Origin of the sequence: Microbacterium sp. LKL04 (assembly GCF_900102005.1) — a bacterium.
GTDB lineage: Bacteria > Actinomycetota > Actinomycetes > Actinomycetales > Microbacteriaceae > Microbacterium.
In genome coordinates this window covers 2,098,777-2,154,052 of the sequence record NZ_LT627736.1, presented here as the reverse complement: position 1 = coordinate 2,154,052, position 55,276 = coordinate 2,098,777, and the positions used below count along the sequence as shown (strand labels likewise).

Genomic DNA, 55,276 nt, shown 5'->3' with positions numbered 1-55,276 from the left:
CGTCATCCGGCCGACGACCGCGCTCGGCGTGCTCGCCTGGCTCATCGGCGGCGGCATGGTCCTGACGGGCGTGCTCGATCTCACCGGCCGCGACGGCGACAAGCAGCGCCCCCGCTGGCGCACGGTCACCGGGGGAGCGTGGGTGGTCGGCGGGCTCATCGTGCTCCTCACCCCGGGGCTGACGGTCCGCGTCGTCGCGACGCTCGTCGGCATCCTTCTGCTTGCGGCGGGTGCAGCGGGCCTCGTCGCCGTGTTCGCCAAGGGGCGCACGCTCGACGCCCGTATCGCGGATGCCGCGTTCTCGATCTCCGGCGTGATCTTCGGCGTCCTGGCACTCTTCTGGCCCGACATCACCCTGCTCGTCGTGGCTGTGGTCTTCGGAGCGCGTCTCATCATGAGCGGGGTCACCGACCTGTGGACCCGCCTGCGCCGCCGTCGTGATACCGAGGCGGAGCGTCGCCACGAGCCGAGGCGGTTCCGCCGGTGGGGGCGCACCGTGACGGCGCTCGTGTCGGTGGCGCTCGCGGTGACGACGGCGCTCGTGACGGTGCCGCTGCGCGAAGGCTCGACCGTCGTCGACGACTTCTACGCCGCGCCCCGTGACATGCCGGGGGAGCCCGGACGGCTCGTCCGCGCCGAAGCGTTCACCGCCGGCATCCCCGTCACGGCGACCGCCTGGCGGATCCTCTACACGACGACCGGTGTCGACGGCGCGGTGCGCGTGGCCAGCGGCGTGGTCGTGGTGCCGAAGGAGGGCGACGGGCAGTGGCCGGTCGTCGACTGGAACCACGGCACGACCGGGTTCTCGGAGAGCTGCGCGCCGTCGCTGCAGCCGCGAGGGCTCTGGTCGGGTGCGCTGTACATCCTGCCGACGATCATCCGGCAGGGGTGGGCGGTCGTCGCGACCGACTACATCGGCCTGGGCACGGAGGGCCCGCACCCCTACCTGATCGGACCGCCCAGCGCGACGGCGTCGCTCGACGCGGTGCGCGCTGCGCGGGAGCTGCAGGATGCCGACCTCGGCACCCGCACGGTCATCTGGGGGCACTCGCAGGGCGGTGCTGCCGCGCTCTGGGCGGGCTCGATGGCGCGCGAGTACGCGCCGGAGCTGTACGTGCAGGGCGTCGCGGCGCTCGCGCCGGCGAGCGATCCGCCCGCACTCGTGCAGAACATCTCGAGCGTGACCGGTGGCAGCATCTTCGCCTCGTACGCGTTCGCGGCGTTCTCGTCGATCTACGACGACGTCTCGTACGACCAGTACGTGCGACCCGGCGCCGACACCGTGCTCAGGCAGATGTCGGAACGGTGCCTGTCCGATCCGTCGATCGTCGTCTCGGTCGCGGCGTCGCTCGGCATGATCGGCGACCCACGGCTGTTCTCCGAGCCTCCGGCATCCGGTCCCCTCGGCGAGCACCTGCGGGACAATGCGGCACCGCTCCGGCAGAACGCGCCCGTCCTGCTCGCGCACGGCGGGGCGGACAGCGTGATCCCCGTCGCGACGCAGACCGCGTTCGCGAAGCGGATGTGCGCGGCGGGTCAGGTCGTCGACTACCGCATCTACGACGGGTACGAGCATGCGGCGGTCGTCGAGCGGCCGTCGCCCCTGCTCGATGAGCTCATCGACTGGACGGCGGCCCGGTTCGCCGGCGAGCCGGGACCGGAGAAGTGCTCGACCACGAGGGAATGAGCCGGGCCGTCCGGACGCGCCCATAGGGTGGGACGCATGACCGAGAACACCCTTCCCTCCGGCATCGACCTCGCCGAGCTCAGTGCCGACGTCCGGCCGCAGGACGACCTGTTCCGCTACGTCAACGGCTCGTGGCTCGAGCGCACCGAGATCCCCGAGGACAAGGCGCGGTGGGGGTCGTTCCACCTCATCGCCGAGCAGGCCGAGCGCGACGTCAAGACGATCATCGAGGAGTCGACGGATGCCGAGCCGGGCACCGAGACCCGCAAGATCGGCGACCTCTACGCGAGCTTCATGGACACCGATGCGATCGAGGAGCGTGGCGCCGACGCCATCGCGCCCCAGCTCGCGCTCGTCGACCGGGTCACCGGCATCCCGAGCTTCCTGAGCACCGCCGGGTCGCTGGAGCGAGAGGGTGTTTCGGGTGTCTTCGGCACCTACATCGAGCCCGACCCGGGCAACCCGCAGCGCTACGTGATGTTCCTCGTGCAGGGCGGGCTGTCGCTCCCCGACGAGAGCTACTACCGCCTCGAGAACTTCGAGAAGACGCGCACCGCGTTCCGTGCGTACGTCGCCAAGGTCTTCACGCTCGCGGGCGTCGACGACGCCGACGCGCAGGCCGATCGCGTCGTCGCGCTCGAGACCGAGATCGCGTCCCACCACTGGGACAACGTGCGCAGCCGTGACGCCGTCGCGACCTACAACCTGATGAGCTGGGATGCCGCGGTGCAGCTCACGGGCGTCGACCTCGCTCCGTGGCGCGACGCCGTCGCGCCCGGCAAGGCGGGCGTCATCGAGGAGGTCGACGTCAACCAGCCGAGCTTCTTCGAGGGCCTCGGCACACTGCTCGCAGAGGATCGCCTCGAGGACTGGAAGGCGTGGCTGCGCCTGCAGATCATCCGGGCATCGGCGCCCTTCCTGTCGACGGCGTTCGTCGACGCGAACTTCGCGTTCTACGGCACCGAGATGACCGGCGTGCCCGTCAACCGCGAGCGCTGGAAGCGCGGTGTCTCGCTCGTCGAGGCCGCCCTCGGCGAGGCGGTCGGCAAGGTCTACGTCGAGCGTCACTTCCCGCCGCGCGCGAAGGAGGAGATGGACGTCCTCGTCGACAACCTCATCGAGGCCTACCGGCAGTCGATCTCGTCGCTCGAGTGGATGACGCCGGCGACGCGCGAGCGTGCGCTCGAGAAGCTCGAGGCGTTCACCCCGAAGGTCGGCTACCCGGTGACCTGGAAGGACTACTCGGACCTCGAGATCGAGGCATCCGACCTCATCGGCAACGTCCGCCGCTCGAACGCGTGGCAGCACGACCAGCAGATCGCGAAGCTCGGGGCGCCCATCGATCGTGACGAATGGTTCATGACCCCGCAGACGGTCAACGCCTACTACAACCCGCTCATGAACGAGATCGTCTTCCCCGCCGCGATCCTGCAGCACCCGTTCTTCGACCTGGAGCGCGACCCGGCTGCGAACTACGGCGGCATCGGCGCGGTGATCGGTCACGAGATCGGGCACGGCTTCGACGACCAGGGGAGCGCGTTCGACGGCACCGGTGCGCTCAACGACTGGTGGACCGACGAGGACCGCGCCGCGTTCACCGAGCGCACCAAGACGCTCATCGAGCAGTACAACGCGCTCGTGCCGCAGGGGCTGTCCACGGACCACACCGTCAACGGCGCCCTCACGATCGGCGAGAACATCGGCGACCTGGGCGGCCTCGGCATCGCGATCAAGGCGTACCGGCTGCACCTGAAGGCGACCGGGTCGACGGATGCCGACGGTCCCGTCATCGACGGACTCACCGGCATCCAGCGTCTGCTGCTCAGCTGGGGGCAGATCTGGCAGCAGAAGGGGCGCGACGCCGAGACGATCCGTCTGCTGACGATCGACCCGCACTCGCCGAACGAGTTCCGCTGCAACCAGATCGTCCGCAACATCGACGAGTTCTACGCCGCCTTCGAGGTGACCGAGGCCGACGCGCTCTGGCTCGATCAGGACAAGCGCGTCACCATCTGGTGACCGTGGTGCGCGGCGCGCCGGTCGTCAGCATCGAGCTCGAGTTCGATGCGGCGACCGAGCGCGCCGTGCGCACGGAATGGCAGGCGCTCGCCGACGCCGGGCTGTCGAGCCTCGCGGCGCACACCTCGCCTTCGAACGCGCCGCACGTGACGCTGCTCGTGCGGTCTTCGGTGGAGCTCGCCTCGGTGCCGCTGCCGGGCGCGTTCCCCGTGACGCTCGGCGCGGTCGTGCTCTTCGGGGCGGGGGAGCGGCGGGTGCTGGCGCGCTCGATCGTGCCGTCCGTGGACCTGCTCGCTCTGCACGCGGCGGTGCACGAGGCCGCCGGCGCGGGTGACGACGCTCCGCACACCGCGCCGGGCGAATGGATGCCGCACGTCACCCTCGCGCGCCGCATCAAGGTCACGGATCTCGAGCGCGCGCTGCCGCTCCTCGGGGAGCCGATCGTCGGTGTCGCCCGCGGGCTCCGGCGGTGGGATGCGGCATCCGCCACCGTCACCGGGTTGGGGGTCTTCGCGGCCGGGGCTTGACCCTCACACGGTGTCAGACTGTGGCCTGGGATCACCATGTTGAGTATCGGAGAGTTCGCCCGCCTCGCCGGCGTCTCGGTGCGGATGCTGCGTCACTACGACCAGCTCGGTCTGCTGCGCCCGCAGCGAGTGGACCCCTTCTCGGGGTACCGCTCCTACGGCGCGTCGCAGTTGGACCGCGCGAATCGACTGGTCGCGCTGAAGGACCTCGGTTTCACGCTGGAGCAGGTCGGCGTCATGCTCGACGACGGGATGTCGTCGGATGCCGTCGCCCGACTCCTGCGTGAGCGTCGAGGCGAGCTCGCGGCCCAGATCGATGCGGACCGGCAGCGCCTGCACGAGGTCGAGACGAGACTCCGATCGATCGAGAAGGAGAATCCCATGTCCGAGTACACCGAGGGTGCGCTGCCCGAACTGACGATCGTGCAGCTCTCGGCGAAGGTCGACGAGATGTCGCAGATCGAAGGGGAGATCGGCGGCATGTTCGAGCGCGTCGGCGCGATGATCGAGGCGTCGGGGGCGACGCGCGTCGGTCCGGGCGTCGCCGTCTACACGACGGTCGACGACGGCATGATCGCCGCGGCGGCGGAGCAGATCGGCGATGCGCCCGTGCCCGATGGACTCGAGCGCGCGGTGGTGCCGCGGCATCCGCGTGCCGTCTCGACCCGCTTCGACGCGGCTGACCTCAGCGGCATCCAGGCCGCGTGGCAGGCGCTCGTCGCCGAGATCGAGCGCCGCGGGCTGCGATTCGACGGCCCCTCGCGTGAGATCTACGAGCAGACGCCCTACGACGGTCCCGGCTCGCGCTGGATCATCGACCTGCAGCAGCCCGTCGCCTGACGAGCCGTTTCCGGGGACGCGATCTGTCGCCTGGCGCGGAGCGCAACGACCGTTCGCGTCCCCGGATCGCGGCCTCATCGCGTTCCGGGGACGCTACGTGTCGCCCGAACCCGACCCGAGCGACGATTCGCGTCCCTCGAACGCCCCGCGGAACCCGCGCCCCCGCGTCAGAAGACGATCGTGTGGTTCCCGTGCCGGATGACGCGATCCTCGGCGTGCCAGCGCACCGCGCGGGACAGCACCTGGCGCTCGACGTCGGCGCCGCGGCGCACGAGTTCGGCGGTGGTGTCGGCGTGGGTGACGCGGATCGTGTCCTGCTCGATGATCGGGCCCTCATCGAGGTCGCCGGTGACGTAGTGGCTCGTCGCGCCGATGAGCTTCACGCCGCGCTCCTTCGCCTTGCGGTACGGCTCGGCGCCGATGAAGGCGGGCAGGAACGAGTGGTGGATGTTGATGACCGGCACACCGAGCTCGGCGAGGAACTCCGGCGACAGGATCTGCATGTACCGGGCGAGCACGACGAAGTCGACGTTGCCCTTGAGCAGCTCGAGGATCTTCGCCTCGGATGCCGACTTGTCAGGACCCGGCGTCGACGGCACGTGGAAGAACGGCACCCCGAACGAGCGGACGTCGTCGGCTGAGGTGGTGTGGTTCGAGACGACCATCGGCACCGTGATGGGCAGCTCGCCGCGCCGGTTGCGCCACAGCAGGTCGAGCAGGCAGTGATCCTGCTTCGACGACAGGATCGCCATGCGCTTGGGCACCGACTGGTCGGTGAGCGACCATTCCAGGTCGAACGGCGCGAGCGTGTCGCCGATCTCGGTCTCGATCGCGGGGCGCTGCCCGGCGAAGCCGGGGCGGTGGAACACGACGCGCTGGAAGTAGGCGCCGCCACGGGGGTCGTCCGAGTACTGGTCGAACTGGACGATGTTTCCGCCGATCCGCGTGATCATCGCCGAGACCGCGGCGATGATGCCGGGGCTGTCCTTGCCGTGCACGATGAGGCAGGCGTGGTCGGGGTGGAGCTGCGACACGGGCGAAGTCATCCCTCGATTCTGCCCTGTGCGGTGACGGATGCCGACCGCGTGACGCGCGGCATCCGTCAGCGCACGCCCTTCATGAGCGACAGCACGGGCTTCACGCACACCAGCAGCAGCACGCCCATCGCGATCGAGATCCCGCCGAGTGTCGCGAAGTAGGGCACCTCGTTGTCCGGGTTGTAGAGGGTCGCGAGCTGGCCGGCGATGGCGGTGCCGAGCGACACCGACAGGAAGAAGAGCGCGACCATCTGCGTCTGGAAACGCTCCGGCGCGAGCTTGGTCGCCGCCGACAGGCCGACGGGCGAGAGCATCAGCTCGGCGACCGTGAAGACGAAGAGGATGCCGACGATCGCCAGCAGCGGCGTCGAGTTCGCCCCGCCACCCGCGAACGGCAGGAAGAGCAGGAACGCGACACCCATGACAGCGACGCCGAGCGCGAACTTCACCGGCGTCGACGGCTGACGCGAACCGAGCTTCGACCAGACGGCGGTGAAGACGCCCGCGAGCAGGATGATGAACACCGGGTTGATCGACTGCACCCACGGGATCGGCATCTCCCACCCGAACAGATTCCGATCCAGACGCTCGGCCGAGTACAGCGTCACCACCGTGAACTGCTGCTGGTACAGCGACCAGAAGACGACCGAGGTGAGGAACAGCGGCAGGAAGCCCCACACCCGACTGCGCTCCTGCGCCGTGATCTGCCGGCTCAGCAGGATCACCGCGAAGTAGGCGATCGCCGCGACGATGACCGCACCGATCACGATCAGCGCGAGGTTGTCGGCGCGGATGACGCCGGTCAGGACCAGGACGACGATGATCACGACGGCGGCGACGCCGATTCCTGCGAACAGCGGGTAGCGCCCGCGCGGCAGCGGGTTCGGCACGATGCGTGCCTCGGCGGGCAGGCTCCGGCGTCCGAACGAGTACTGCGTGAGGCCCAGCGCCATGCCGAGGGCGGCGAGCCCGAAGCCCCAGTGGAACCCGAGGGTCGACTGCAGCAAGCCGGTCAGCAGGGGACCGGCGAACGCGCCGAGGTTGATGCCGAGGTAGAACAGCGAGAAACCGGCATCCCGTCGGGAATCCTCGGCGGCGTAGAGGGTGCCGACAACGCTCGTGGCGGTCGCCTTGAGCCCGCCCGACCCGAAGGCGACGAGGATCAGACCGACGGTCACGCCCGCGAAGCCGGGGAGCAGTGCGAGGGCGATGTGCCCCGCCATGATGACGATCGCGCTGAGGAACAGCACGCGTTCGGCGCCCAGGATGCGGTCGGCGATCCAGGCCCCGAGGACGGTCGAGAGGTAGACCGCACCGCCGTAGGCGCCGACGATGCTCGCCGCGACCGTCTGGTCGACGCCGAGACCTCCGTCGGTGACCGAGAAGTACAGATACAGCAGCAGGATGCCCTGCATGCCGTAGAAGCTGAAGCGCTCCCACATCTCGACGCCGAACACGTGCGCGAGCGCGAACGGCTGACCGAAGAATCGGGTGTCGCGCGCTGCGGTGTCGTCGGAGGACGGGAGGTCGACGGGAGGTACGTTCCGCATTCGTCCCAGGCTAGGCACCGGTCCTGGACAGGGCACCCAGGTTGTGCGGCGTCGGCCGCGGGTGTATCAGTCCTCGACGGCGGCGCGGGTGGCGTGGCGATCCGCGAGCAAGGTGTCGCGGACGCGGCGGCGGAGCACCTTGCCGATGAGGGACTTCGGCAGCTCCTCCCAGACGACGTAGGTCGTCGGCCGCTTGTACTCGGCCAGGCGCTCGCGGGCGAGCTCGCGCGCGGCGGCCTCGTCGAACGTCGCGCCGTCCTCCAGGACGACGACGGCCGTGACGACCTCGGCGCCGCCGCCGCGGGGGATGCCGACGACCGCGGTCTCGGCGACGCCCGGCGTTCCGGACACGACCTGCTCGACCTCGGACGGCGCGACGTTGAAGCCGCCCGTGATGATGAGCTCCTTCTTGCGGTCGACGACCGTGACGAAGCCGTCCGCGTCCTGCTGCACGAGGTCGCCGGTGCGCACCCAGCCGCCCTCGAGGAGGGTCGCGGCGGTCTCCTCCGGTCGGTTCCAATACCCCGCGAAGACCTGCGGTCCGTGGATGAGGAGCTCGCCGGTCTCGCCCTGCGCGACCTCGCGGGTCGGCTCGTCGGGGTCGACGACCTTGATGTCGGTGGAGGGGAACGGGATGCCGATGGCCCCGATGCGGCGCGACTCGTCGAACGGGTTGGCCAGGGCGATGGGGCTCGTCTCGGTGAGGCCGTACCCCTCGTTGAGCATGCTGCCCGCGAGCTTCTCCCAGCGCGAGACGACGGCCGGGGTCAGGGTCATCGCTCCCGAGATGGAGTACACGACGCGGCTGAGGTCGAGGTCGCCGTCGCGGGCGACCCGGGCCAACCGGTCGAACATCGGTGGGACGGCGGGGATGAACGTCGGCGGGAACCGCTTCGCGGCATCCACCACCAGCTCGGGGTCGAACGTGGGGAACAGCACGGCGCGCGACCCGGTCTCGACGGAGTAGATGACCGACAGCAGGAGGCCGAAGGAGTGGAACATCGGCAGCAACCCGTAGATGCTGCCCTCGCCGTGGCGGAACTCCGGCATCCACGCGGCGCCCATGCGGGCGTTCGCCCACAGATTGCCGTGGCTGATCATGGCGCCCTTCGGGTCGCCCGTCGTGCCCGAGGTGTACTGCAGGCAGGCGAGGTCGTCGCGCCCCGGCAGGGGGTGCCCCGAGGCGATCGGTGCGGAGTTCTCGAGTCGCGTGAACGGGATCGTGCCGGGGGCGGCCGCCGTCAGCTTGGCACGCGACTCCCGGGCCTTCGCGACGGGCAGGCGCAGCAGCATCCGGGTCTTCAGCGGCATCGCCGTGGTCACGTCGACCGAGATGACGTCGCGGATGCCGAGCTCGGCCGGCAGCGACTGGACGAGCGGCGCCACCTTGTCCCACGCGATGACGGTGCGCGCTCCGTGGTCGCGGAACTGCACCTCGAGCTCGTCCCGCGTGTAGAGCGGGTTGTGCTCGACGACGACCGCGCCGAGCCGAAGCACGGCGTAGAACGCGATGACGTGCTGCGGGGCGTTCGGCATGATCAACGCGACGCGGTCACCGGCGCCGATCCCGAGCTTCCGCAGCCCCTCGGCGACGCGCGCGACCCGCGAGCCGAGCTCGCCGTAGGTCACCGCCCGTCCGAAGAACGCGATCGCGTCGCGCTCGCCGTACTGGCGCACGCGTTCGTCGAGCAGGTCGACGAGCGACCCCGTCACGGGTTCGATGTCGACCGGCGTGCCGGCGGCGTAGAAGCGGTTCCAGGCGCGTGTCTCGTTCAGCTGCACGGCGACGATCCTAGGTCGCGGGGGTGTCGTACGCGTGCCCTTGCCCGACATGTGCCCGCGCGCAAGCGGGTGGCCGGGGCGAGCGGCGCCTGCGACGCTCGAGGCATGACCGACGATGCGCTCACCGCCCGCCGCGCCCACTACGCCGGCTTCTTCGGCGACCTTCCCCGCACGGACTACGGCGTCGTCGTCGGCAACTGCCAGGCCGAATCGGTGCGCCTCGTGCTCGACTCCGACGACCTGACGCTCCTGCGCGTCCCTCCGGTGTACGAAATGGATGCCGCCGAGGCGGCACGCCTGCACGAGGTGCTCGCCGGCGCCTCGGTGCTCATCGCGCAGCCGGTGAAGGACGATTATCACGACCTTCCGCTGGGGACTCGGCAGCTCGCGGCATCCCTTCCCGCATCGGGTCGCGCGGTCACCTTCCCGGTCGTCCGCTTCTCGGGCCTCTACCCGTTCCAGGCCGTCCTGCACGTGCCGGGGACGGAGGAGGATCCGCCGGTCGTCGCGTACCACGACGTCCGCACGCTCGCCGAGGCGGGCGGCATCCCCGTTCGCGACACGCTGGGCGCCGAGGCCGTCCGAGCCGAGGCAGCCGACTCGATCGCCGAGCTCGCGCGACGCGAGCAGCAGCTCGACGTCGGGGTCTCGGACCTGTTCGCGGCGCCGGGCTTCGACCTCGTTCGCACCGTGAACCATCCGGGAAACCCTGTGATCCTCGCGATCGGCGACCGCGTGCTGCAGGCCCTCGGTCGACCGGGCGCGGCGATCGATCCCGGCCGGCCCCTGCTGGACGCCGTCCACGCGCCGCGCGAGGACTGGGTCATCGACGCGTGGGGTCTCGACGCCGTGCCCGAGCCGGTGTGGCGGGTGAACGGGGATCTCGTCGATCCGGCCGAGATCCGCGAGGCGCACCTCGAGTGGTATCGCCAGAACCCCGGCTTCGTCCGCGGCGCGCTCGAGCGACTCCGACCGACCCTCGAGCGCTGGCGGCGCTGACCGGCGTAGCGTGGCGGGATGGCTGACGCGCTCGACATCCGCGAACTGCACACGATCGACGAGATGGTCGCCGCGAGCGGCGTCTTCGAGGCGGTCTGGGGTTCTCCGGATGGGGGGATGCCGCCGAACCTGCTGCGCGCGTTGGAGCACTCGGGCAACTACGTCGTCGGTGTCTTCGACGGCGAGCGCATGGTCGCGGCATCCGCTGCCTTCTTCGGGCCGCCGTCATCACGCAGCATGCATTCGCACGTGACGGGCGTCCTGCCCGAGGCGCAGGCGCGGGGCATCGGCCGCGCGCTCAAGGCGCACCAGCGCGAGTGGGCGTTCGCGCGCGACGTCGGCACCATCACGTGGACGTTCGATCCGCTCATCGCCCGGAACGCCCACTTCAACCTCGAGGTCCTCGGCGCGCGGGTCACCGACTACCTCGTCGACCACTATGGCGACATGGGCGACGCGATCAACAGCGGCGACGAGAGCGATCGGCTGCACGTGGCGTGGCACCTCGCGTCGCCCGTCCCGACACCCGAGGCATCCGATGTGGTCGCGTCGGTCGCGATCCCGACCGACATCGAGGCACTCCGCCGGGAGGATCCGGATGCCGCGGCTCGCCTCCGCCGCGAGGTCCGCGATGCGTTCCGGGCGCAGCTCGACGCCGGCCTCGCCGTGGGCGGCTTCCGCACCGGCGAGGGCTACCTGTTCGTCCGAAGCTGACTGGTTCAGCCCGCCCGGCGCGCACCTTCACCGAGCGACTCGAGCTTCGCCCATGCGATGTCGGGGTGGATGCGGCCCCCGAGGCCGCAGTCGGTCGAGGCGATGACGCGCTCGGCGCCGACGATGTCGGTGTAGCGGCGGATGCGCTGCGCGACGAGGTCGGGGTGCTCGACGACGTTGGTCGCGTGGCTGACGACGCCCGGGACGAGGACGAGGTCGTCGGGGATCGCTGCATCGGCCCAGACGGCGAACTCGTGCTCGTGGCGGACGTTGCCGGCCTCGAACGAGATCGACCCGACGTTCGCCTCGAGGACGACGTCGAGGATGTCCTTCAGCTCGACGTCGGTCGTGTGCGGTCCGTGCCATGAGCCCCAACACAGGTGCAGGCGCACCTGCTCCTTCGGGAGGCCCTCGATCGCCCGGTTGATCGCCTCGATCCGGATGCGGGTGAACGCCTGGTAGTCGGCGAGCGAGGGCTCTGGGTCGATCTGGTCGAAGTTCTCGGCCAACGACGGGTCGTCGAGCTGGAGGATGAGACCCGCATCGGTGATGGCCCGGTACTCCTCGCGGAGGGCGTCGGCCCACGCGTCGATGTGCTCCTGCTCGGTCGCGTAGTAGTCGTTGTGCACGCGCGCGGCCGACCCGGGGGCGATTGCCGTGAGGAAGCCGCGCTCGCCGTCGCGGAGCGCCGCAGTGAGGTTGCGGATGTCGGCGGCCACCGCGTCGTGGCCGCGGTAGGAGATCGGACCCGTCGTGGTCGGGAACGCCGACGCGATGCGGCCGGTCTCGACGGCCTCGGCGTACACCGCGGGGAACCGCTGGCGGTCGCGGCGACCGAGGAAGCTCGTGAGACGGATGTTCCCCGGGGTGGAGAGGACGGGAGGCTCGGTGAAGGCGTTGACCTCGGTGAGCGACAGCCCCGCGACCCGCTGGAAGGAGTATCCCCACCAGGCGCCGTAGTCGACCGGGTTCGTCATCGCCTTGCCGAACTCCCCGTCGCCGACGAGGGTGATGCCCGCGGCGCGCTGGCGCTCGACGACGTCGGCCACGGCGCGCGCGGTCAGTTCCTCCGCCTCGGCACTCGGCAGCAGGGTGAAGCCGTCGTCGGCGAACGCGCGCGCGGCGTTCGCCTCGATCAGCGCGGTCGAGCGGGGAAGGCTTCCGGAGGTGGTCGTCGCGAGGGGCATCGCCCGAGTCTAGGAAGTCGTCGCCGTCGATGCACCCAGGCAGCAATGGCCCGTAACCTGACCCCATGCCGCTCACCCAGCACGCCGCGTCCGTCCGTCTCGAGGAGATCGAGCTGCGGGTGCTCCGGATCCCGCTCGTCGCCCCGTTCACGACGTCGTTCGGCACCATGGCCGACCGCGAGGTCATCGTCGTGCGTGCGAAGACCGACGCGGGCGAGGGATGGGGAGAGATCGTCACGCAGGGTGCGCCGGTGTACTCCAGCGAGTACACGCAGGGCGCGTGGGACGTCGCGACGCGCTGGCTCGGTCCGGCGCTTCTGCAGCGCGGGACGCTCGCGCCCGAGGACGTCGCGGGTGTCCTCGATCCCTTCGTCGGTCACCGGATGGCGAAGGCGGGACTCGAGCTCGCCCTGCTCGACGCCGCCCTTCGCGGGGAGGGGCGTTCGTTCGCGTCGTACCTCGGCGGGACGGCGGCGACGATCGCCTCAGGGGTGAGCGTCGGCATCCAATCGGATCCGGCGGCTCTCGTCGAGACCGTCCGCGGATACCTCGACGAGGGATACGTGCGGATCAAGATCAAGATCAAACCCGGCCGCGACATCGCCGAGACGGATGCCGTCCGCACAGCGTTCCCCGACATCCCGCTGCAGGTGGACGCGAACTCCGCCTACACGCTCGCCGACGCCGACACGCTCGCGCAGCTCGACCGGTTCGGCCTGCTGCTCATCGAGCAGCCGCTGCAGGAGGACGACCTCGTCGACCACGCCGCACTCGCGCAGCAGCTGAAGACGCCCGTCTGCCTCGACGAGTCGATCACCTCGGTGAAGGCCGCGCGCGACGCGCTCGCGCTCGGCGCGACGACGGTGATCAACGTCAAGGCGGGCCGTGTCGGCGGATACCTCGAGGCGCTCCGCATCGCCGACCTCTGCGCGTCTGCCGGGATCCCGGTCTGGTGCGGCGGCATGCTCGAGACCGGGATCGGCCGCGCCGCGAACGCCGCGCTCGCCGCGCACCCCGCGTTCACTCTGCCGGGCGACGTCTCGGCATCCGCTCGGTTCTACGACCGTGACATCGTGACGGAACCCGTGATCCTCGAGGACGGGCATGTGCGCGTGCCGACCGGTCCGGGGCTCGGTGTCGAGGTCGACCTTGACGCGGTCGAGGCGTTCACCGTGGCGCGCGAGACGCTGCGACGGTGAGGCGCGTCACCAGATGACGCCGCCGCCGATCGAGATGCCGCCCCAGGTCAGCAGCACGAAGATCGCGGCGAAGACGACCGGGCCGATGCCCTTGCCGCTGCGGGCGAGTCCCTTGAAGAGGGCGATGACGGCCAGGATCGCCGCGACGATCGACAGGCCGCCGCCGACGAAGAACCCGATGAACAGAGGGATCGGCATGAGGATGAGGCCTGCGAGACCGACCCAGAAGGCAGCCCAGGCGGTCGGGTTGGAACGGCGTTCGGTGGCGTAGGACATGACCCCATCCTGACGGGCGGTGCCGGGCTCCGCGACGGGGCTGTCCCGAATCGCGTGGCGTGATATGGCCGCGCTGGCCGGTGATGCGGCGCCCTACGCTCGAAGGATGACCACGTCGACCGCGCCCGTCCCGACCACAGCGGCGGCCGCACCCCGGTTCCCGTTTGGCGCGCTCCTCCTGCTGAGCTTCGCGGTCTTCGTCACGGTGACGGCGGAGTCCCTGCCCGCGGGGCTCCTCCCCGAGATGGTCGAGGGCCTGCAGACCGACCCGCTGGGGGTCGGGCTCCTCATCTCGGTCTGGGCGCTGACGGTGATCGTCACGAGCGTCCCGCTCGCCCGTCTCACCGCTCGGTTCGACCGGCGCCTCGTGGCCGGCGGCGCGCTCGCCGTGTTCGCCGTCGCGAATGCTGCGACCGCACTGGCACCGACCTATGAGGCCGCGGTGGCCACCCGCATCGCCGCGGGCGTGGCGCACGGCCTGTTCTGGGCCATCGTCATCGTCTACGCGACCTCGCTGCTGGCCCCGTCGCACCTGGGTCGCGGCCTCGCCCTGGTCACGGCCGGAGGGACCGTCGCCACCCTCGCGGGACTCCCGGCGGGCACGCTCATCGCGCAGCTCCTGTCGTGGCGATGGGCCTTCGGGGCGCTGGCGGCCGTCGCGCTCGTCCTCGCAGTCATCATCCTCATTCGTCTGCCCCGCAGAGTGCCCGAACCTGCGCTCCTGCGCGCGGATCGACCTCGAGGTGCGGATGCCTCGCTCGTCCCCATCTTGCTGTTCGCCGCGGCCTCGCTCGTGTTCGCGCTCGGGCAGTTCGCGACCTTCACCTACGTCCGGCCGCTGCTCGAGGTGTCGGCCGGGGTTTCCGAGGCGCAGGTGCCGCTCCTGCTCTTCGCCTACGGTGCCGCGGGTCTCGCAGGCGTCGCCGTGGCCGGGCCGCTCGCCGACCACTGGCCGCGGGCCTCGCTCGTGATCATCCTCGCGGGGCTGGTGGCGGCCTTCGGCATCCTGACCCTCGCGGCCGACACCCCGCTCGTCTACGTCGCACTCGCAGGGTGGGGATTCGCGATCGGCGCGTTCTTCCCCCTGCAGTCCTCGCTGCTCATGCGCATCGCGACCGACCGCACCCGCACCCTCGCGAGCGCGGGCACCGTCGTGACCTTCAACGTCGGCATCGCGGTCGGCCCCTGGCTCGGCGATCTCGCGGGCGGAGCCGCTCAGCCGACCGCGGCCACGGCGCTCTCGGGCGGCGCCGTCCTCGTCTCGCTTCTGCTCGTGGTCGCGGCCGTCGTCCGCGGCTTCCGGCGCTCTGACGCGTAAGCGGATGCAGGGGATCCTCGGCGACACGCCGGGGGAGGGACGGATGCCGCGGCGTGCCGCCCGGCATCCCTTGCATCCCGTGACGGTCGCCCGCGGTGCGGGCTGGGTCAGCGGGGCGGTTCCGTCAGCGGGGCATCGAGGGCCGCGCCTCGTGCGGGTCGCGGCGCTGCGGGATGAACAGGGCGACGCCCAGGGCGATCACGGCGGCGCCGAGTCCGAGGGCGAACGAGAGCTGGAACGCGGCCGGGGTGGGAACGGCAACCCCGCCCCTGTCGACCGAGAGCGCAGCGAGCACCGCGCCGACGACGGCGGCCGCGATCGACGTGCCGAGCGAGCGGAACAGCGCGTTCAGCCCGTTCGACGCTCCGGTCTCATGCTGCGGCACCGATCGCATGATGAGCATCGGCATGCCGGCGTAGCCGAAGCCGATGCCCACGCCGATGAGCAGGTTCGCGACCAGCAGGTGCCAGACTTCCGACGCCCACAGCAGCGAGTAGCCGTACGCCAGGATGAGCGCGCTCGCTCCCATGATCAACAGGACCCGCGGACCGATCGTCCGTGCGAGGCGACCCGAGAACGGCGACAGCACCATCATCACGAGCCCGGCGGGCATGACGATGAAGCTCGCCTGGACGAGGGTGAGACCGAAACCGCCGACGGATGCCGGCAGCTCCAGCATCTGCGGATACGACACGTTCGAGGCGAAGAGAGAGAAGCCCATCGCCACCGAGGCGAGGTTCGTGAGCAGCACGGCGGGCCGGGCCGCGACCCGCAGATCGAGGAGCGGCTCGCGGATGCGGAGCTCGAACCAGCCCCACACGAGCAGAACGGCGAGTCCGCCGAGGCCGAGGGCGAGGGTCGCAGGCGAAGCCCAGCCCCACTCGTTGCCGCGCGACACCGCGAGCAGGACGCCGGTGAGGCCGATGGCGAGGCCCACGGCGCCCGCGAAGTCGAATCGTCCGGCCGTCCGCAGGACGCTCGCCGGCACGACGGTGGCGACGAGGACGAAGACGACCGCACCGAGCCCTGCGGCCATCCAGAAGAGGACGTGCCAGTCGCTCGTCTCGGTGATGATCGCGCTGACGGGCATGCCGACGGCGCCACCGACGCCGAGCGTCGCGGACATCAGGGCGATCGCGGCATCCACCCGGTCCTCGTGCAGCACGTCGCGCATGATCGAGATGCCGAGGGGGACGACCCCGGTCACGGCGCCCTGCAGTGCTCGCCCGACGATGATGCCTCCGATCGAGGGCGAGAGGGCGGCGATGACCGACCCCACGATGAGGAGTCCGAGCAGGACCAGGACGATGCGACGCTTGCCGTACATGTCGCCGAGACGCCCCGCGATGGGCGTCGAGACCGCCGCCGCGAGGAGCGTCGCCGTCACGACCCACGCGGTGTCCTCACGACTGGCGTTCAGCAGCTCAGGGAGCTTCGACTGGATCGGCACGACGAGCGTGAACATGAACGACGACGCGAGACCCGCGATCGCCAGGACCGCGACGATCGCGCCCTGTCGTGGCATCCGGGTGAGTCTGCGTCTGTCGTCCGGAGCCATCCCTCCAGGTTATCCCCGGCGGGGTGTCGGAGACGCGCCGCGGATCAGCCGGCGGAGCGCCAGGCGTCCGACTCCAGGTGCGAGCCCGCCTGCGGGCCCATCTGGAGCATGCCGCCGTCGACCACCCACGTCGCCCCGGTCACGTACGACGACGCGGGCGAGGCGAGGAAGGCGACGACGTCGGCGATCTCCTCCGGCTTTCCGGGGCGGGGGATCGGGATGCCGGGGCGATGCGTGTTCTCCGCGTCCTCGGCATCCATGTCGTTGATGGGCGTCGCGATCTCGCCGGGGGCTACGGAGTTGACCGTGATGCCCTTCGCGCCGAGCTCCTGAGCCATCGTCTTCACGAGTCCCTCGAGACCGTGCTTGGACGCGACGTAGGCGGCGGAGCCGACGCGGGGCTGCGAGCCGTGCACGCTCGTGACGGCGATGATGCGCCCCTCCTCGCCGGAGTCGGCCATGAGGGTCGCCGCCGTGTGCATACCGACGAAGGCGCCGTCGAGGTTGAGGCCGACAACCGTACGCCAGCCGTCGATGTCCATGTCGAGGAACGGGCCGCCGGTGCCGCCGCCCGCGTTGTTCACGAAGACGTCGAGGCCGCCGAGTTCGTCAGCGAGATGGCGGATCACCCCGGGCACGGACTCGAGGTCGGTCGCGTCGAACTGCGCGACGACGGCCTTCCTTCCGCGACGGCGCACCTCCTCCGCCGTGCCGTTGGCGCCCTCCTCGTCGGAGTGCCACGTGACGCCGACGTCCATTCCCGCGTCGGCCAGGGCGAGAGCGGTCGCCCGTCCGATCCCGGAGTCGGAGGCGGTCACGATGGCGCGGCGAGGAGAGAAGGTCATGGCTCGACGCTACGAAGCGGGCAGCCGGCCCGGCACCGGGTTGACAGCCCCGCGGCCGCGGACGTATCGGGAGTGGGGACGTCAGCGCGAGCAGACGGCGCGCAGATGCGCGACGTCCTCCTCCGACAGGAGTGCGCGAGGCATCACGGCCACGGGCCCCAGAGTGGACCCGACCTTCAGCAGGAGGGCGTCGCCGGCGGCATCCACCCGGCGGAACGCGCTGAAGCGGATCTCACTCGTCCCGAGCGCGGACGTGGCGACCAGGGAGTCGGCGGTCAGCGCTGCCGTCGGGGCGGAGCCGACGGGGTACGCGCGGTGGATGGAGGAGTGGACCGCCATCCACGACACGATCACGACGACGCTGAGCAGGATCACCATGACGATTCCGATCCACGCCGCGCCGTCGCTGCCGGTCAGGGTGAGGAGGATGCTGAGCACGACGATCAGCGCAGTGAGGATCATCAGCACGATCCACGAGGGGCGCGTCAGCTGCCAACGGAGGAATCCGCGCGCCAGGCGGGAGGCCAGCTGCTCGTCGACGACGAGCGACCGGCCTCCCTCCGGCGTGTTCACACGGCGTCCGGAGACGGTGCGTCGGCGGGAGCGGCCGTCTCAGCGGCGGACGCCGGCTCTGCCGTCCGACGGCGCAGCGGCGCGGCATCCTGCTCGTTCTGCAGCCCCTGTTCGTTCTGCAATCCCTGGGCGATGCCGCGGCCGGTGGCCTGGCCCTGGATGATCCCGCGGAGGTCGATGCCTGTGGCTGCCTGAACGGCGTCGAAGGTCGCGCGCATGCTCGAGGCGCTCTCGCCGGCGATGTGGCTCGAGGCCCCTTCGCCGCCGAGCACCGTGATCGAGCCGACCTTGTCGAAGCCGCGGGCGAACTCGGTCATGAGGGGCACGAGCGACTCGATCGCGCGCTGTGCGAGCAGCGCCTGCTGGTTCTCGGCGAGCGCGCGTGCCTCGGCAGTGAGAGCCGCAGCGCGCGCTTCACCCTCGAGTCGCACGGCGGCCGCGTCGGCCTCGGCGCGCAGGCGCGTGGCCTCGGCTTCCTGAGCCGCGATCCGCGCCCGGGCCTCAGCGGCCTTGACCTGCGTGTACGCGTCTGCGTCGGCCGAGCGCTCACGCTCGTAGAGCGACGCGTCGGCGACCTTCTTGACGTCGGCGTCGAGCTGCGCCTGGCGGTTCTCGGCCTGCTGCAGGAGGACGGCCTGCTCGCGCTCGGCGCGGGCGAGGGCCTCAGCCTGCTCCGCCTCGGCGCGGGCACGACCGACCTCGGCCGCGGCCGCGGCGGAGTTCTTGTCGTACGCCGTCTGCTCGATGAGGTTCGCCTCGTCGGTGGCGATCTGCCGTGCCTTCACCTCGCGGGCTGCGTTGATGCGGGCGACCTCGGCCTCGCGACGGACGCGCTCCACCTCGGTCGCACCGAGGGCGTCGATGTAGCCGTTCTTGTCGGTGACGCCCTGGATCTGGAACGAGTCGAGGATGAGGCCCTGCGACAGCAGGTCGCTCTTGATGCCGTCGGCGATCTGATCCGACAGCTTCTGCCGGTCGTTCATGAGCTGCTCGACGGTCAGCGTCGCGACGACCCCGCGGAGCGCGCCCTCGAGCTGCTCGGTGGTGAACTGCTCGATCGCGCCGTCCTGTGAGAGGAAGCGCTCGGCCGCACGCCGGACGAGTTCGGGGTCCGAACCGATCTTGACGAGGGCGACACCGCTCACGTTGACCGTGACGCCGGTGGATGACTGGGCTGTCGGCTCCATCTTGATCTGCCGCGCGCGCAGCGAGATCATCTCGGCGCGCTGCGTCAGCGGGTTGACGAGCGCGCCGCCGCCGGTGATGACCGAGATGCGCGACGAGTCGCCCGACGCGTTCTTCTGGTTGCGTCCGACGATGACGAGCGCCTGGTCGGCCTTGGCGACCTTGTACCAGGCGCGCAGCACGACCATGAAGATGATGATGAAGACGATGACGGCGACGACGGCGATCGCGCCGATGACGACTGCCCCGCCCGTGACGAGTGCGTCCATATGTGATTCCCCCGAGTCTCGATGTCTGTGTGCGGCACGGTCAACATGCCCGCTACGAACGTATCGGTTACTCCAGCCGCGTGACGAGGTCGGTCACCAGCCGGCGGGCCTCTACGCTGGCGCCATGACGATGCCCCCGCCTCCTCAGCCGCCCTACGCCGTCGCCCCGCCTCTCAGCCCGCAGGACGAGAAGCTCTGGGCGACTCTCGCGCACCTCGGCGGAATCATCTTCTCCCCGTGGGGTGCCCTGATCATCTACCTGGTCTTCCGCGAGCGCGGGCCGTTCGTCCGCGCGCACAGTGCAGCGGCGCTGAATTTCCAGCTGACGATGATCATCGCCTCGTTGATCTGCATCCCGCTGATGTTCGTCTTCATCGGGTTCATCCTCCTGGCCGCTGTCGGCGTCTACGCCCTCGTGATCGAGGTCGTCGCCGCCGTGAAAGCGAACCAGGGGCAGTGGTACACGCCGCCTCTCAGCATCCGCTTCGTCTCCTGATCGTCGCCGTCCGGCCACGCCGGATCGGCCGGGGCGCCCCGATAGACTGACGGATGCCGCGCGCTGCGGCATCCGCGCTCTCGCGCACCCTCTTCACAACGACCATTGGAGCCACCGTGGCCGAGCAGTCCCGTCTCGACAAAGTCATCGCCCTCGCCCGTCACCGCGGGTTCGTCTTCCAGGCGGGCGAGATCTACGGCGGGTCGCGGTCGGCGTGGGACTACGGCCCCCTCGGCACCGAGCTCAAGGAGAACATCCGTCGTCAGTGGTGGCAGACGTTCGTCCGCGGGCGCGGCGACATGGTCGGCCTCGACTCCTCGGTGATCCTGCCCAAGCGCGTGTGGGAGGCCTCGGGCCACGTCGCCACCTTCAGCGACCCGCTCGTCGAGTGCCTGCAGTGCCACAAGCGCTTCCGTGAGGACACGCTCATCGAGGACTTCGAGGCCCGCAAGGGTCGCAAGGCCGAGAACGGTCTCGGCGACATCCCGTGCCCGAACTGCGGTACGAAGGGCCAGTACACCGAGCCCAAGTCGTTCTCGGGTCTCGTGAAGACCTACCTCGGCGTCGTCGACGACGAGAGCGGCCTGCACTTCCTGCGTCCCGAGACCGCGCAAGGCATCTTCGTCAACTTCTCGAACGTCCTCACCGCATCGCGCAAGAAGCCCCCGTTCGGCATCGGCCAGGTCGGCAAGGCGTTCCGCAACGAGATCACGCCCGGCAACTTCATCTTCCGCACCCGCGAGTTCGAGCAGATGGAGATCGAGTTCTTCACGCCTCCCGCCGAGGCGGGCGAGTGGTTCGATCACTGGGTCGAGGCGTGCTGGAACTGGTTCATCGACCTCGGCATCGACCCCGAGAACATGCGGCAATTCGACGTGCCGAAGGAGGACCGCGCCCACTACTCGGCCGGCACCATCGACGTCGAGTACCGGTTCGGCTTCACGGGCAAGGAGTGGGGCGAGCTCATGGGTGTCGCCAACCGCACCGACTTCGACCTGTCGAGCCACATCGAGGCGTCCGGGCAGAAGCTCGTGTACTTCGACCAGGCATCCGGTGAGACCTACGTCCCGTACGTCATCGAGCCGTCCTTCGGTCTGACGCGGGCCATGATGGCCTTCCTCGTCGACGCGTACCGCGAGGAGGAGGTGCCGAACGCGAAGGGCGGCACCGACACCCGTACGGTCCTCGGCCTCGACCCGCGCCTCGCGCCCGTCAAGGTCGCCGTGCTTCCGCTGAGCCGGAACGAGCGCCTGTCGCCGCTGGCGCGCAAGGTGGCCGACGACCTGCGCGCGAACGGCTGGAACGTCGACTTCGACGACGCCGGTGCGATCGGTCGCCGCTATCGCCGTCAGGACGAGATCGGTACGCCGTTCTGCGTCACGGTCGACTTCGACTCGCTCGACGACGACGCCGTCACGATCCGCGACCGCGACTCGATGGCGCAGGAGCGCGTCGCCTTGTCCGAGCTGCACTCGTACCTCGCCCCGCGTCTGCGCGGCGCCTGACTCGAAGGCTCCAGGGACACGAACGGTCGCCGCGGCGAGGTATCCGCGACGTCTGACGTCCCTGGAGGGGTCGACCGTGCGTCCCTGGAGGGGTCGACCGTGCGCGCTCAGCCCTTCTCGGCCTTCGCCGCCGCCTTCGCAGCCCGCTTGTGCTCGCGCACCTTCGCGAGGGATTCGGGCGAGACGATGTCGGCGACCGAGCGGAACGAACCCTCGTCGCCGTAGGCGCCGGCGGCCTCTCGCCAGCCCTCACCCGTGTATCCGTACTGCTTGCCGAGGAGCGCGAGGAAGATGCGCGCCTTCTGGTCGCCGAACCCCGGGAGCGCCTTCAGACGCTTCAGGACCGTGCGGCCGTCGGGCTCGCCCTGGGTCCACAGCGCGGCGGCGTCCCCGCCCCAGTCGTCGACCAGGGTCTGGCAGAGAGCCTGCACGCGTCCGGCCATGGAGCCGGGGAAGCGGTGGACGGCGGGGGTCTGGCTGAACGAGGCGGCGAACTCCTCGGGGCCGGCGGCCGCGATCTGCGCGGCGTCCAGACCGCCCGTCCGCTCGCGGATCTTCAGCGGACCGGCGAAAGCGGTCTCCATCGCGATCTGCTGATCGAGCAGCATCCCGATCAGCAGGGCGAGCGGTTCGTCGGTGAGGAGCGCGTCGGCGGCCTCGTCGCCGGTGATGTGAAGGGCCATGACTCCATGTTCCCACCGTCCGCCCCGTGACCGTGGGGGAGGATGGAGGGCATGAGTTCCGACGCTGCCACCGACTTGATCTCGCAGGCGCGCCGCGCGCGCGTCGCCGTCGTCGGCGGCGGCATCGCCGGTCTCGTCGCGGCGCTGCAGTGCGCCAAGGTCGGCATCTCCGTGACGCTGTTCGAGTCCTCCGACCGGCTCGGCGGGATCGTCGCATCCGCGGACCTCGACGGTCGGATGACGGATGTCGCCGCCGACGGCTTCCGCGTCGCCCCGGGAGCCCTCGCCGAGCTCATCGACGAGCTGGGGCTGCAGGACTCCGTCGTCCCCGCGCGGGATGCCGACACCTGGGTCGCCGGTCCGTACGGCGTCGCACCGCTGCCGGCAGCGTCGATCCTCGGCATCCCGGCCAACCCGTTCGACGCCCGCGTGACCCGGATCATCGGCGCGCGCGGATCGTGGCGCGCGTACGTCGATCGTCTGCGACCGCCGCTGACGATCGGAGCCGAGCGCAACCTCGGCGCCCTCGTCCGCACGCGCATGGGGTCCCGGGTCCTCGATCGGATGGTCGCGCCGTTGACGTACGGCGTCCACGGAGTACCGCCCGAGCAGGTCGACGTCGACCGCGCCGCGCGCGGCCTCAACTCGGCACTCACCCGGACGGGCTCTTTGTCCGGAGCCGTCGCCCAGCAGCTCCCCGACACGGATGCCGATTCCCGTCCCTCCCGCGCGACCATCGACGGCGGCATGTCGGCGTTCGTCGATGCGCTCGCGCAACGTCTGGCCGACCTCGAGGTCGATGTCCGCACCGGTACCGAGGCCGGCTCGCTCGCTGCCGCGGGATCCGGGTGGTCGGTGTCGTGGAACGCCGGCGACGAGAGCGGGGATCTCGAGGTCGATGCCGTGATCGTCGCGACCCCGGAGCGTCCCGCGCGGCGCCTGCTCGCACCCCATGTGGGCGGCCTCGACGGCGCGCCCCTCTCTCCCGACGACGTCGACGTCGTGACCCTCGTGCTCGACGATCCTTCCCTCGATACCCGGCCGCGAGGTCATGCGCTCTACGCCGTACCGGGCGAGGCCGCAGCCCTCGCGGTCGTGCACGCGACCGCGACCTGGCCGCACGCGGCCGGCGACCCGCACGTCGTGCGGGTGACGCTCCCCGCGAGCGGGGAGCCGGATGCCGCCGCGATCGCCACAGCGACGGCGGCGGTGCGCGAGCTCCTCGGCGTCGACGCTCCCACCGTTCGCGCCGCGCATCGAGCGCGGTGGCCCCGCGCCCTGCCCTCCTCGGCGCTGTCGCCGGCGCGCGACGATGCGCGCCGCGCCGCCCGGACGAACGAGCGTCTGGGTGTCGTCGGCGCCTGGATCGACGGCACCGGCCTCGCGAGGGTCGCGGCCGACGCGAAGACCGAGGCGGAACGCATCCGATCGGGGCTGCTGTGGCATGCCGACGGCGAGGGTGCCTCGACCTGAGCCCCCTGTCAAGGGTGGATGCCGCGAACGGAATGCGCCGATACGCTGGGTGCTCGGCACCACATCGCTTCGAACGTGAGGAATCGCCATGAAGGGCAAGATCGGAATCGTCGTCGGACTCACCGCCGGCTACGTCCTCGGGGCCCGCGCGGGCCGTCAGCGCTACGAGCAGATCAAGGACGCGTACCTGCGCGTGTACAACACACCTGCCGTCCAGAAGCAGGTCGACAAGGTCACGGAGTTCGGCAAGTCGGCCGCCTTCGCGCTGCCGAGCGTCCTGTGGAACGGCGCCGTCAAGGTCACCCGGGCCGCAACGACATCGGGCACGCCCGGCGAGAAGCTCGACGCGGCGCTCGACGCATCCAAGGATGCGGCCGACGACGTGAAGGATGCCGCCGAGACCACCGCCGACGCCGTGTCGAGCTCCGCGAAGAAGGCGACGGGCGGTTCGTCGTCGACCCGCAGCTCCGGCTCGACCGGCGGCTCCCGCAAGAAGTCCTCGTCCGCGTCATGAGCACGCCCCGCGGATTCCGGGATCGGCGCGACGAGAGCCTCCTCGGCCTCGTCGGTGAGCTGCCCGAGCTCGTCAAGAACCTGATCGTCGCCGAGATCAACGCGGCGAAGGCGTGGGCGACCCGCACGGGTAAGGATGCCGGCGTCGTCGCGCTGTGGTTTGTCCTCGCGCTCTTCTTCCTCTTCTGGACGCTGCCGGCGATCGGCGCGTTCACCATTATCGGGCTGTCGTCGTGGATGGCGCCGTGGCTGGCATCCCTCATCCTCGTCGTGCTCGGACTGCTGCTCGTCGTCATCGCCGCGCTCCTCGGATTCCTGAGGGTCCGGCGCATGAAGAATCGTGAGAACCCCGCGAAGGCCCTGTCGACCGACGCCCGAATCGTGAAGGAAGTGGCCGATGAGTTCTGATCTCCCCCGCACCGCCGTCCCGCTCGGGATCACCGACCCCGTCGAGCGCGCCCGCGCCGAGCTGAAGGCGGCTCTGGTCGCCATCGAAGAGAAGGCGAATGTCCCCAAGCGGGCGGCGCACGCCACCCGCCGCGCCAAGGTGTCGGCTCGCGAGTTCGCGGACCGCAACCCGACGGGTGCAGCGATCGCGGCCGTGGGCGCTGCCGTGGCCGTGGGTCTTCTCGTCTGGGGCGCCGTTCGCCTCTACACCCGCTGACGTCCCACCGCGTCGCCGGTGCCGACGCCGGGGGTATGCTCGGTTCAGGCAGCGGCGATGGCGCGATTGCTGCCGACGACACGGTCCCGAACGTGCGCGATCGCGCGCATTCTGCTGAGCGTCGGCCGTCTCGCGCAGGGGCGGCCGCCGCCTACACGAGAGTCGAACCATGAACACATCCGCTGCGACAGCACCGAAGCCCCTCAAGGGCTGGCGTGTGCTGGTTCCGCGCGGAGGTCCGTGGGGCGACAGCGTCGCCGCTGCGCTGCGTGCACAGGGGGCGACGCCCGTCATCGCGCCGCTCATCAACTTCGCCCCGTCCGAGGATCCGACGGACCTCGAGTCCGCACTCCGTGACCTCGCCGCCGGTGCTTTCGACTGGGTGACTCTGACGAGCTCGACCACGGTCGACGTCCTGCATGCCTATCGCGCTGTGATCCCCCATTCGACCCGGGTCGCCGCGGTCGGCGAGACGACCGCCGCGGCTCTGGGCGCGGTGGGATACCGGGTTGATCTGGTGCCCGAGGACGACAACTCCGCGGCCGGAATGGCCGCGCAGCTCATCGCGCTCGAGGAGACCCCGACTCGCGTCCTGACCCTGCGCAGCGAGCTTGCGAAGCCGGTCCTGACCCGTCTCCTCGAGGAGGCGGGGCACGACGTGCGCAGTGTCATCGCGTACCGGACGGTGGGCGTCCCCGTGACCGAGAAGGTGGCGACCGACGTGCGGTCGGGACGTATCAACGCCATCCTCGTCACGAGCGGATCGGTCGCCGAGCAGGTGCACGAGCAGTTCCCCGAGATCCCGGAGTCGACCGTCATCGCGGCGATCGGGCCCCGCACCGCCAAGGATGCGCGTCGCGCTGGGCTCGGCGTGAGCGTCACCGCGAAGGAGCAGACGGTCGCAGGGCTCATCTCCGCCGTCGGCCAGTTCCCCCTTCCCCACGCGATCGACGAGCTCGCGCCTCCGACCGGCTCGTTCCCCCGCATCCAGGGCTGAGTCCCGTGGTCGAGACCGGATCGTTGTGGCCTCGGCATCCGTCTCACCGGAGCTGTTTGGCAGACTGAATCCATGGTGACGCTGCTGCTCGATTCGTCGCGACTGGAGGTCGCGCTCTCCGCCACGGAGCGCGTGCTGGCATTCCGGAAGGATGCCGTCAGGGTCGAGCGAGCGCACATCACGAAGGTGCAGCTCGTCGACGACCCGTGGTCGTGGTTGCGCGGCGTCCCGAACCCCGGCACGGTCGTCCCGCGGACGGTCGCGATGGGGGTCTGGCGCTCCGCCGGCGGCGACGACTTCGTGCTCGTGCGGCGACGTCGTCCCTCGGTCGTGATCGATCTCGAAGGCGATCCGGAGTTCCAGCGGCTCGTGCTCACCACGCGCCACGGGTTGGCGCTCGTCCAGGCGCTGCGGCTCGAGGGCGAGGACGAGCCCGTGGACGTCGTCCAGCTCGTGACGACCGAGATCCCGGTGCAGGACGGGGATGCCGCCGCCAGCCCGTCCGAGCGGACGCCCCGTCGTCGCGCACCGCGACCCGCCCAGGCCTGACCGGCTCCGCTCTCGGCTGCTCCTGGGGAGTCGCCCGGTAACGTTGCCCGGGTGAGTGAACGCCCGGCATCCCGTCTGCTCGTCCGCGCGGAGGGAAGCGTGGGACGCGTCACGCTCGATCGACCCGAGGCGATCAACGCCGTCGACCACGGCATGATCCGCGGGATCGCGGAGGCGCTCGACCGCTGGGAGCACCACCCCGACATCCGTCTCGTCCTCCTCGACGGCGCGGGCGATCGCGGGTTCTGCGCCGGCGGCGACGTCCGCACCCTTCGGGAGCAGATCCTCGCGGGCGATGCCGAGGCGGCGATGGGCTTCTTCCGCGACGAGTACGCGCTAAACGCCCACATCGCCGAGTACCCGAAGCAGATCGTCGTCTTCGCCGACGGCGTCACGATGGGCGGCGGCATCGGGCTGGCCGGTCACGCCTCGGTCCGGATCGTGACCGAGCGCTCTCGCCTGGCCATGCCCGAGACGCGCATCGGCTTCACCCCCGACGTCGGCGGGTCGTGGCTGCTCGCACACGCGCCGGGGCGGACCGGCGAGTTCCTCGCGCTGACGGGCGGGACGATGGATGCCGCCGACGCGATCTACGCGGGGTTCGCCGACCACCTCGTCCCCGCCGACCGGCTGGACGACGTCCGCCACGCGCTCGTGACCCGTGCCGACCCCGACACCCCGACCGAGATCGCGATGCTGTTCGACGAGACCCCCGAGCCGGCGCGCCTCGCCGCCGCGCGCGAATGGATCGACGACGCCTTCGCCGCAGCGTCCGTGCCCGAGATCATCGCCCGCCTGCGGGAGCGTTCCGAACCGGATGCCGGGGCCACCGCCGACCTGCTCGAGGCTCAGGCGCCGACGGCCCTCACGGTGACCCTCGCCGCCGTGCGGTCGGCGCGGGGACTCCCGGATCTCCGAGCGGCGCTCGCGCAGGAGTATGCGCTCGTCGAGTGGTTCGGGCGGACCCAGCCCGATCTCGTGGAGGGCATCCGCGCGCAACTCGTCGACAAGGACCGCTCGCCGCGCTGGCAGCCCGCGACCCTCGCAGACGTCCCCGCCGACACCGCCGAGCGGGCGCTGTCGTTCACCCCGACCGCCCCGCTCTGGAGCTGACGTGTTCGACAGTCCCCTTTCCGCCTCGGCGTACGACGTCCTCGGGGTGTCCACCGACGCCAGTGACGACGACCTCCGAAAGGCGTACCGCCTGCGCCTGCGACAGACCCACCCCGACACCGGCGGAGACGCCGCCGAGTTCGTCCGCGTCCAGCGTGCATGGGAGCTCGTCGGGACGGCCGCAGCGCGTGCGGCGTACGACCGCGGTCACGGATTCACCGAGACCCTCTCGTACGCCCCCGACGCCGACGCCCCGCAGTGGCGCCCGCACGCCCGCCAGGCCGACACCCGGCCGCGCGCCCGGTCGTTCGGCCAGCCCGGAGGGTGGCGTCGGGAGCGCTACCTCGACCTGATCCGCGAATGGGCGGGACGCGGTGTCGACCTGCCCGACCCCTACGACCCGGCGCTCGTGCGGAGCGCTCCGCACGAGGTGCGCCGGCTGCTCGCGGACGCGCTCGCCGAAGAGGCGACGGCCCGCATCGTCGCCGAACTCGGCATGGGCTACACGGTGTGGCACGACGTCGCTGCCGATCCGCGCGACCCCGACATCAAGCTCGATCACATCGTGCTCGGACCGAGCGGACTCTACGCCGTGCTCTCGGAGGATTTCGGGGCTCCCGTCCGCACCCGCCGCGGCGAACTCGAGGGTGACGCCGTCGTCGGGTCGCCGGTCGCGCAGCTCGTGCTCGCCGCGCGCGGACTCGGGAGAGGCGCGAAGGTGAAGTTCAGTGCGGCCCTCGTCGTCCTCCCGGACGACGACGTCGCCATGGCGATCGAAGAGCTCGGCAAGGTGAAGGGACTCCCCGTCGCCGTCGTCGCACGCAGTGCGCTGGCGACGGTGCTGCGTCGCGGGGTCAGCGGGGCACGTGAGATCGGCGGCAACGAGCTGTTCGACGTCCGAACGCGGCTGCAGCAGACCGTCCGCTTCGCCTGATCGCGATCGTCAGCCGCCGATCCCGGTCAACTCGATCGGATGGGTCAGACGCCACCAGGCGTCCGGGCCGGGCAGGGCCTTCTCGATCGTGACGGGGACCTGGGCCTCGCCGGTCGGCCCCGTGACCGTGAGCGTGCCCGCCTCCGACCCGGCGGTCGCGTCCGCGTCGACGTCGAACGAGGTGGTGCTCTCGGCCGTCGCGCCGTTCCACAGCAGGAGCGACGCGTCCTTCTCGGTGAGGAGCCGGCTCGTCGCACCCCAGGCGGTCGTGACCTCGCCGACCACCGTCCCCGCGGAGAGCGTCGACGGCGTCCCGGCTTCGGCGGCGACCGCGTCCAGCAGACGCTCCGTCTCTTCGAGGCGCGCGCTGCTGGTGGGCTGGCCGGTGACGGCGGCGAAGACCGTCAGCGGGGCGCCGTTCGCATCGACCCGCTTCGCGGCGATGAGGTTGTTGTACCCGGCGAAACTCCCGGTCTTCAGCCCGACGACTCCGTCGACGCCGAGGAGCGCGTTCGTGTTCTCGAACGATCCGGCACCGGGCAACTCCGCGGTCTTGGTGCCGACGATCTCCGCGATGACGGGGTTCTCCATCGCCTTCTCCGCGAGCGCCACCATGGCCGACGGGGTCGCGACGTTGTCGCGGCCGTAACCGGAGGCATCCGTCACCGTGATGCCGTCCAGCCCGTTCTCTCCGAGCCACGAGTTCGCCGCCGACGCGTAGTCGTCGACGGACCCGAATGCGTCGGTCGCGAGGCGGTTCGCGTAGTTGCTGGCCGACGCCATGAGCATGCCCTGGAGCATCTGGTACTCCGTGAGGGAGCCGTCGTCGGGCACGTTCAGGGCCGACTGATTCTGCGAGACGTAGCGCCAGTACTCCTGCCGGTCCGCGAAGGTGAAGTCGTAGGCGGGCCCCTGCTCGCCGGTGGTCAGCGGCTTCCGGTCGAGGACCACGAGCGCGGTGACGAGCTTGGCGGTGCTCGCCATCTGCACGCGATCATCCGACGAGGTCGCCGATCGGAACCCGTCGACGCCGACGGCGGCTTCTCCCTCCGCCGGCCACGCGATGGAGCTCGCGGCGCCCGACAGTCGGGGGGCTTCGCCCGCCTTCGCCGTCACCTCGACGGAGGACAGCGGCCACAGCAGCATCGCGCCGGAGTACGCCCCAGCCAGCACGAATACGACGAGGACAGGGATGCCGATGATGCGGGCGCGGACGCGGCGACGGCGCCGCAGGGGCGGCAGCAGGTCGTAGGCGGCCGTCGAGGTGGGCGTAGCGACGGCGGATCGACCGTCGGCATCCACCCAGCCGAGGGCCACCCGGCCTCCCGTGGAGAGCGTGCGGGTAGCGGCGTCGTCCACGGTCACCGGACCACGGTAGCGCGCCCGGGCTGTGGCTATACTCGAGCCACAACCACGGGAGTCCGGTGAGCCGGGCTGAGAGGAAGCGATCCACGCTTCGACCGTCGAACCTGATCCGGATCATGCCGGCGCAGGGAGGAGAGAGACAATGCACGCTGTCGCGTCCACATCCACCTCGGCCGAGCGGGCCGTCGGCCAGACCGGTCGCTTCCGCTGGCGGGTCATCGACATCGTCGTGGCCTCGGTCCTCGGCGTCGCATCCGGCCTCATCTTCCTGCTGTGGAACCTCGGTTACATCGGGCCGAAGACGCTTCTCGAGCCGCTGCTCCCGGGCCTCCAGGGCCTCCTCGACGGGCCGTGGCTGTTCGCCGGGGTGCTCGGTGCGCTCATCATCCGCAAGCCGGGCGCGGCCATCTACACCGAAACCCTCGCGGCCGTCGTCTCGGCGCTCGTCGGCAACGCGTGGGGAGGGTTCCTCACGATCGAGGCAGGGCTCGTTCAGGGCCTCGGCGCCGAACTGATCGTGCTGCTCTTCCTCTACCGCCGATTCAGCCTTCCCGTCGCGATCCTCGCGGGTGCGGGAGCGGCGCTCGCCGGCGGCATCAACAACCTCGTCCTCTGGTACGCCGGTGCGGACGCCGCGTTCACCGCGGTCTACCTCGCCTCCACCGTCGTCTCGGGTGCCGTTGTCGCGGGAGCCCTCTCCTGGTTCCTCGCACGAGGGCTCGCGGCCACCGGCGCTCTCGACCGATTCGCCATCGGACGCGAAGCGCGCAGCCGTGTGTGAGGCATGACGCATCCTGCACGGGTCGAGGTCCGAGGTTGGGGCTGGCGTCATGCATCCCGCAACGCGTGGGCCGTCCGCGGTGTGGACCTCACGATCGCACCGGGGGAACGCGTCCTCCTCCTCGGCGCATCCGGCGCCGGCAAGTCCACGCTCCTCCACGGCCTCGCCGGCGTTCTCGGGGGAGCCGACGAGGGCGAGGTCGAGGGTGAGATCCTCCTCGACGGCGCCCGCGCCGCCGATCAGCGCGGCCGCGCCGGGCTCGTCCTGCAGGACCCCGACTCGCAGGTGATCCTCGCGCGCGTCGGTGACGACGTGGCGTTCGGGTGCGAGAACCTCGGGGTCCCGCGCGACCAGATCTGGCCCCGCGTCGAGATGGCGCTGGGCGCCGTGGGACTCGACGTCCCCCGGGATCGCCCGACGAAAGCGCTGTCCGGGGGACAGAAGCAGCGGCTCGCTCTCGCCGGCGTGGTCGCGATGCAGCCCGGGCTGGTGCTCCTCGACGAGCCGACAGCCAACCTCGATCCCGGCGGTGTCGAAGAGGTCCGTGACGCGGTCGCGGCCATGCTGCAGGCGCATCCCGCGACCCTCGTGGTGATCGAGCACCGTGTCGACGTGTGGTTGCCGCTGGTGGACCGCGTCATCGTGCTCGGCGGGCACGATGCCGCAGGCGTGGTCGCCGACGGTACGCCGGCGGAAGTTCTCGGATGGCTCGGTGACAGCCTCGCGCAGGCAGGAGTGTGGGTGCCGGGGCATCCGCCTGTCGAACCTGCTCCGCCGGTCGCCGAGTCCGGCGAAACTCTGCTGACCACCCGTGGACTTGCGGTCCAGCGCGTCGCCGGGCATCCGGTCGCGACCGGCCTCGACCTCGACGTGCGGGCGGGTGAGGTGCTCGCGGTGACCGGCCCGAACGGCGCGGGGAAGTCGACGCTCGGGCTGACGCTCGCCGGGCTCCTGCCGCCGGCTGCGGAAGAGGTCGTCGCCGAGGAGGTCCTCGCCGACGGCGCCGGCCCGCACCCGATCCGGTGGTCGTCCCGAGACCTCCTCACGCGCATCGGTACGGTGTTCCAGGATCCCGAGCATCAGTTCCTCGCTCGGACCGTGCGCGATGAGCTGGAGATCGGCCCGAAGGCGCTGGGCCTGGCGGAGGAGGAGACGAGATCGATCGTCGACGACCTCCTTGAGAGGATGCGGCTGACGCGACTCGCGGCAGCGAACCCCTACACGTTGTCGGGCGGGGAGAAGCGTCGGCTCACGGTCGCCTCGATGCTGGCGACGGCGCCGCGGGTGCTCATCCTGGACGAGCCGACGTTCGGACAGGATGCGGTGACGTGGTCCCGTCTGATCGGCCTCCTCGCCGGTCTCCGCGACGCGGGGTCGGCGGTCGTCATCGTGACCCACGACCTGGACGCCGTCCGCGCGTTGCATGCCCGCGAGGTCCGGCTGGGCGGTGACCGGTGACCCTTCTCGACGGCCAGGCGAGGACCGGCACGGTCGCCCGCATCAATCCGGTGGCGAAGCTCGCGGCCAGTGGCCTCGTCGCGATCCCGCTCGTGTTCACGCTGGATTGGGTCTCGGCCGCCGTCGCGCTCGTCCTCGAGTGTCTCCTCATCCCGTTCGCCGGCCTGCGCTGGGGGGAGTTCTGGCGGCGGACCTGGCCGGTCTGGCTCGCGGCGCCGCTGACGGCCGTCACCATCGCTCTGTACGGAGAGGCCGGCGGTCGCGTCTACGTCGAGTGGCTGCTCATCCGCGTCAGTGACGGTTCGCTCGAACTCGCCGCTGCGACCCTTCTCCGCGTGCTCGCGGTGGCTCTGCCGTCCGTGGTCCTGTTCATCACCGTGGACCCCACCGACCTCGCCGACGGGCTGGCGCAGATCGTGCGTCTGCCTGCGCGATTCGTCCTCGGCGCCTTGGCCGGTCTCCGGATGATCGGTCTCTTCGTCGATGACTGGCGTTCGCTGGAGCTCGCCCGTCGGGCGCGCGGGGTCGCTGATCGAGGCCGGCTGAGGCGGTTCGCGGGGATGGCCTTCGCCCTCCTGGTGCTGTCGATCCGACGGGGCTCGAAGCTCGCGACGGCCATGGAGGCCCGCGGATTCGGCGCGCCCGGGCGCCGCACGTGGGCGCGCACGTCGACCTTCGGCGCTCGCGAGTGGGTGCTTGTCGGGATCGGTGCAGGCATCGCGGGGGTCGCGATCGTCGCCGCTGTCCTCGCGGGGACCTGGAACTTCATCCTCGGCCCGTCCTGACCGCGCGGGAGTGAATCAGAAGGCGTAGGCGAAGCAGATCGAGCGCGGCATCGTCTCGGCGTACGGCTCGTAGACGGGGATGCGGGTGAACCCCAGCGACTCGTACAGGGCGACCGATTCGGGCTGCGGGATGCCGGTCTGCAGGATGACGCGACCGGCGCCGCCCGTGCGGGCACGGTCCAGGGCGGCGCTCATGAGGGCACGCGCGATGCCGCGGCCCCGGGCCGCGGCGGTCACGACGAGGCGCTTGATCTCCCACTCGTCTCTGAGGCGACGGAGGATGACGTGGCCGGTGGGAGTGCCGTCGGCATCCACCGCGATGAGGGTCGCGACGATCTCGTCGGGATGCATCGCGAGAGCGCGAGATCGTGCGGTCCGGCGTTCGACCGGTTCGTCGCCGTGGAACCCGTCGTAGCGAGCGCCGAGGTCGGCATCCAGCTCGTCGCGGAGCAGCTTGGCGCGCGGGTCGTCCCACGCGACCTCGAGAAGGCGGAACCCGGTGCTCGTCCGTTCACTCACCGGACGAGCCTAAGCGCCCCCCGGGTCGTCGAGGCGGCGAACGAGGCGCGAAGGCGCCGTCCGCCTATACGAGGCGTCGAGGAGTTCAGCGAGCTCGGTCTCGTCGAGGTCGGCGAGGTCGATCCCGAGCCACCCCGACGGTCCGAGGTACGCGGGGGTCCAGAAGCGCAGGTCCTGGCGCAGGGCCGGTTCGTCAGCGGCATCCGGCAGGACCATCACCGCGGTGTCGTGGCGTTCGAATTCGCCCGGGCCACGGCGCACGGACCCGCCGAAGTACGCGAAGACCTTCGTGGTGAAGAACGCCGGACGTCCGTGACTGACCTTCTCCTGCGCCTCGGGCAAGGCGAGCGCATGTCTGCGGACGACGGCCAGCAGAGGATCGTCGTCGCGGAACATCACCGGGTGCTCAGCCACGGCTTCATCATGGCGCGGACTCCGTATGCGCCGCGACTGGTAGCGTCCGCGGTATGACCATCGGCACCGTGCCTCCGCCCGCGCGTCGCACCGGCGCGGGCGCGGTCCTGGCCGTCGCCGTCCTGCAGGTGGTCGCGATCGTCGTGACTGTCGTGCTCTGGTTCTTCCACACCGTCTTCGCCGGTGGAGCGTGCGCGCCATCGTGTGACTGGGCGACAGCGGATGCCGCGGGCACGCTCTTCGTCTCGGCGATAGCGGTGAGCATCCTCGTCACCGTGTCCGCGGCGATCGTCGCCCGGCGGACCGGTCGGGACTTCGCGTGGGTGCCGCTCGTGTCGACGGCCCTCGTCGTCGCCGGCTACCTCGCCGCGGTGGCGGTGTTCGACGCCGCCATGCGCTGACGCCTCACGTCGCGTTCCAGAGGTCGCGGTAGTACGCGAGGCGTTCCTCGTCCGGCTCGACGCCGTACGCCTCGAGCAGCAGGCCGTCCCAGCCGGGACCGTAGTTCCAGCCGGTGCTCATCGCGGCGACGGCGATGTCGCCCCATCGATCGCCCAAGCCGAGCTGGCCCATGTCCACGTGACCGCTCCATCGGCCGTCGTCGCCGATGAGCGTGTTGGGGGCGCACGCGTCGCCGTGGCAGACGACGAGCTGCTCGATCGGTGGACCCTCGCGAAGTACGGCCGGCACGACCACACCACGCTGCGCCGCGTTCGCGACCCGGGAGGGCACGGTCCAGTCGAACGGGCAGGATGCCACGGGCAGACTCTCGTGCAGTGCGCGAAGGCCCTCGCCGATCGCCCGGACCGCCGTCTCGGGGCGCGCCACCCAGTCGGGGTGCACGGCCGAGAGCCCGGCGATCGCTCTGGTGACGAGCCACTCGGTCTCGCCGTCGTCGCCCTGCTCGACGACGGTCGGTACGCGGACGTACGGCGCCGCCCACGCCAGCCGCTCCGCTTCGTCGGCCATCGAGGTCTCGAGGTGCACGGGCCCGATCTTGATGAAACGCTCGTCGTCGGTGCGCAGCGTCATCCCGCCGAGCTTGTTGGTCCAGACCGGAGCGAGGGCAGCGCCGCGCGCGAGCCGGCGCGCGATCGGCGGCACCGGAGCGTCGTGCTGCGGGATCGACATCCCTCCATCCTGCCGTCGCGGGGATCGGTTTGTCGTGCCCGCAGCGTGGGACGGCTAGCCTGGAGGCATCCCATTGCAGTGGCACCCAGTCGCGCCCTACGTGGGACCCGATACCGTTCGAAGGAGAGCGCATGGACATCGCCGGAGCATCCGCCCTCGTCACCGGGGGAGCCAGCGGCCTCGGGCTCGCCACCGCCCGCCGCCTCGCGGCGCAGGGCGCGCACGTCGTCGTCGTCGACCTGCTGTCGTCCGCCGGAGCCGAGATCGCGGCAGAGCTCGGCGGCACCTTCGCGGCCGCCGATGTGACGGATGCCGCACAGGTCGAGGCCGCCGTGGCCGCGGCATCCGCCGTCGCACCGCTGCGCGTCGCCGTGAACTGCGCCGGCATCGCGCCGCCCGCGAAGGTGCTCGCCCGGGACGGCTCGCCGAACCCGGTCGCGGACTTCGAGCGGATCATCCGCATCAACCTCATCGGGACGTACACCGTCATCGCGCAGGCAGCCGCGGCGATGGCCGCGACCGAACCCACGGCATCCGGGGACCGCGGTGTCATCGTGAACACGGCCTCCGTCGCCGCCTTCGACGGGCAGATCGGCCAGCCCGCGTATTCGGCGAGCAAGGGCGGCGTGCACGCGATGACCCTGCCGATCGCGCGCGAGCTGGCGCGCTCCGGCATCCGCGTCTGCACGATCGCGCCCGGGATCATGGAGACCCCGATGCTCGCGGGCCTCCCCGAAGCCGCGCAGGAGTCGCTCGGGCAGCAGGTGCCCTACCCGGCGCGACTAGGCAGGCCGGATGAGTATGCGGCGCTTGTGGAGCACATTGTCGAGAACGGTTACCTCAACGGTGAGACGATCCGTCTGGACGGCTCGATCCGCATGGCACCGAAGTGAGTGGAGACCCGATGAGTGACACGATCCTGCTGCAGCGCGACGGCGCGCTCGCCCGGCTGACCTTCAACCGCCCGGCGTCGCTGAACGCGATGGACTTCGAGATGGGCAGGCGCTGGCGCGACCTGGCGCACGAGCTGACGAGCGACGGCACGGTCGGAGCGATCGTGCTGGATGCCGGTGGCCCCGCGTTCTGCGCCGGCGGCGACGTCGTGCAGATGGCGACCTCCGGCGGCAGTGGCAGCACGATCACCGAGATGGCCGGGGTGATCCACGACGGCATCCGGACCTTCGTCGAGTCGTCGATCCCGATGGTCGCCGCGGTGCAGGGCGCCGTCGCCGGCGGCGGACTCGGCCTGATGCTGACGGCCGACTACGTCGTGGCCGCGCCGCGGGCCGTCTTCGTCAGCAAGTACGCGAACATCGGGCTGACGCCCGACCTCGGCGTCTCGACGCTGCTGCCGGCCGCCATCGGGCAGCGCCGCGCGCTGCAGCTGCTGCTCACCGACACGACGATCGATGCCGCCACGGCGCTCGACTGGGGGCTCGTGGCCGAGGTCGTCGATCAGCCGGGCGACCGCGCCGAGCAGATCGCGCGGGCCTGGCTCGACGGCGCGAGCGGCGCGTTCGGGCAGGCGAAGCGCCTGGTCCGCACGGGTGCCCACCGGCCGTTCGCCGACAACCTCGACGATGAGGCCCGCACGATCGGTGCCGCGTTCGACACCGACGACTCGAAGACCCGCGTCGCCGCTTTCGCCGCGGCATCCCGGTCCCGTCGTTCCTGATCCCCTGGAGAACCCATGACCCTCGCCGGAAAGACCATCCTCATGTCGGGCGGCAGCCGCGGCATCGGCCTCGCGATCGCCCTGCGCGCCGCGCGCGACGGTGCGAACATCGCCCTGCTCGCCAAGACCGACACCCCGCATCCCAAGCTCGAGGGCACCGTCCACTCGGCGGCCGAGCAGATCCGCGCGGCCGGCGGGCAGGCGCTCCCCATCGTCGGCGACGTCCGCGAGGACGGCGACATCACCGAGGCCGTCCTGAAGACGCAGGGCGAGTTCGGCGGGATCGACATCGTCGTCAACAACGCCTCGGTCATCGACCTGTCGGGCTCGCTCGAGCTCGCGGCGAAGAAGTACGACCTCATGCAGGACGTCAACGTGCGCGGCACGTTCATGCTCTCGCGGGCGGCGCTCCCGATGCTGACGGATGCCGCGAACCCCCACATCCTGTCGCTGTCGCCGCCCCTCAACCTGTCTCCGAAATGGCTCGGCGCGCACACCGGCTACACGCTCGCCAAGTACGGCATGACGATGGCGACCCTCGGCATGGCCGCGGAGTTCGCGAAGGACGGCGTCGCCGCGAACACCCTGTGGCCGCAGACGACGATCGCGACGGCCGCCGTGCAGTTCGCCCTCGGCGGCGATCGCATGATGAAGGTCAGCCGAACCCCCGAGGTCTACGCCGACGCGGCGTACGAGGTGCTCTGCAAGCCCGCCCGCGACTACACCGGCCAGACGCTGATCGTCGAGGACGTGCTGCGCGACGCGGGCGTCACCGACTTCTCTCGCTACGCGGCGACGCCGGGGACGCCCGACACCGAGCTGTTCCCCGACATCTTCCTCGACTGACCCGTTCGCGGATGCAAGGGTTTCGGCCCGACACGCCGTCGACGGCGGGCGGATGCCGGGGTGTCGCGCCCGATCTATTGCGTCCGCGTACGCGCCGCGGCGAGCCGGTCAGACCAGGCCGAGCTTGACGAACGCGTTCCACACCCCGTCGTCGAGGACGTCGGTCGTGACGTTGCCGGCGCGCTCCTTGAGGGCGGGGTCGGCGTTGCCCATCGCGACGGGCGAGCCGACGACGTCGAACATCTCCGCGTCGTTCCAGCTGTCGCCGATGCCGACCGCGTCGGCGGCGTCGAGTCCGAGGATGTCGAGCACCCGCAAAATCGCCGAGCCCTTGTTCGTGCCGCGCAGGCCGATCTCGCCGTTGGACCCGCCGGGGAGCGGGATGCTGCCGGGGATGACATGGAAGCGATCGCCGAGGTCGGTCTGGGCCCGGTCGACGCTGTCGGAGCGCTTGCTGATGAAGGTGGTCTTCGCGATCGCATCGAGGTCGGCGTCGGCGACGGGGCGGTAGGTGACGATCGGCTTCGGTTCGACGACGTCGGTCTGCCCGAGACGGCGGGCGTCCTCGAGGTGACGCTTGCGGCGCTCGGCGAAGTATTCGTCGAGCATCGCGCCGACACCCTCGCTCGCGAAGACCGCTTCGTCGGACTGGAGGAAGTAGTCGATGTCCTCCGACTCGAAGTACGAGATCAGCCGGTCGGTGTCCTCACGGGGCATCGGGTCGGCGAACAGCAGGTCGTCCCCGCGGACGGCGTAGGCGCCGCCGTTCGTGATCGCGCCGTCGTAGCCGATCTCGCGGACCTTGGGGTGGATGTCACCCGCTGCTCGCCCGGTGCAGAGATAGACGAGGTGCCCGTTCTCGCGTGCCGTCCGGATGGCGGTGATGGTCGAGTCGGCGATGGCCGTCCCGTGCTCCAGGATGGTTCCGTCCACGTCAAGGAAGGCGATGCGCGTCATAGGACCATTCTCCCGGACGGAGAGGGACGGCCGGTTCAGAGCCGCTTGCGCAGGAAGACCTGCTCGGTCCCGTCGTCGCCGGGGACCCGTTCGCTCTCCTCGTACCCCTCGCGCTCGTAGAGGCGGAGGTTCGCCTCGCTCAGCGACCCGGTGAACAGCTCGGCGGTCGTCGCCCCGGCATCCCTGCCGCGCTCCTCGACGGCGGACAGCAGCGAGGTGCCGAGGCCCGATCCCTGCTGGTCGGGGGCGATCGCGATCCGGCCGATGAGCAGCAGGTCGCCGTCGAGGCGTGCCCGCACGCAGCCCACGATGCGCTCGCCGTCGAGGGCGACGCATCCGAGGTTCTCCTCGAGCTCCGCGCGAACCTCGTCGAGGGTCTGCGTGAGCGGCGGCATGTCGACGGCGTCGTAGATGAGCGCCTCCTGCACGAAGGCGGCGCGCTGCAGGGTGAGCACCTCGCCGGCGTCGTCCACGGAGATCGGGCGGATGCGGGAAGTCGTCACATCTTTCAGCGTAATGCGACGGGGGAGAGCAGAGCGGGCGAGCCTAGAGTGACCGCATGCCCGATGTCCGCGCCGTGATCGCAGGCCGCCCCCTCGTCCTGGACGGCGGACTCGGGACGATGCTCGAAGCCCGCGGGCACGACCTCGCCGGCGCGCTCTGGTCGGCCGGTGTCCTCATCGAGGCGCCGGGCGATGTCCGCGACGTGCACGCCGAGTTCGTCGCCGCGGGCGCCGAGGTGATCACGACCGCCTCCTACCAGCTCGGGTACGACAACCTCGGCGCTGCCGGGTACGACCAGGCGGCCGTCGACCGGCTGCTCACGGCGTCGGTCCGGCTCGCGCGAGAAGCGGCGCAGGGGCGGGCGTGGGTCGCGGCATCCGTCGGTCCGTTCGGAGCGGTCCGTGCCGACGGCAGCGAGTACACGGGGGACTACGGGGTCTCTGCGACCGACCTGGCGCGGTGGCATCGGCGCCGCATCGAGGTGCTCGCCGCGGCCGGCGCCGACCTGCTCGCGATCGAGACCATCGCCTCTCCCGTCGAGGTCGAGGCGATCGCCCTCGCGCTCGAGGGGGTCGACGTCCCGGCGTGGATTTCGGTGTCCGCGGCGAGCACGGCGTTCGACGGCGGCGGCCTGGCATCCGCCCTCGCCACGGCGGCGTCCGCCTCGGGGGTCGTCGCGGTCGGGGCGAACTGCTGCCCGCCCGACCTCATTCCCGCCGTCTTCTCGCACGTGCCGGCCGGGGTAGCGGCCGTCGTGTACCCGAACAGCGGCGAGCGGTGGGATGCGGCATCCCGGACCTGGCGCGGCGAACCCGGGTCCGCCTTCACCGATGTCGACGACTGGGTGGATGCCGGTGCCCGCCTCGTCGGCGGGTGCTGCCGCACGACGCCCGCCGACATCGCAGCGCTCGCCGCCCGGCTCGGGACCCCCGGGAACAACGATGCGGCCGTGGCGAACCACGACCGCATCGGAGGGCAAGTCAGCGCGCCAGCGACGCGCCGTTCGTGCGGATGACCTCCGCGTACCAGTCGAACGACGCCTTCTTGTAGCGATCGAGTGATCCGCTGCCGTCGTCGTTCCGGTCGACGTAGATGAAGCCGTACCGCTTGCTGAGCTGCGCGGTCGACGCCGAGACGAGGTCGATGCACCCCCAGGTCGTGTAGCCCATGAGGTCGACGCCGTCGGCGATAGCTTCACCGACCGCCTCGAGGTGCGCCTGCAGGTACGCGATGCGGTAGTCGTCCTGGACGGTCTTCACACCGTCGACCTCGACGAGCTGGTCCTTCGCGCCCAGGCCGTTCTCGACGATGAACAGCGGCTTCTGCCAGCGGTCCCAGAACTGGTTCAGCACGAGGCGGAGGCCGACGGGGTCGATCTGCCAGCCCCACTCCGACTCCTTCAGCGTCGGGTTCTTGACGCCGCCGAAGAGGTTGCCTTCGCCCATGACGCGCTTCGACTCGTCGGTCGTCTCGCAGATCGAGGAGTAGTAGCTGAACGACACGAAGTCGACGGTGTTCTCCTTGAGGAGCGTGCGGTCCTCGTCGGTGATGTTCAGCTCAACACCCTGCTCGCGCAGGCTCCGCAGGTAGTAGCCGGGGTACTCGCCGCGCACGTGGATGTCGCCGAAGGCGAGGTTGACGCGCTCCGTCGTGAGCGCCGCGAACACGTCGTCGGGGTTCGGCGTCAGCGGGTAGACCGGCATCGACAGCACCATGCAGCCGACCTGCGCGTTCGGTGCGAGCTCACGGGCCACCTTGGTCGCGAGCGCCGATGCAACGAGCTCGTGGTGGATCGCCTGGTACAGGTCCGAGGGCGACAGCTCGTCCTTCGGGGTGTTGATCCCGCCCGACATGAAGGGCGCGTGCACGATCGAGTTGATCTCGTTGAAGGTCAGCCAGTACTTCACGCGGGCGCCGTAGCGCGAGAAGAGCGTCCGCACGTAGCGCTCGTAGAAGCCGATCATGTCGCGGTTGACCCAGCCGTCATAGGTCTCGGCGAGGTGTAACGGGGTCTCGTAGTGCGAGATCGTGACGAGCGGCTCGATGCCGTGGCGCTCGAGCTCGTCGAGGACCCGGTCGTAGAACGCGAGGCCGGCTTCGTTGGGTTCGGTCTCGTCGCCCTTGGGGAAGATGCGGCTCCAGGCGATCGAGAACCGGAAGGTCTTGAACCCCATCTCGGCGAAGAGCGCGATGTCCTCCGCGTACCGGTGGTAGAAGTCGATGCCGACCTGCTTCAGGTTGTCGTCCGTCGGGCCCTCGCTGCGCGGGGTCATGATGCCCTGCGGCATCACGTCCTGGATCGAGAGTCCCTTGCCGTCTTCGAGGTATGCGCCCTCGAGCTGGTTCGCGGCGGTCGCGCCGCCCCAGAGGAAGCCGTCGGGGAACGAGATGGTGCTCATGAGTCGCTTTCGTGTCGTGTCGTGTGGGTTCGAGGGGGAGGGGGATGCCGGGTGTCGCCGCTTCGGGTGCGGCGGCACCCGGCATCCGGAGCGGGTCAGGCCGTGACGGCCGCGGACTCGACCGAGACCGCCGTGAACAGCGGCTCACCGTGGGCGATGGGGCCTGCAGCGCGGTCGGTGATCGCCGGGTAGAGCTCGCCGTTGGTGACGACGATCGGCGTGGTCAGGTCGTACCCGGCCTTCTCGATCGCGTCGCCGTCGAACTCGACGAGCAGGTCGCCGGCCTTCACCTGCTGGCCCGTCGTGACCTTCACGTCGAAGTGCTGCCCGCCGAGTTTGACCGTGTCGATGCCGATGTGGATCAGCACCTCGGCGCCGTCCGCGTGACGCAGGCCGATGGCGTGGCCGGTCGGGAACGCGGCGGCGATCGTCGCGTCGAACGGGGCGTACAGGGCTCCGCTGCGAGGGAGGATCGCGACGCCGTCGCCGAGCGCGCCCTCGGCGAACGCGGCATCCGGCGTCTCGGACAGCGGGACCACGGTGCCATCGAGCGGGCTGAGGACGGCGAGGTCGTTCTCCGCGGTCGCCGGGGCGGGCGCCGCATCCTCAGCGGGCTCGACGAAGCCGATGATCACGGTGAGCAGGAACGGGACGACGATCGCGACACCGAGGCCGATGACGAGCATGAACATGTTGCCGTTACCGAACAGGGCCGGAAGGGCGAGGCCGGAGGGGACGACGAACGCCTTTGCGAAGACGCCGCCGATGCCGATGATCGCGCCGCCGATCGCGCCGCCGACGATGCCGAAGGCGAACGGGCGCTTGAGGGGAAGGTTGATGCCGTAGATCGCGGGCTCGGTGATGCCGGCGAGGAAGCCCGACAGGGTCGCGGGGGCCGCGAGCGACTTGAGGTTCTTGTTGCGCGCACGCACCCAGACGCCGGCGACGGCGGCCGCCTGCGCGAGGACCGCGGCGAAGACGGGGCCGACCAGCAGGATCTGTCCCGTGGTCTGGAACTCGAGGGTGAACAGCGGAACGAGACCCCAGTGCAGACCGAAGATCACGAAGACCTGCCAGAGGCCGCCCATGATGGCGCCACCCGCCCACGGGGCGTTCTCGAAGACCCAGCCGATGCCCTTGCCCAGGCCACCGCCGAGGAGGTCCGAGATCGGGCCGATGACGACGAAGACCAGCGGGACGGCGATGAGCACCACGATCATCGGGGTCATGAAGCGCTTCACGGCGCCCGGGAGCACGCGGTAAAGGAACTTCTCGGCGTAGCTCTGCAGCCAGACGATCACAATGATCGGGATGACGCTCGAGACGTAGCTGACCATCGTGAAGGGGATGCCGAAGAAGCTGAGCCCCGGCTGCCCGACCAGGCCCGCCATCGTCGGATAGACGAGCGCGCCGGCGATCGCGAGCGAGGTCCACTCGTTCGCCTTGAAGTAGCGAGCGGCCGTGATCGACAGGGCGATCGGCAGGAAGTTGATGAAGGCGTCCGACAGTGCGTTGAGGACGGCGTAGGTCGAGGTGTCGGTCGCGATCCAGCCGAACGTGACGGCCGCCGCGAGGAACGCCTTCAGCAGACCCGTGCCGGCGAGCGCCCACAGGACGGGCGTGAAGATCGCCGAGATCATCGAGATGAAGCGGTTGAAGAGGTTGCCCTTCGGGGCGTCGCTCGCCGCGCCGTCGGCGGAGGCCGCGCCGAGCTTCGAGATCTTGCCGATCTCGGCGAAGACGTCGGGCACGTCGTTGCCGATGACGACCTGATACTGGCCGCCGGCCTGGGCGACCGTCACGACACCGGGCGTCGCCTTGACGGCGGCGCTGTCGGCCTTCGACTCGTCCTTGAGGACGAAGCGCAGGCGCGTCGCGCAGTGCACGAGCGAACTGACGTTCTCTTCTCCGCCGACGCCCTTCAGGACGCCGGCCGCGGTCTTCGAGTAGTCCATCGGGACACGCTCTTCCTTGCCGCATCGGTGCGGCACATCTCGGGTGGGTCACGCGTCGGAGCCGTTTCCGGGCAACAAAAAAACCTGAACTCGTTCATCGCTCATCGAGCGATGTGAGTTCAGGTTTTGCCTGCTGTCGCAGTAACAATCCGTCGCGTGCAGGGCGGCATCGCCCTGCGGAAGGTCACGTTAGCATGCATCCGAATGGGACGCGAGGGTCACTCCGGCGAAGCGGTGACCTGGGATGCGAGCCGCTCGACGTGCACAATGACGTACAACAGCTCCTCGTCGGTGAGCTCGGACTCCGTGGCCGCACGGACGTAGGCCTTGACCTCCTGCGCGATCGCATACGACCGCGGGTAGCTGTGCTTGGCGAACTCGAAGAACGAGCTGTCGGCGCTGCGCAGCATCGATCTGGACACGAGCCGCTGCAAGAGGAACTGGATGTGCAGCACGAACCGGGCGTAGTCGGGGCTTTCGACGTCGAGCTTCACGCCGAGCCCGTTCTCGACCGTCAGGACGACGTGCTGCACGCGGCGGAACAGCAGCGCAGCGGTCCCGTTCGGCTCGTCCCGCGTGGCGTTCAGGAGGTGCATCGTGAGGAAGACGGCCTCCTCGGCGGGCAGTTCCGTTCCGAGTGCCTCGGAGATCGACGCCGCCATCGCGGCGGCTGCGGCGAACTCCGCCGGGTGGAGGACGCGCAGCTCCGGCATGTTCGCCGTCGGGATTCGGATGCCCTTGTCCAAGCGTTCCAGCACGAACTGGACGTGGTCGATGACCGCGACGGTCAACCGGCGCCCGAGGTGATGCCCGAGAGTCCGCTCGGCCTGGTCGACGGCGCGCGAGACGGCTTCGATGATCGGGTAGGGGGTGTCGGTCAGCATCCGGCGTTCGCGCTCGCCGTCCTCGCCGGCGTCGAGGATGAAGGTCTTCTCGACCTTGGCAGGGTCGAGGGAGTCGGTGGGCTTCAGCTGGAATCCGAGGCCGCGGCCCATGAGGACGCGTTCGCGGCCCTGCTCGTCGAGCGAGATGACGACGTTGTTGTTGAGCACCTTGTGCACAACCGTTCCGCGGCGCCGCGGAGCCCCATCCGTCATGCCCCGAGTCTAGAGTCGTCCGGCATCCGTCCAGCCCGTCGCCGGTAGCCTGGAAGGCATGACCGAGCCCACTTCCGCGCGCCCTGAAGGCATGTCCGCCGTGCGTACGACGACGCCCAAGCAGGTGCGGCCCGCGACCGAGGGGTGGACGCAGGCGAAGGATGCCGAGGGTCGCCCGCTCCTGCAGTTCGCGAGCCCCAAGCGCGGCAAGCCGCCGGTGCACCTCGCCGACCTCGATCACGATGCGCGCGTCGAGAAGCTGAAGGAGCTCGGGATGCCGGGCTTCCGCGCCGGGCAGCTCGAGAAGCACTACTTCCAGCACTACACGTCGGACCCCGCCCACATGACCGATCTGCCGGCAGGTAACCGCGAGGAGCTCGTCGGCGGACTCCTGCCGAATCTCATGACCGAGGTGCGCCGCCTTGAGACCGACGGTGGCGACACGATCAAGTTCCTGTGGCGCCTGCACGACGGCGCCCTCGTCGAGTCGGTGCTCATGCGCTACACCGGCCGCATCACGCTCTGCGTGTCGAGCCAGGCCGGCTGTGGCATGAACTGCCCGTTCTGCGCGACCGGACAGGCCGGCCTCACCCGCAACATGTCTGCGGCCGAGATCGTCGACCAGGTCGTCCGCGCCAACCGGCTCATCGCCGATGGCGGCCTCGGCGACCCCCGGAAGGTCGGCCACAAGGACGAGCGCGTCACGAACATCGTCTTCATGGGCATGGGTGAGCCGCTCGCCAACTACGCCCGGGTCATGCAGGCCGTCCGGACGATGGTCGACAAGAAGCACGGCCTCGGCATGAGCGCACGCGGCATCACCGTCTCGACGGTGGGCCTGGTCCCCGCGATCCGCAAGCTGAGCAACGAGGACATCCCGGTCACGTTCGCGCTGTCGCTGCACGCGCCCGACGACCTGCTGCGCGACGAGCTCATCCCGGTGAACTCCCGCTGGAAGGTCGACGAAGCGCTCGACGCCGCGCGCGAGTACTTCGAGAAGACCGGCCGCCGCGTCTCGATCGAGTACGCGCTCATCAAGGACATGAACGACCACGCCTGGCGCGCCGACCTCCTCGCCGACAAGCTCAACCAGCGCGGTCGCGGCTGGGTGCACGTGAACCCGATCCCGCTGAACCCGACGCCCGGATCGATCTGGACCTCGTCGGACGTCGACGTGCAGAACGAGTTCGTGCGACGCCTCAACGAGGCCGGCATCCCGACGACCCTCCGCGACACCCGCGGCAAGGAGATCGACGGCGCGTGCGGTCAGCTCGTCGCGACCGAGGATGATCAGGTCGCTGCCGCATCGGTCTGACCCAGGTCAGGCCAGTGGCATCGGTCTGACCCAGGTCAGGCCAGTGGCATCGGTCTGACCCAGGTCAGGTCAGTGGCATCGGTCTGACCGGCCGGCGATTCTGCCCGCGGCGTAACGCTGTCAAGAGCCCCGTGTCGAGATAGCACCCGGGAGTAGCGTCGAACGCATGGTCAATTATCGATTCCTGGGCAACAGCGGCCTCAAGATCACTGAACTCACCTACGGCAACTGGCTCACCCACGGGTCGCAGGTCGAGAACGACGCGGCGATCGCGACGGTTCACAAGGCCCTCGACCTCGGCATCAGCTCGTTCGACACCGCCGACGCGTACGCCAACACCGCGGCCGAGTCCGTTCTCGCAGAGGCGCTCAAGGGTCAGCGCCGCGAATCCCTCGAGATCTTCACGAAGGTCTACTGGCCGACCGGTCCCAAGGGTCCGAACGACCACGGACTCTCGCGTAAGCACCTCCTCGAGGGCATCAACGGTTCCCTGAAGCGCCTGAACACCGACTACGTCGACCTCTACCAGGCGCACCGCTACGACTACGAGACCCCGCTCGAAGAGACGATGCAGGCCTTCGCCGACATCGTCCGCCAGGGCAAGGCGCTCTACATCGGCGTCAGCGAATGGACGGCTGAGCAGCTCCGCGCCGGACACGCGCTGTCGAAGGAGCTGGGCTTCCAGCTCGTCTCGAACCAGCCGCAGTACTCCGCGCTGTGGCGCGTCATCGAGGGCAAGGTCATCCCGACCTCCGAGGAGCTCGGCATCTCGCAGATCGTCTGGTCGCCGCTGGCGCAGGGCGTCCTCACCGGCAAGTACAAGCCGGGCCAGCCCCTTCCCGAGGGGTCGCGCGCGACCGACGAGAAGGGCGGATCCGACATGATCAAGCGCTTCATGAAGGACGAGACGCTCACCGCCGTGCAGAAGCTGCAGCCGATCGCCGAGGGCGCGGGCATCACGATGCCGCAGCTCGCCCTCGCGTGGGTGCTGCACAACCCGAACATCGCCGCGGCGATCATCGGGGCGTCGCGTCCTGAGCAGCTCGAGGACACCGTGAAGGCCTCGGGCATCGAGCTCGACGACGACACGTACGCCGCCATCAACGATGCCCTCGCGCCGGCAGCGGTCACCGACCCGGAGGAGACGTACTCGGTCTCGCCGAAGTCCCGCCTGATCTGACGAGCGCCGCCCGTCCGTGGCCACGCACAGCGCCGGCATCCTGCTCTACCGTCTCGACGGTGAGGGCGGGGTGTCGGCGTTCGTCGCTCACATGGGCGGGCCGTACTGGGCGAACAAGGACGAGGGTGCCTGGTCGGTCCCGAAGGGTGAACTCGAGGACGGCGAGGATGCCCTGGATGCCGCGAAGCGGGAGTTCCGCGAAGAACTCGGCATCCTGCCGCCCGAGGTCGACTACGCCGAGCTCGGCACGTTCGCCTACTCGACGGGCAAGCGCGTCACGGTGTTCGTCGCCGACGGCGCGGGCTTCGAGGCGGACGCGTTCGTCTTCGGCGAGTTCGAGATGGAGTGGCCGCCACGATCGGGCCGGACGGCATCATTCCCCGAGGTCGATCGCGCAGAGTGGATGCCGCTGGCCAGAGCCCGTGAACGCGTCGTGAAGGGGCAGCGGCCCGCACTCGATCGGCTGGTGGAGCTGCTGGCTCAGGCCCGCTGAGTCAGCGCTTCTTCTTGGGCGCCTCGGAGACGTCGAGCTTCTCGTGCTTGCCGCCGAGCGACGACCACGCGGATTCCTTGCCGGATGCCGCGTGTTCCGCCCCGCGCACGGCGCGCTCGTCGGCCCACTCGTTGAGGACGTGACCCCGGTGGCCGCGGACATGCTCGAGTACGACGTCGGGAAGGCCTGCCGCGCGGCGGGCGTCACGAGCCACGATCAGCTGCTCGAGAAGGTCGACGTTCTTGGTCGGCGCACCGGTGGAGGTTTTCCAGCCGCGGCGCCGGTGACCGTCCATCCACCTCTCGTAGGTGTCGATCGCGTACTTCGAGTCCGCCTGGACGACGAGCTCGCTGACATCCGCGTGATCCTCGATCGCCTTCAGGAGACCGAGCAATTCGCCGACGTTGTTGGTGCCCTGGATGACCGAGCCCGCGGCCCAGTGGCCGTCCTCGCCGACCCAGGCCCACCCCGTCGGTCCGGGGTTGCCCTTGCAGGCGCCGTCGGTGGCCACGACATAGCGGGAGGTTTCGGTCACCGGTCCACGGTACCCGTGCGCGGCACGGAGGCCGCGCACAGGCCCCGGGTCACGGGCGCAGCAGGACCTTGCCGACGCGGCCGGCGGTCAGGCTCGCACGGGCGGCGTCGCGCGCCTGCTCGAGCGGGAAGGTCGCCGAGACCGGGAGGGTCAGGACGCCGGACGAGAGGTGCTGGGCGAGCTCGCCGAAGAGCTGGCCGCGCTTGGCGGCATCCATCTCGGTGCTGACCTTGCTGCCCCAGAAGCCCTTGATCGTGATGTGGCGGAAGATGACCGGACCGGAGGCGAGCTCCATGACCGGGGCATCCATCGCGCCGAAGACGACGAGGGTGGCGTTCTCGCCGAGGAGCGAGAGGACGTGGCCGCTCGACTCGCCGCCGACGGAGTCGACGCCGGCGATGATCGAGGCGCCGCCGGTGATCTCGGCGACCTTGTCCTGCCAGTCGTCGGTGTCGACGGCGACGATGCGGTCGATGCCCTGCTCGGCGAGCTCCGCGACGGCGGCGCTGCGGCGAACGAGGCCGAGGACGTTGAGGCCGCGGGCGCGACCGATCTGGGCGACCATGCGGCCGACCGCGCCGTTGGCGGCGTTCTGGACGATCCAGTCGCCGGGCTTGAGGTCGAGGAAGTCGATGAGGCTGATCGCGCTGAACGGCATGGAGACCAGCTGCGCGGCCTGCTCGTCGGGAAGGCCCTCGGGCACGGGGATGAGGCCTGCGGCGCGGGCGACGAACTGCTCGGCCCAGACGCCGAAGGTGCCGCCGGTGGCGACACGCTGACCGACCTGCAGGTTCTCGACGCCCTCGCCGAGCTCTTCGACGACACCGACGGCCTCGGTGCCGGAGCGGGCCGGGAGTTCCGGCTTGAAGCCGTAGGTGCCGCGGATGGTCCACAGGTCGTGGTTGTGGATGGGGGAGGCGAGGAGGCGGACGCGGACCTCACCGGCGCCGGGCGTCGGGTCGGGGGTCTCCGTCGTCTCCAGGACGTCGGCCGGTTCGCCGAAAACGGGGTGGGTGACTGCGCGCATGTTTTCTCCAAGCGTCATTTTGTAACGATCGGTACAATATACTACGAGTGACCGAGAGGATCCACCATGGGCCGCACCAGCGCATTCGACCGCGACGACGTCATCCGCGCCGCGCGCGACGTCTTCTGGGCGCGCGGCTACGCCGAGACCGGCATCGGGGAGCTCGAGCAAGCGACCGGTCTGAAGCGCTCGAGCCTCTACCACGCCTTCGGCAGCAAGAAGGGGCTCTTCGAAGCCGTCGTCGCGCGGTACCTCGATGAGGTCGTGCGCTCGCGCATCGGTCGCCTGCATCAGGCGGATGCCGGTCCCGAGGCGCTCGAGCGGTACATCGCCGAGATGCGCGCTGCGATCGCCAGCGGCACCCCCCGGGCGCAGGCGGGATGCCTGCTGCTCAACGCCGCGTGCGCACCCGTCGTCGACGACGATCCGGACGTGCGTGCGCTCGTCACGGGTTACACGGATGAGCTCCGATCCGCGATCGCTGCGGGCGTCGACTCCGCGCGACCCGAGATCTCCGCAGGGTCGCGAGCGGCGCTGGCGGAGGTCTGCGCATCGCTCGTCATCGCGGCGCTTGCCGTCGCGAGGGTGGATCCGGATGCCGCGGACCGCAGCCTCGAGGCCGTGCTGACGGCCGTCGCCTCATGGGATGCCGGTGCCGTGTCCGTGTATACATAACTTCCCGATTCAGGCTCGCCCGCCCCCGGAGGGTCGCCTTGTGCATACACTGAGGCCATGACCGATGCCCCCGCGCGTTTCGCCGGCGTGCGCGCGTACGAGACGCTGCTGGGCGAGATCCAGGACGGCACGCTGCGCCCCGGCGCCGTGCTGGGCGAGGTCGAGCAGGCTGCGCGGCTCGGGGTGAGCCGGACCCCGCTGCGTGAGGCGCTCCGCCGTCTGGCCGCCGATGGGCTCGTCGAGCAGGCATCGCCGCGGGTCACCGTCGTCACCGGCATCGACGTCGACGACATCCGCGCGCTCTTCGACGTCCGCCGCGCGCTCGAGGAGACGGCGGCGCGGTTGGCCTCGCGTGCGCCGGACCGCTCGATCTTCGCTGCGCTCGCCGCGGACTTCGCCGCCGTCGACGCCGGCGATGGGCCCGTCTCCGATGCCGACGCGTACTACGCGCTCATCGCGCGATTCGATGCGGAGCTCGACGCGGCCGTCGGCAACGACTACCTGACGTCCGCGTTGCGCACCGTCCGCACGCATCTCGTACGCGTCCGGCGTCTCGCCCGCGACAAGCCCGAACGACTCGCGGCATCCGTCTCGGAGCACCGTCTCATCGCGAGCGCGATCGCGTCAGGCGATGCCGACCTCGCCGCGCACGCGACGCACGTGCACCTGCACAACGCCCTGACCTCGATACTCGACTCCCTGTCCGACACCCCGGAGGAAACGACATGACCGTCACCCACCACGTCCGCGTCTACCGCAGCGACGAGCCGCTTCCCCGCGAGGAGCAGCTCGCCTACAAGATCGCCCAGGTCGCCGTCGACCCGGTCGCGGTCGAGTCCGACGTCATCGACATGATCGTCAACCGGATCATCGACAACGCGGCGGTGGCCGCGGCATCCCTCACCCGTCGACCCGTCAGCGCGGCCCGTTCGCAGGCGCTGTCGCACCCGGTGTCGACCGGCGGCCACGGCGGAACGGTCTTCGGCGTCGACAACGAGACCCGCACGAGCCCCGAGTGGGCGGCGTGGGCGAACGGCGTCGCCGTGCGTGAACTCGACTACCACGACACCTTCCTCGCGGCGGAGTACTCGCACCCGGGCGACAACATCCCCGCGATCCTGGCCGTCGCGCAGCACGTCGGCGCCGACGGCGCCGCGCTCGTCCGCGGCCTCGCCACCGGATACGAGATCCAGGTCGACCTCGTCCGAGCGATCAGCCTGCACAAGCACAAGATCGACCACGTCGCGCACCTCGGCCCCTCGGCGGCCGCGGGCATCGGCACGCTCCTCGGCCTCGACGTCGACACGATCTACCAGGCCGTCGGCCAGGCTCTCCACACCACGACCGCGACGCGTCAGTCGCGCAAGGGCGAGATCTCCACGTGGAAGGCGCACGCCCCCGCCTTCGCCGGCAAGATGGCGGTCGAGGCCGTCGACCGTGCGATGCGCGGCGAGACCTCGCCGTCCCCCATCTACGAGGGCGAGGACGGCGTCATCGCGTGGCTCCTCGACGGCAAGGACGCCGCGTACGACGTGCCGCTCGCGGCAGCAGGGGAGCCGAAGCGCGGCATCCTCGACACGTACACGAAGGAGCACTCGGCCGAGTATCAGGCGCAGGCCTGGATCGACCTCGCCCGCAAGCTCGGCACCGAGCGGCCCGAACTCCGCGACCCGGCCAACATCGCCTCGATCGTGCTGCACACGAGCCACCACACGCACTACGTGATCGGCTCGGGCGCCGGCGACCCGCAGAAGTACGACCCCACGGCATCCCGCGAGACGCTCGACCACTCGATCCCGTACATCTTCGCGGTCGCGCTGCAGGACGGCGGCTGGCACCACGTCGACTCGTACGCGCCCGAGCGCGCCGGCCGCCCCGACACGGTCGAGCTGTGGCACAAGGTCACGACCGCCGAGGATGTCGAGTGGACGCGGCGCTACCACTCGGAGAACCCGGACGAGAAGGCGTTCGGCGGACGCGTGGAGATCACGCTGACCGACGGCAGGGCCGTCGTGGACGAGATCGCCGTCGCGGATGCGCACCCCCTCGGAGCCCGCCCGTTCGCCCGCGCGGACTACGTGCGCAAGTTCCGCCTGCTGGCGGAGCCCGTGCTCGAGCCCGCCGAGATCGACCGGTTCCTCGCGCTGGTGGAGCGCCTGCCCGAGCTGACGGCCGACGAGGTGCGGCAGCTCGACATCGTTGCGGCGCCGGGCGTGCTCGAAGCGGCGCCGGCCCCGAAGGGGCTGTTCTGATGACCGGGCTGATGGGTCGAGCGTTCGGTATTCAGTCTCTGCGCTCGGGCGTCCGGCCTGGCGGGTGTCTCGAACCGCGCGGTTCAGGGGCGCGTGTCGACGGCGACGATACGTCGGGACTGAATACGGAACGCCCCGTGGGCGGAAGGGAGGCGCGCTGATGCTGTACGCACAGACACCCGCGAACGCGAAGCGCCGTCTGTTCCGCGAGCGGCTCGCGACGGGGGAACTCCTGCGCTTCCCCGGCGCGTTCAACCCGCTGTCGGCCCGCCTCATCGGACGGAAGGGCTTCGAGGGCGTCTACATCTCGGGCGCCGTCCTCTCCGCCGATCTCGGGCTCCCCGACATCGGACTGACGACCCTGACCGAGGTCGCCGCCCGCGGCCAGCAGATCGCCCGCCAGACGGAGCTCCCCGCGATCATCGATGCCGACACGGGGTTCGGCGAGCCCATGAACGTGGCGCGGACGATCCAGACCCTCGAGGACGCCGGCATCGCCGGTGCGCACATCGAGGATCAGGTGAACCCGAAGCGCTGCGGCCATCTCGACGGCAAGGCGGTCGTCGACGAGGACACAGCACTCAAGCGGATCCGCGCCGCCGTCGACGCGCGTCGCGATCCGAACTTCCTCGTGATGGCGCGCACCGACATCCGAGCCGTCGAGGGACTGGATGCCGCGACCGACCGTGCGCGCAAACTGGTCGACGCCGGGGCCGATGCGATCTTCCCCGAGGCGATGCGGACGCTCGAAGAGTTCGCCGCGGTGCGGGCGGCGGTGGACGTGCCGATCCTCGCGAACATGACCGAGTTCGGGAAGAGCGATCTGTTCACCGTCGACCAACTGCGGGACGTCGGGGTGAACATCGTGATCTGGCCGGTATCGCTCCTGAGGATCGCTATGGGCGCAGCCGAGCGCGCGCTCGATACGCTGATCGACGAGGGGCACCTCACGTCCCGCCTCGGCGAGATGCAGCACCGCGCCGACCTGTACGACCTCATCGACTACGAGTCGTATAACCACTTCGACACGAACGTCTTCACCTTCCGCATCGACCGCTGACGGTCGACGAACAGGAGCGAACATGAGCGACCCCGACATCAAGAAGGGCCTCGCCGGCGTCTACGCCGACACGACCTCGATCAGCAAGGTCAACCCCGAGACGAACTCGCTGCTGTACCGCGGGTACCCCGTGCAAGAGCTCGCGGCGACGCAGCCGTTCGAGGCGGTCGCCTACCTGCTGTGGCACGGCGAGCTGCCCACGGACGACCAGCTCGCCGAGCTGCAGGCGGTCGAGCGGGCGAACCGCGCGCTGCCCGACGACATCCGCTCCTTCATCGACGCGATGCCGACCTCGGCGCACCCGATGGATGAGGCGCGGACGGTCGTCAGCCTGCTCGGCGCGTTCGAGACGGCGGGCATCGCGAACGTGCTGGACGCCGCGGGGACGCCGGCGGAGAACCTGGACCGCAGCATCCGCCTCTTCGCGATCCTCCCCGCCGTCGTCGCGTACGGTCAGCGCCGCCGCCGCGGACAGGAGATCGTCGAGCCGCGCGAAGACCTCGGCTACGCCGCGAACTTCCTCTGGATGACCTTCGGCGAGGAGCCCGACGAGGCCGTCGTCGACGCGTTCAACCGCTCGATGGTCCTGTACGCCGAGCATTCGTTCAACGCGTCGACCTTCACCGCCCGCGTGATCGCGTCGACCCTCAGCGACCTGTACTCGTCCGTCGTCGGTGCGATCGGTGCGCTGAAGGGACCGCTCCACGGCGGCGCCAACGAGGCCGTCATGCACATCTTCGACGAGATCGGCACGGCCGACGCCGTCATCCCGTGGCTCGACGAAGCGCTCGCCGCCAAGCGCAAGATCATGGGCTTCGGGCACCGGGTCTACAAGCGCGGCGACTCGCGCGTGCCGACGATGAAGGCGGCGCTCGACACGCTCGTCGCGCACTACGACCGGCCCGACGTCGCCGAGTTGTACGAGACGCTCAAGTCGGAGTTCGTCTCCCGCAAGGGCATCTACCCGAACCTCGACTACCCGTCGGGTCCCGCGTACAGCCTGATGGGCTTCGACACGCTGACCTTCACGCCGCTGTTCATCGCCGCCCGCATCACCGGGTGGACGGCGCACATCATGGAGCAGCAGGCATCCAACGCCCTCATCCGGCCCCTCTCGGCGTACGGCGGCGAGGACGAACGTCACATCGAGGGCTACGTCCCGGATGCCGCCGAGGTCGAGGCCCTCGAACGGCCCGAGGAAGCCGCGGGATGACCTCCGCAGAGCGCATCGCCATCGTCGCCGGTGCGCGCACTCCCGTCGGCCGGTTCGACGGTGCGTTCCGCGGCACACCCGCGCACGAGCTCGGCGCGCAGGCGGTGTCCGCGGCGCTCCAACGGTCGACGGTCGACGCCGCGCGCGTCGGCGAGGTCGTGATCGGGACGATCGGCCAGGTCGCCGGTGACGCCTACATCGCGCGGCGCATCGCGCTCGCGGCGGGTCTCGCGGACGACACCCCCGCTTTCACGGTGAACCGGCTGTGCGGTTCGGGGCTGCAATCGATCTGGTCGGCCGCGCAGGAACTGCGCTGGGGTGGCATCGACGTTGCCGTGGCCGGCGGCGCCGAGAACATGACGCGCATGCCGTTCTACGACATGGACGCCCGCTCCGGCGCGACGCTCGGGCACCGGCAGCTGCTCGACGGCACGCTCGCGATGCTGACCGACCCGTTCAGCGGGCGGCACATGGGGACGACCGCCGAGACCGTCGCGGAGCGGTTCGGGGTGACGCGCGCCGAGCAGGATGCCTACGCCCTCGAGTCGCAGCGACGAGCGTCGACGGATGCCGCCCGCGCCGCGTTCGCGGAGGAGATCGCCGTCACGACGACCACCGATCGGCGGCCCGTCGAGGTGTCCCTCGATGAGCACCCGCGCCCCGACACGACGCTGGAGGCGCTCGGCCGGCTGCGGCCCGCCTTCACCCCCGACGGCACCGTGACGGCAGGCAACGCCTCGGGCATCAACGACGGTGCCGCAGCGACAGTGCTGATGCGGGAGTCCGATGTGCGGGCCGAGGGGCTGCCTGCGCTCGCGACGATCGAGGCGGTCACGACAGCGGCCCTGGACCCCGCCATCATGGGGTACGCGCCGACGATCGCGCTGCGCAAGCTCTTCGCGCAGACGGGGCTGACCCCCGCCGACGTGTCGACGGTCGAACTCAACGAGGCGTTCGCGTCGCAGGTGATCGCCGTCATGCGCGACACGGGACTCGACCCGGAACGGACGAACCCCTACGGCGGGGCGATCGCGCTCGGCCACCCGGTCGGCGCCACCGGCACGATCCTCACCGTCCGCGCAGCGCTGACGCTGCAGCGCACCGGCAGTGAGTTCGCGATCGTCACGATGTGCATCGGCGGCGGTCAG

At 70.4% G+C, this 55,276-nt stretch carries 56 protein-coding genes and 1 riboswitch (2 of these 57 running past the window's edge); of the genes, 35 read left to right on the top strand and 21 right to left on the bottom strand.

What is annotated here, in order from left to right:
- The 4 genes in view from BLP38_RS10510 to BLP38_RS10495 are tightly spaced (at most 36 nt apart) and all read left to right on the top strand, a layout consistent with a single transcriptional unit that may run on beyond the window.
- Window positions 1-1,687, top strand: partial view of an alpha/beta fold hydrolase gene (locus BLP38_RS10510; protein ID WP_091357113.1) — the 3' portion only. Its footprint begins 104 nt before the window's first position; only the last 1,687 of its 1,791 coding nucleotides appear in the window; its start codon lies beyond the left edge, outside the window; it ends in the stop codon at window positions 1,685-1,687.
- 36 nt (window positions 1,688-1,723) lie between these two features.
- Entirely contained in the window at window positions 1,724-3,706 is a 1,983-nt protein-coding gene (locus tag BLP38_RS10505; RefSeq protein ID WP_172824694.1) for a M13 family metallopeptidase, read from the top strand.
- On the top strand, window positions 3,703-4,233 hold the full coding sequence (locus tag BLP38_RS10500; RefSeq protein ID WP_091357105.1) for a 2'-5' RNA ligase family protein: 531 nt from the start codon (window positions 3,703-3,705) through the stop codon (window positions 4,231-4,233). Before BLP38_RS10505 ends, BLP38_RS10500 begins: the two co-directional genes overlap by 4 nt.
- A 36-nt stretch (window positions 4,234-4,269) precedes the next feature.
- Window positions 4,270-5,073, top strand: coding sequence for a MerR family transcriptional regulator (locus tag BLP38_RS10495; protein WP_091357102.1), 804 nt, complete (start codon window positions 4,270-4,272; stop codon window positions 5,071-5,073).
- A gap of 167 nt (window positions 5,074-5,240) precedes the next feature.
- Here BLP38_RS10495 and purU read toward each other — a convergent pair whose 3' ends face one another.
- From purU to BLP38_RS10480, 3 genes are all read right to left on the bottom strand, one after another.
- Window positions 5,241-6,119: a formyltetrahydrofolate deformylase gene (purU, locus tag BLP38_RS10490; RefSeq protein ID WP_091357098.1), complete on the bottom strand. Its 879-nt coding sequence runs from the start codon at window positions 6,117-6,119 to the stop codon at window positions 5,241-5,243.
- A 56-nt stretch (window positions 6,120-6,175) separates the two neighbouring features.
- On the bottom strand, window positions 6,176-7,660 hold the full coding sequence (locus BLP38_RS10485) for a peptide MFS transporter (RefSeq protein WP_091357095.1): 1,485 nt from the start codon (window positions 7,658-7,660) through the stop codon (window positions 6,176-6,178).
- Window positions 7,661-7,726: 66 nt separating this feature from the next.
- Complete coding sequence (locus tag BLP38_RS10480) at window positions 7,727-9,442, bottom strand: long-chain-fatty-acid--CoA ligase (protein WP_091357092.1); 1,716 nt, start codon at window positions 9,440-9,442, stop codon at window positions 7,727-7,729.
- A gap of 105 nt (window positions 9,443-9,547) precedes the next feature.
- Between BLP38_RS10480 and BLP38_RS10475 the strand changes: the two genes are divergently transcribed.
- Window positions 9,548-10,441, top strand: a complete 894-nt coding sequence (locus BLP38_RS10475; protein ID WP_091357088.1) for a WcbI family polysaccharide biosynthesis putative acetyltransferase — start codon at window positions 9,548-9,550, stop codon at window positions 10,439-10,441.
- Window positions 10,442-10,459: 18 nt separating this feature from the next.
- Complete coding sequence (locus tag BLP38_RS10470) at window positions 10,460-11,155, top strand: GNAT family N-acetyltransferase (RefSeq protein WP_091357085.1); 696 nt, start codon at window positions 10,460-10,462, stop codon at window positions 11,153-11,155.
- 5 nt (window positions 11,156-11,160) lie between these two features.
- On the opposite strand, the gene BLP38_RS10465 is transcribed toward BLP38_RS10470, so the two are convergent.
- Window positions 11,161-12,342: a cobalamin-independent methionine synthase II family protein gene (locus BLP38_RS10465; protein ID WP_091357081.1), complete on the bottom strand. Its 1,182-nt coding sequence runs from the start codon at window positions 12,340-12,342 to the stop codon at window positions 11,161-11,163.
- 65 nt (window positions 12,343-12,407) lie between these two features.
- Between BLP38_RS10465 and menC the strand changes: the two genes are divergently transcribed.
- The gene (gene menC, locus BLP38_RS10460) at window positions 12,408-13,541 is read left to right on the top strand and encodes an o-succinylbenzoate synthase (protein WP_091357078.1); all 1,134 of its coding nucleotides are present in this window, start codon (window positions 12,408-12,410) and stop codon (window positions 13,539-13,541) included.
- 6 nt (window positions 13,542-13,547) lie between these two features.
- Here the strand turns inward: menC and BLP38_RS10455 are convergent, their stop codons facing one another.
- A complete protein-coding gene (locus tag BLP38_RS10455) occupies window positions 13,548-13,817 on the bottom strand; it encodes a hypothetical protein (protein WP_091357074.1) in 270 nt (89 codons plus the stop codon).
- A gap of 106 nt (window positions 13,818-13,923) precedes the next feature.
- Here BLP38_RS10455 and BLP38_RS10450 point away from each other — a divergent pair, with 106 nt between their 5' ends.
- Window positions 13,924-15,135, top strand: coding sequence for an MFS transporter (locus tag BLP38_RS10450; RefSeq protein ID WP_157681095.1), 1,212 nt, complete (start codon window positions 13,924-13,926; stop codon window positions 15,133-15,135).
- A 124-nt stretch (window positions 15,136-15,259) separates the two neighbouring features.
- Here BLP38_RS10450 and BLP38_RS10445 read toward each other — a convergent pair whose 3' ends face one another.
- The 4 genes from BLP38_RS10445 to BLP38_RS10430 all read right to left on the bottom strand — a co-directional run bounded on the left by BLP38_RS10445 (window position 15,260) and on the right by BLP38_RS10430 (window position 19,565).
- A complete protein-coding gene (locus tag BLP38_RS10445) occupies window positions 15,260-16,660 on the bottom strand; it encodes an MFS transporter (protein WP_091357066.1) in 1,401 nt (466 codons plus the stop codon).
- A 77-nt stretch (window positions 16,661-16,737) separates the two neighbouring features.
- Window positions 16,738-17,538, bottom strand: a complete 801-nt coding sequence (locus tag BLP38_RS10440) for an SDR family oxidoreductase (protein WP_091357062.1) — start codon at window positions 17,536-17,538, stop codon at window positions 16,738-16,740.
- An 81-nt stretch (window positions 17,539-17,619) separates the two neighbouring features.
- Window positions 17,620-18,111: a hypothetical protein gene (locus BLP38_RS10435; protein WP_091357058.1), complete on the bottom strand. Its 492-nt coding sequence runs from the start codon at window positions 18,109-18,111 to the stop codon at window positions 17,620-17,622.
- Window positions 18,108-19,565 (bottom strand): SPFH domain-containing protein, encoded by a 1,458-nt coding sequence (locus BLP38_RS10430; protein WP_091357055.1) that lies wholly within the window; start codon window positions 19,563-19,565, stop codon window positions 18,108-18,110. The genes BLP38_RS10435 and BLP38_RS10430 overlap by 4 nt, the downstream gene beginning before the upstream one ends.
- A 124-nt stretch (window positions 19,566-19,689) precedes the next feature.
- Here BLP38_RS10430 and BLP38_RS10425 point away from each other — a divergent pair, with 124 nt between their 5' ends.
- Together BLP38_RS10425 and BLP38_RS10420 are read left to right on the top strand one after the other, a co-directional pair.
- Window positions 19,690-20,061, top strand: coding sequence for a DUF4870 domain-containing protein (locus tag BLP38_RS10425; RefSeq protein ID WP_065571031.1), 372 nt, complete (start codon window positions 19,690-19,692; stop codon window positions 20,059-20,061).
- 116 nt (window positions 20,062-20,177) lie between these two features.
- Window positions 20,178-21,566, top strand: coding sequence for a glycine--tRNA ligase (locus tag BLP38_RS10420; RefSeq protein WP_091357052.1), 1,389 nt, complete (start codon window positions 20,178-20,180; stop codon window positions 21,564-21,566).
- Window positions 21,567-21,673: 107 nt separating this feature from the next.
- On the opposite strand, the gene BLP38_RS10415 is transcribed toward BLP38_RS10420, so the two are convergent.
- Complete coding sequence (locus BLP38_RS10415) at window positions 21,674-22,249, bottom strand: HhH-GPD-type base excision DNA repair protein (protein WP_091357049.1); 576 nt, start codon at window positions 22,247-22,249, stop codon at window positions 21,674-21,676.
- 51 nt (window positions 22,250-22,300) lie between these two features.
- Here BLP38_RS10415 and BLP38_RS10410 point away from each other — a divergent pair, with 51 nt between their 5' ends.
- The 8 genes from BLP38_RS10410 (at window position 22,301) to BLP38_RS10375 (ending at window position 28,492) form a co-directional block, all read left to right on the top strand.
- The gene (locus BLP38_RS10410) at window positions 22,301-23,722 is read left to right on the top strand and encodes a protoporphyrinogen/coproporphyrinogen oxidase (RefSeq protein WP_091357047.1); all 1,422 of its coding nucleotides are present in this window, start codon (window positions 22,301-22,303) and stop codon (window positions 23,720-23,722) included.
- A gap of 88 nt (window positions 23,723-23,810) precedes the next feature.
- Window positions 23,811-24,236, top strand: coding sequence for a hypothetical protein (locus BLP38_RS10405; protein WP_091357044.1), 426 nt, complete (start codon window positions 23,811-23,813; stop codon window positions 24,234-24,236).
- Window positions 24,233-24,643 (top strand): phage holin family protein, encoded by a 411-nt coding sequence (locus tag BLP38_RS10400; protein WP_091357041.1) that lies wholly within the window; start codon window positions 24,233-24,235, stop codon window positions 24,641-24,643. The genes BLP38_RS10405 and BLP38_RS10400 overlap by 4 nt, the downstream gene beginning before the upstream one ends.
- Window positions 24,633-24,899 carry a hypothetical protein gene (locus BLP38_RS10395; RefSeq protein WP_091357039.1) on the top strand — a complete coding sequence of 89 codons (267 nt, stop codon included), beginning with the start codon at window positions 24,633-24,635 and terminating at the stop codon, window positions 24,897-24,899. Before BLP38_RS10400 ends, BLP38_RS10395 begins: the two co-directional genes overlap by 11 nt.
- Window positions 24,900-25,068: 169 nt before the next feature.
- Window positions 25,069-25,896, top strand: coding sequence for a uroporphyrinogen-III synthase (locus BLP38_RS10390; protein WP_091357036.1), 828 nt, complete (start codon window positions 25,069-25,071; stop codon window positions 25,894-25,896).
- 72 nt (window positions 25,897-25,968) lie between these two features.
- Window positions 25,969-26,445: a hypothetical protein gene (locus BLP38_RS10385; RefSeq protein ID WP_091357033.1), complete on the top strand. Its 477-nt coding sequence runs from the start codon at window positions 25,969-25,971 to the stop codon at window positions 26,443-26,445.
- Between the two features lie 51 nt (window positions 26,446-26,496).
- Entirely contained in the window at window positions 26,497-27,558 is a 1,062-nt protein-coding gene (locus tag BLP38_RS10380) for an enoyl-CoA hydratase/isomerase family protein (protein WP_091357030.1), read from the top strand.
- A 1-nt stretch (window position 27,559) separates the two neighbouring features.
- Window positions 27,560-28,492 (top strand): J domain-containing protein, encoded by a 933-nt coding sequence (locus tag BLP38_RS10375; RefSeq protein WP_091357027.1) that lies wholly within the window; start codon window positions 27,560-27,562, stop codon window positions 28,490-28,492.
- Window positions 28,493-28,501: 9 nt separating this feature from the next.
- On the opposite strand, the gene BLP38_RS10370 is transcribed toward BLP38_RS10375, so the two are convergent.
- Window positions 28,502-29,857, bottom strand: coding sequence for a D-alanyl-D-alanine carboxypeptidase family protein (locus tag BLP38_RS10370; protein WP_231916484.1), 1,356 nt, complete (start codon window positions 29,855-29,857; stop codon window positions 28,502-28,504).
- A 38-nt stretch (window positions 29,858-29,895) separates the two neighbouring features.
- A riboswitch (TPP riboswitch) is annotated at window positions 29,896-30,005 on the top strand.
- Between BLP38_RS10370 and BLP38_RS10365 the strand changes: the two genes are divergently transcribed.
- The 3 genes from BLP38_RS10365 to BLP38_RS10355 all read left to right on the top strand — a co-directional run bounded on the left by BLP38_RS10365 (window position 30,000) and on the right by BLP38_RS10355 (window position 32,881).
- A complete protein-coding gene (locus BLP38_RS10365) occupies window positions 30,000-30,638 on the top strand; it encodes an ECF transporter S component (protein WP_091357024.1) in 639 nt (212 codons plus the stop codon). It overlaps the preceding riboswitch by 6 nt.
- Window positions 30,639-30,641: 3 nt before the next feature.
- Window positions 30,642-32,096, top strand: a complete 1,455-nt coding sequence (locus BLP38_RS10360; protein ID WP_091357021.1) for an ABC transporter ATP-binding protein — start codon at window positions 30,642-30,644, stop codon at window positions 32,094-32,096.
- The gene (locus BLP38_RS10355) at window positions 32,093-32,881 is read left to right on the top strand and encodes an energy-coupling factor transporter transmembrane component T family protein (RefSeq protein WP_091357017.1); all 789 of its coding nucleotides are present in this window, start codon (window positions 32,093-32,095) and stop codon (window positions 32,879-32,881) included. The genes BLP38_RS10360 and BLP38_RS10355 overlap by 4 nt, the downstream gene beginning before the upstream one ends.
- Before the next feature lie 15 nt (window positions 32,882-32,896).
- On the opposite strand, the gene BLP38_RS10350 is transcribed toward BLP38_RS10355, so the two are convergent.
- Both BLP38_RS10350 and BLP38_RS10345 read right to left on the bottom strand, forming a co-directional pair.
- The gene (locus BLP38_RS10350) at window positions 32,897-33,400 is read right to left on the bottom strand and encodes a GNAT family N-acetyltransferase (RefSeq protein ID WP_091357016.1); all 504 of its coding nucleotides are present in this window, start codon (window positions 33,398-33,400) and stop codon (window positions 32,897-32,899) included.
- A gap of 9 nt (window positions 33,401-33,409) precedes the next feature.
- Window positions 33,410-33,814 (bottom strand): MmcQ/YjbR family DNA-binding protein, encoded by a 405-nt coding sequence (locus BLP38_RS10345; protein WP_307463039.1) that lies wholly within the window; start codon window positions 33,812-33,814, stop codon window positions 33,410-33,412.
- Window positions 33,815-33,867: 53 nt separating this feature from the next.
- Here BLP38_RS10345 and BLP38_RS10340 point away from each other — a divergent pair, with 53 nt between their 5' ends.
- Window positions 33,868-34,215: a hypothetical protein gene (locus BLP38_RS10340; RefSeq protein WP_091357013.1), complete on the top strand. Its 348-nt coding sequence runs from the start codon at window positions 33,868-33,870 to the stop codon at window positions 34,213-34,215.
- 4 nt (window positions 34,216-34,219) lie between these two features.
- Here BLP38_RS10340 and BLP38_RS10335 read toward each other — a convergent pair whose 3' ends face one another.
- Window positions 34,220-34,945, bottom strand: a complete 726-nt coding sequence (locus BLP38_RS10335) for an aminoglycoside 3'-phosphotransferase (protein ID WP_091357011.1) — start codon at window positions 34,943-34,945, stop codon at window positions 34,220-34,222.
- A 131-nt stretch (window positions 34,946-35,076) separates the two neighbouring features.
- Here BLP38_RS10335 and BLP38_RS10330 point away from each other — a divergent pair, with 131 nt between their 5' ends.
- The 3 genes from BLP38_RS10330 to BLP38_RS10320 are packed head-to-tail and all read left to right on the top strand — an operon-like array spanning window position 35,077 to window position 37,466.
- Window positions 35,077-35,838: an SDR family NAD(P)-dependent oxidoreductase gene (locus tag BLP38_RS10330; RefSeq protein ID WP_091357007.1), complete on the top strand. Its 762-nt coding sequence runs from the start codon at window positions 35,077-35,079 to the stop codon at window positions 35,836-35,838.
- Between the two features lie 11 nt (window positions 35,839-35,849).
- The gene (locus tag BLP38_RS10325; protein WP_091357002.1) at window positions 35,850-36,620 is read left to right on the top strand and encodes an enoyl-CoA hydratase/isomerase family protein; all 771 of its coding nucleotides are present in this window, start codon (window positions 35,850-35,852) and stop codon (window positions 36,618-36,620) included.
- Between the two features lie 15 nt (window positions 36,621-36,635).
- Complete coding sequence (locus BLP38_RS10320; RefSeq protein ID WP_091356999.1) at window positions 36,636-37,466, top strand: SDR family oxidoreductase; 831 nt, start codon at window positions 36,636-36,638, stop codon at window positions 37,464-37,466.
- A 108-nt stretch (window positions 37,467-37,574) separates the two neighbouring features.
- Here BLP38_RS10320 and BLP38_RS10315 read toward each other — a convergent pair whose 3' ends face one another.
- Window positions 37,575-38,423, bottom strand: coding sequence for a Cof-type HAD-IIB family hydrolase (locus tag BLP38_RS10315; protein ID WP_091356995.1), 849 nt, complete (start codon window positions 38,421-38,423; stop codon window positions 37,575-37,577).
- A 35-nt stretch (window positions 38,424-38,458) separates the two neighbouring features.
- Entirely contained in the window at window positions 38,459-38,926 is a 468-nt protein-coding gene (locus tag BLP38_RS10310) for a GNAT family N-acetyltransferase (protein WP_091356990.1), read from the bottom strand.
- 56 nt (window positions 38,927-38,982) lie between these two features.
- Between BLP38_RS10310 and mmuM the strand changes: the two genes are divergently transcribed.
- Window positions 38,983-39,942 (top strand): homocysteine S-methyltransferase, encoded by a 960-nt coding sequence (gene mmuM, locus BLP38_RS10305; RefSeq protein ID WP_091356986.1) that lies wholly within the window; start codon window positions 38,983-38,985, stop codon window positions 39,940-39,942.
- On the opposite strand, the gene BLP38_RS10300 is transcribed toward mmuM, so the two are convergent.
- The 3 genes from BLP38_RS10300 to BLP38_RS10290 all read right to left on the bottom strand — a co-directional run bounded on the left by BLP38_RS10300 (window position 39,908) and on the right by BLP38_RS10290 (window position 44,378).
- The gene (locus BLP38_RS10300; RefSeq protein WP_091356981.1) at window positions 39,908-41,326 is read right to left on the bottom strand and encodes a glycoside hydrolase family 1 protein; all 1,419 of its coding nucleotides are present in this window, start codon (window positions 41,324-41,326) and stop codon (window positions 39,908-39,910) included. The two genes, mmuM and BLP38_RS10300, sit on opposite strands and share 35 nt — an antisense overlap.
- Window positions 41,327-41,421: 95 nt before the next feature.
- Window positions 41,422-43,281, bottom strand: coding sequence for a beta-glucoside-specific PTS transporter subunit IIABC (locus BLP38_RS10295; RefSeq protein WP_091356977.1), 1,860 nt, complete (start codon window positions 43,279-43,281; stop codon window positions 41,422-41,424).
- 218 nt (window positions 43,282-43,499) lie between these two features.
- Window positions 43,500-44,378 (bottom strand): PRD domain-containing protein, encoded by an 879-nt coding sequence (locus BLP38_RS10290; protein ID WP_091356973.1) that lies wholly within the window; start codon window positions 44,376-44,378, stop codon window positions 43,500-43,502.
- A 58-nt stretch (window positions 44,379-44,436) separates the two neighbouring features.
- On the opposite strand from BLP38_RS10290, the gene rlmN reads away from it, so the two are divergent.
- The 3 genes from rlmN to BLP38_RS10275 all read left to right on the top strand — a co-directional run bounded on the left by rlmN (window position 44,437) and on the right by BLP38_RS10275 (window position 47,366).
- A complete protein-coding gene (gene rlmN, locus BLP38_RS10285) occupies window positions 44,437-45,693 on the top strand; it encodes a 23S rRNA (adenine(2503)-C(2))-methyltransferase RlmN (protein WP_091356969.1) in 1,257 nt (418 codons plus the stop codon).
- Between the two features lie 166 nt (window positions 45,694-45,859).
- Window positions 45,860-46,873: an aldo/keto reductase family protein gene (locus tag BLP38_RS10280; RefSeq protein WP_091356965.1), complete on the top strand. Its 1,014-nt coding sequence runs from the start codon at window positions 45,860-45,862 to the stop codon at window positions 46,871-46,873.
- 16 nt (window positions 46,874-46,889) lie between these two features.
- Window positions 46,890-47,366 carry an NUDIX domain-containing protein gene (locus BLP38_RS10275; RefSeq protein WP_091356961.1) on the top strand — a complete coding sequence of 159 codons (477 nt, stop codon included), beginning with the start codon at window positions 46,890-46,892 and terminating at the stop codon, window positions 47,364-47,366.
- Window position 47,367: 1 nt separating this feature from the next.
- Here BLP38_RS10275 and BLP38_RS10270 read toward each other — a convergent pair whose 3' ends face one another.
- On the bottom strand, window positions 47,368-47,901 hold the full coding sequence (locus BLP38_RS10270; protein WP_018187438.1) for a ribonuclease H family protein: 534 nt from the start codon (window positions 47,899-47,901) through the stop codon (window positions 47,368-47,370).
- Window positions 47,902-47,950: 49 nt separating this feature from the next.
- Window positions 47,951-48,928: a zinc-binding dehydrogenase gene (locus BLP38_RS10265; RefSeq protein WP_091356957.1), complete on the bottom strand. Its 978-nt coding sequence runs from the start codon at window positions 48,926-48,928 to the stop codon at window positions 47,951-47,953.
- A 66-nt stretch (window positions 48,929-48,994) separates the two neighbouring features.
- On the opposite strand from BLP38_RS10265, the gene BLP38_RS10260 reads away from it, so the two are divergent.
- From BLP38_RS10260 to BLP38_RS10235, 6 genes are all read left to right on the top strand, one after another.
- Window positions 48,995-49,603, top strand: a complete 609-nt coding sequence (locus BLP38_RS10260; RefSeq protein ID WP_018187436.1) for a TetR/AcrR family transcriptional regulator — start codon at window positions 48,995-48,997, stop codon at window positions 49,601-49,603.
- 57 nt (window positions 49,604-49,660) lie between these two features.
- Window positions 49,661-50,332, top strand: a complete 672-nt coding sequence (locus BLP38_RS10255; RefSeq protein WP_091356953.1) for a GntR family transcriptional regulator — start codon at window positions 49,661-49,663, stop codon at window positions 50,330-50,332.
- A complete protein-coding gene (locus BLP38_RS10250) occupies window positions 50,329-51,855 on the top strand; it encodes an MmgE/PrpD family protein (RefSeq protein WP_091356949.1) in 1,527 nt (508 codons plus the stop codon). Before BLP38_RS10255 ends, BLP38_RS10250 begins: the two co-directional genes overlap by 4 nt.
- Window positions 51,856-52,015: 160 nt before the next feature.
- Window positions 52,016-52,915: a methylisocitrate lyase gene (gene prpB, locus BLP38_RS10245; protein ID WP_091356946.1), complete on the top strand. Its 900-nt coding sequence runs from the start codon at window positions 52,016-52,018 to the stop codon at window positions 52,913-52,915.
- Between the two features lie 22 nt (window positions 52,916-52,937).
- Window positions 52,938-54,128 (top strand): bifunctional 2-methylcitrate synthase/citrate synthase, encoded by a 1,191-nt coding sequence (locus tag BLP38_RS10240; RefSeq protein WP_091356943.1) that lies wholly within the window; start codon window positions 52,938-52,940, stop codon window positions 54,126-54,128.
- Window positions 54,125-55,276: the 5' portion of a thiolase family protein gene (locus BLP38_RS10235; protein ID WP_091356940.1), read on the top strand. It continues 36 nt past the right edge of the window; 1,152 of the gene's 1,188 nt are visible here — the first part of the coding sequence; its start codon is at window positions 54,125-54,127; its stop codon lies off the right edge, out of view. Before BLP38_RS10240 ends, BLP38_RS10235 begins: the two co-directional genes overlap by 4 nt.

Excerpts from the sequence above, each read along its gene's own strand:
- BLP38_RS10505 (WP_172824694.1), top strand. The coding sequence starts at position 1,724 with ATGACCGAGAACACCCTTCCCTCCGGCATCGACCTCGCCGAGCTCAGT.
- BLP38_RS10495 (WP_091357102.1), top strand. The coding sequence starts at position 4,270 with ATGTTGAGTATCGGAGAGTTCGCCCGCCTCGCCGGCGTCTCGGTGCGG.
- purU (WP_091357098.1), bottom strand. The coding sequence starts at position 6,119 with ATGACTTCGCCCGTGTCGCAGCTCCACCCCGACCACGCCTGCCTCATC.
- BLP38_RS10485 (WP_091357095.1), bottom strand. The coding sequence starts at position 7,660 with ATGCGGAACGTACCTCCCGTCGACCTCCCGTCCTCCGACGACACCGCA.
- BLP38_RS10475 (WP_091357088.1), top strand. The coding sequence starts at position 9,548 with ATGACCGACGATGCGCTCACCGCCCGCCGCGCCCACTACGCCGGCTTC.
- BLP38_RS10470 (WP_091357085.1), top strand. The coding sequence starts at position 10,460 with ATGGCTGACGCGCTCGACATCCGCGAACTGCACACGATCGACGAGATG.
- BLP38_RS10465 (WP_091357081.1), bottom strand. The coding sequence starts at position 12,342 with ATGCCCCTCGCGACGACCACCTCCGGAAGCCTTCCCCGCTCGACCGCG.
- menC (WP_091357078.1), top strand. The coding sequence starts at position 12,408 with ATGCCGCTCACCCAGCACGCCGCGTCCGTCCGTCTCGAGGAGATCGAG.
- BLP38_RS10455 (WP_091357074.1), bottom strand. The coding sequence starts at position 13,817 with ATGTCCTACGCCACCGAACGCCGTTCCAACCCGACCGCCTGGGCTGCC.
- BLP38_RS10450 (WP_157681095.1), top strand. The coding sequence starts at position 13,924 with ATGACCACGTCGACCGCGCCCGTCCCGACCACAGCGGCGGCCGCACCC.
- BLP38_RS10445 (WP_091357066.1), bottom strand. The coding sequence starts at position 16,660 with ATGCCACGACAGGGCGCGATCGTCGCGGTCCTGGCGATCGCGGGTCTC.
- BLP38_RS10440 (WP_091357062.1), bottom strand. The coding sequence starts at position 17,538 with ATGACCTTCTCTCCTCGCCGCGCCATCGTGACCGCCTCCGACTCCGGG.
- BLP38_RS10430 (WP_091357055.1), bottom strand. The coding sequence starts at position 19,565 with ATGGACGCACTCGTCACGGGCGGGGCAGTCGTCATCGGCGCGATCGCC.
- BLP38_RS10425 (WP_065571031.1), top strand. The coding sequence starts at position 19,690 with ATGACGATGCCCCCGCCTCCTCAGCCGCCCTACGCCGTCGCCCCGCCT.
- BLP38_RS10415 (WP_091357049.1), bottom strand. The coding sequence starts at position 22,249 with ATGGCCCTTCACATCACCGGCGACGAGGCCGCCGACGCGCTCCTCACC.
- BLP38_RS10410 (WP_091357047.1), top strand. The coding sequence starts at position 22,301 with ATGAGTTCCGACGCTGCCACCGACTTGATCTCGCAGGCGCGCCGCGCG.
- BLP38_RS10405 (WP_091357044.1), top strand. The coding sequence starts at position 23,811 with ATGAAGGGCAAGATCGGAATCGTCGTCGGACTCACCGCCGGCTACGTC.
- BLP38_RS10400 (WP_091357041.1), top strand. The coding sequence starts at position 24,233 with ATGAGCACGCCCCGCGGATTCCGGGATCGGCGCGACGAGAGCCTCCTC.
- BLP38_RS10395 (WP_091357039.1), top strand. The coding sequence starts at position 24,633 with ATGAGTTCTGATCTCCCCCGCACCGCCGTCCCGCTCGGGATCACCGAC.
- BLP38_RS10390 (WP_091357036.1), top strand. The coding sequence starts at position 25,069 with ATGAACACATCCGCTGCGACAGCACCGAAGCCCCTCAAGGGCTGGCGT.
- BLP38_RS10385 (WP_091357033.1), top strand. The coding sequence starts at position 25,969 with ATGGTGACGCTGCTGCTCGATTCGTCGCGACTGGAGGTCGCGCTCTCC.
- BLP38_RS10365 (WP_091357024.1), top strand. The coding sequence starts at position 30,000 with ATGCACGCTGTCGCGTCCACATCCACCTCGGCCGAGCGGGCCGTCGGC.
- BLP38_RS10360 (WP_091357021.1), top strand. The coding sequence starts at position 30,642 with ATGACGCATCCTGCACGGGTCGAGGTCCGAGGTTGGGGCTGGCGTCAT.
- BLP38_RS10340 (WP_091357013.1), top strand. The coding sequence starts at position 33,868 with ATGACCATCGGCACCGTGCCTCCGCCCGCGCGTCGCACCGGCGCGGGC.
- BLP38_RS10335 (WP_091357011.1), bottom strand. The coding sequence starts at position 34,945 with ATGTCGATCCCGCAGCACGACGCTCCGGTGCCGCCGATCGCGCGCCGG.
- BLP38_RS10330 (WP_091357007.1), top strand. The coding sequence starts at position 35,077 with ATGGACATCGCCGGAGCATCCGCCCTCGTCACCGGGGGAGCCAGCGGC.
- BLP38_RS10325 (WP_091357002.1), top strand. The coding sequence starts at position 35,850 with ATGAGTGACACGATCCTGCTGCAGCGCGACGGCGCGCTCGCCCGGCTG.
- BLP38_RS10320 (WP_091356999.1), top strand. The coding sequence starts at position 36,636 with ATGACCCTCGCCGGAAAGACCATCCTCATGTCGGGCGGCAGCCGCGGC.
- BLP38_RS10315 (WP_091356995.1), bottom strand. The coding sequence starts at position 38,423 with ATGACGCGCATCGCCTTCCTTGACGTGGACGGAACCATCCTGGAGCAC.
- mmuM (WP_091356986.1), top strand. The coding sequence starts at position 38,983 with ATGCCCGATGTCCGCGCCGTGATCGCAGGCCGCCCCCTCGTCCTGGAC.
- BLP38_RS10300 (WP_091356981.1), bottom strand. The coding sequence starts at position 41,326 with ATGAGCACCATCTCGTTCCCCGACGGCTTCCTCTGGGGCGGCGCGACC.
- BLP38_RS10295 (WP_091356977.1), bottom strand. The coding sequence starts at position 43,281 with ATGGACTACTCGAAGACCGCGGCCGGCGTCCTGAAGGGCGTCGGCGGA.
- BLP38_RS10290 (WP_091356973.1), bottom strand. The coding sequence starts at position 44,378 with ATGACGGATGGGGCTCCGCGGCGCCGCGGAACGGTTGTGCACAAGGTG.
- rlmN (WP_091356969.1), top strand. The coding sequence starts at position 44,437 with ATGACCGAGCCCACTTCCGCGCGCCCTGAAGGCATGTCCGCCGTGCGT.
- BLP38_RS10280 (WP_091356965.1), top strand. The coding sequence starts at position 45,860 with ATGGTCAATTATCGATTCCTGGGCAACAGCGGCCTCAAGATCACTGAA.
- BLP38_RS10265 (WP_091356957.1), bottom strand. The coding sequence starts at position 48,928 with ATGCGCGCAGTCACCCACCCCGTTTTCGGCGAACCGGCCGACGTCCTG.
- BLP38_RS10260 (WP_018187436.1), top strand. The coding sequence starts at position 48,995 with ATGGGCCGCACCAGCGCATTCGACCGCGACGACGTCATCCGCGCCGCG.
- BLP38_RS10255 (WP_091356953.1), top strand. The coding sequence starts at position 49,661 with ATGACCGATGCCCCCGCGCGTTTCGCCGGCGTGCGCGCGTACGAGACG.
- BLP38_RS10250 (WP_091356949.1), top strand. The coding sequence starts at position 50,329 with ATGACCGTCACCCACCACGTCCGCGTCTACCGCAGCGACGAGCCGCTT.
- prpB (WP_091356946.1), top strand. The coding sequence starts at position 52,016 with ATGCTGTACGCACAGACACCCGCGAACGCGAAGCGCCGTCTGTTCCGC.
- BLP38_RS10240 (WP_091356943.1), top strand. The coding sequence starts at position 52,938 with ATGAGCGACCCCGACATCAAGAAGGGCCTCGCCGGCGTCTACGCCGAC.